The sequence below is a fragment of the Mesorhizobium sp. P2_E6 genome, assembly GCF_056403835.1.
The window spans coordinates 112,670-169,855 of sequence record NZ_JBFUEQ010000010.1 but is presented as its reverse complement, the minus strand read 5'-3'; the positions used below and the strand labels follow the sequence as shown (position 1 = coordinate 169,855).

Annotated in this window: 51 protein-coding genes and 1 riboswitch (2 of these 52 only partly in view); of the genes, 27 read left to right on the top strand and 24 right to left on the bottom strand. The window is 63.0% G+C overall.

The genetic code is table 11. The features are described from left to right. The 6 genes from AC1D08_RS24415 to AC1D08_RS24390 form a co-directional block, all read left to right on the top strand. Nucleotides 1–122, top strand: partial view of a CpaE/TadZ family protein gene (locus AC1D08_RS24415; RefSeq protein WP_457151890.1) — the final stretch only. 1,093 nt of this gene lie to the left of the window's left edge; only the last 122 of its 1,215 coding nucleotides appear in the window; the start codon falls outside the window, past its left edge; its stop codon occupies nt 120–122. Next, a complete protein-coding gene (locus AC1D08_RS24410) occupies nt 119–1,540 on the top strand; it encodes a CpaF family protein (protein WP_477227357.1) in 1,422 nt (473 codons plus the stop codon). Before AC1D08_RS24415 ends, AC1D08_RS24410 begins: the two co-directional genes overlap by 4 nt. Nucleotides 1,541–1,544: 4 nt before the next feature. Then, nucleotides 1,545–2,510: a type II secretion system F family protein gene (locus tag AC1D08_RS24405; protein ID WP_457151443.1), complete on the top strand. Its 966-nt coding sequence runs from the start codon at nt 1,545–1,547 to the stop codon at nt 2,508–2,510. Nucleotide 2,511: 1 nt separating this feature from the next. Further along, a complete protein-coding gene (locus tag AC1D08_RS24400; RefSeq protein ID WP_457151444.1) occupies nt 2,512–3,477 on the top strand; it encodes a type II secretion system F family protein in 966 nt (321 codons plus the stop codon). 200 nt (nt 3,478–3,677) lie between these two features. Then, on the top strand, nt 3,678–4,148 hold the full coding sequence (locus tag AC1D08_RS24395; protein WP_457151445.1) for a tetratricopeptide repeat protein: 471 nt from the start codon (nt 3,678–3,680) through the stop codon (nt 4,146–4,148). A gap of 279 nt (nt 4,149–4,427) precedes the next feature. Beyond that, nucleotides 4,428–5,603 carry a GGDEF domain-containing protein gene (locus AC1D08_RS24390; protein ID WP_477424251.1) on the top strand — a complete coding sequence of 392 codons (1,176 nt, stop codon included), beginning with the start codon at nt 4,428–4,430 and terminating at the stop codon, nt 5,601–5,603. On the opposite strand, the gene gcvP is transcribed toward AC1D08_RS24390, so the two are convergent. The 3 genes from gcvP to gcvT are packed head-to-tail and all read right to left on the bottom strand — an operon-like array spanning nt 5,604 to nt 9,906. Continuing rightward, nucleotides 5,604–8,414, bottom strand: a complete 2,811-nt coding sequence (gene gcvP, locus AC1D08_RS24385; RefSeq protein WP_477424249.1) for an aminomethyl-transferring glycine dehydrogenase — start codon at nt 8,412–8,414, stop codon at nt 5,604–5,606. 17 nt (nt 8,415–8,431) lie between these two features. Continuing rightward, nucleotides 8,432–8,800 carry a glycine cleavage system protein GcvH gene (gene gcvH / locus AC1D08_RS24380; RefSeq protein ID WP_095088133.1) on the bottom strand — a complete coding sequence of 123 codons (369 nt, stop codon included), beginning with the start codon at nt 8,798–8,800 and terminating at the stop codon, nt 8,432–8,434. A gap of 5 nt (nt 8,801–8,805) precedes the next feature. After that, nucleotides 8,806–9,906, bottom strand: a complete 1,101-nt coding sequence (gene gcvT / locus AC1D08_RS24375; RefSeq protein ID WP_457151448.1) for a glycine cleavage system aminomethyltransferase GcvT — start codon at nt 9,904–9,906, stop codon at nt 8,806–8,808. A 149-nt stretch (nt 9,907–10,055) separates the two neighbouring features. Then, nucleotides 10,056–10,142, bottom strand: a riboswitch (glycine riboswitch). A gap of 221 nt (nt 10,143–10,363) precedes the next feature. Here gcvT and AC1D08_RS24370 point away from each other — a divergent pair. Next, nucleotides 10,364–11,365: a hypothetical protein gene (locus AC1D08_RS24370; protein WP_477424247.1), complete on the top strand. Its 1,002-nt coding sequence runs from the start codon at nt 10,364–10,366 to the stop codon at nt 11,363–11,365. A 57-nt stretch (nt 11,366–11,422) separates the two neighbouring features. Here the strand turns inward: AC1D08_RS24370 and AC1D08_RS24365 are convergent, their stop codons facing one another. The 6 genes from AC1D08_RS24365 to AC1D08_RS24340 all read right to left on the bottom strand — a co-directional run bounded on the left by AC1D08_RS24365 (nt 11,423) and on the right by AC1D08_RS24340 (nt 16,198). Further along, nucleotides 11,423–12,214: a molybdopterin-binding protein gene (locus AC1D08_RS24365; RefSeq protein WP_095087897.1), complete on the bottom strand. Its 792-nt coding sequence runs from the start codon at nt 12,212–12,214 to the stop codon at nt 11,423–11,425. A 1-nt stretch (nt 12,215) separates the two neighbouring features. Beyond that, nucleotides 12,216–13,097: a cytochrome b/b6 domain-containing protein gene (locus AC1D08_RS24360; RefSeq protein ID WP_457151450.1), complete on the bottom strand. Its 882-nt coding sequence runs from the start codon at nt 13,095–13,097 to the stop codon at nt 12,216–12,218. A 97-nt stretch (nt 13,098–13,194) separates the two neighbouring features. Continuing rightward, nucleotides 13,195–13,872, bottom strand: a complete 678-nt coding sequence (locus AC1D08_RS24355) for a DUF1345 domain-containing protein (RefSeq protein WP_095087901.1) — start codon at nt 13,870–13,872, stop codon at nt 13,195–13,197. Nucleotides 13,873–13,898: 26 nt separating this feature from the next. Then, entirely contained in the window at nt 13,899–14,366 is a 468-nt protein-coding gene (locus tag AC1D08_RS24350; RefSeq protein WP_095087903.1) for a YaiI/YqxD family protein, read from the bottom strand. 67 nt (nt 14,367–14,433) lie between these two features. Further along, on the bottom strand, nt 14,434–15,003 hold the full coding sequence (gfa, locus tag AC1D08_RS24345) for an S-(hydroxymethyl)glutathione synthase (RefSeq protein ID WP_457151451.1): 570 nt from the start codon (nt 15,001–15,003) through the stop codon (nt 14,434–14,436). Nucleotides 15,004–15,070: 67 nt separating this feature from the next. After that, nucleotides 15,071–16,198: an S-(hydroxymethyl)glutathione dehydrogenase/class III alcohol dehydrogenase gene (locus tag AC1D08_RS24340; RefSeq protein ID WP_477424246.1), complete on the bottom strand. Its 1,128-nt coding sequence runs from the start codon at nt 16,196–16,198 to the stop codon at nt 15,071–15,073. Between the two features lie 196 nt (nt 16,199–16,394). Between AC1D08_RS24340 and AC1D08_RS24335 the strand changes: the two genes are divergently transcribed. The 3 genes from AC1D08_RS24335 to AC1D08_RS24325 all read left to right on the top strand — a co-directional run bounded on the left by AC1D08_RS24335 (nt 16,395) and on the right by AC1D08_RS24325 (nt 22,931). Then, nucleotides 16,395–18,407, top strand: a complete 2,013-nt coding sequence (locus AC1D08_RS24335; protein WP_457151453.1) for an acetyl-CoA carboxylase biotin carboxylase subunit — start codon at nt 16,395–16,397, stop codon at nt 18,405–18,407. A gap of 173 nt (nt 18,408–18,580) precedes the next feature. Beyond that, a complete protein-coding gene (gene dnaE, locus AC1D08_RS24330) occupies nt 18,581–22,075 on the top strand; it encodes a DNA polymerase III subunit alpha (RefSeq protein WP_477424284.1) in 3,495 nt (1,164 codons plus the stop codon). A gap of 67 nt (nt 22,076–22,142) precedes the next feature. Next, on the top strand, nt 22,143–22,931 hold the full coding sequence (locus AC1D08_RS24325; protein WP_457153416.1) for a potassium channel family protein: 789 nt from the start codon (nt 22,143–22,145) through the stop codon (nt 22,929–22,931). Nucleotides 22,932–22,974: 43 nt separating this feature from the next. On the opposite strand, the gene AC1D08_RS24320 is transcribed toward AC1D08_RS24325, so the two are convergent. Together AC1D08_RS24320 and AC1D08_RS24315 are read right to left on the bottom strand one after the other, a co-directional pair. Then, a complete protein-coding gene (locus AC1D08_RS24320; RefSeq protein WP_457153417.1) occupies nt 22,975–23,433 on the bottom strand; it encodes a hypothetical protein in 459 nt (152 codons plus the stop codon). A gap of 140 nt (nt 23,434–23,573) precedes the next feature. After that, entirely contained in the window at nt 23,574–24,455 is an 882-nt protein-coding gene (locus tag AC1D08_RS24315; protein ID WP_095088135.1) for a DMT family transporter, read from the bottom strand. 192 nt (nt 24,456–24,647) lie between these two features. Here AC1D08_RS24315 and AC1D08_RS24310 point away from each other — a divergent pair, with 192 nt between their 5' ends. After that, on the top strand, nt 24,648–25,154 hold the full coding sequence (locus AC1D08_RS24310) for a hypothetical protein (RefSeq protein WP_477424243.1): 507 nt from the start codon (nt 24,648–24,650) through the stop codon (nt 25,152–25,154). 154 nt (nt 25,155–25,308) lie between these two features. Here AC1D08_RS24310 and AC1D08_RS24305 read toward each other — a convergent pair whose 3' ends face one another. Next, nucleotides 25,309–26,637 (bottom strand): DNA polymerase IV, encoded by a 1,329-nt coding sequence (locus tag AC1D08_RS24305; protein WP_457153419.1) that lies wholly within the window; start codon nt 26,635–26,637, stop codon nt 25,309–25,311. Nucleotides 26,638–26,702: 65 nt separating this feature from the next. Here AC1D08_RS24305 and AC1D08_RS24300 point away from each other — a divergent pair, with 65 nt between their 5' ends. Next, nucleotides 26,703–27,278 (top strand): GNAT family N-acetyltransferase, encoded by a 576-nt coding sequence (locus AC1D08_RS24300; protein WP_095087921.1) that lies wholly within the window; start codon nt 26,703–26,705, stop codon nt 27,276–27,278. Between the two features lie 202 nt (nt 27,279–27,480). After that, entirely contained in the window at nt 27,481–29,007 is a 1,527-nt protein-coding gene (locus AC1D08_RS24295; protein ID WP_477424241.1) for a hypothetical protein, read from the top strand. Between the two features lie 73 nt (nt 29,008–29,080). Here AC1D08_RS24295 and AC1D08_RS24290 read toward each other — a convergent pair whose 3' ends face one another. Then, the gene (locus AC1D08_RS24290) at nt 29,081–29,734 is read right to left on the bottom strand and encodes a hypothetical protein (RefSeq protein WP_457155002.1); all 654 of its coding nucleotides are present in this window, start codon (nt 29,732–29,734) and stop codon (nt 29,081–29,083) included. After that, on the bottom strand, nt 29,731–30,030 hold the full coding sequence (locus AC1D08_RS24285; protein WP_095087927.1) for a DUF3572 domain-containing protein: 300 nt from the start codon (nt 30,028–30,030) through the stop codon (nt 29,731–29,733). The genes AC1D08_RS24290 and AC1D08_RS24285 overlap by 4 nt, the downstream gene beginning before the upstream one ends. A gap of 225 nt (nt 30,031–30,255) precedes the next feature. Between AC1D08_RS24285 and AC1D08_RS24280 the strand changes: the two genes are divergently transcribed. The 10 genes from AC1D08_RS24280 to AC1D08_RS24235 all read left to right on the top strand — a co-directional run bounded on the left by AC1D08_RS24280 (nt 30,256) and on the right by AC1D08_RS24235 (nt 41,190). After that, nucleotides 30,256–30,627 carry a response regulator gene (locus AC1D08_RS24280; RefSeq protein ID WP_095088146.1) on the top strand — a complete coding sequence of 124 codons (372 nt, stop codon included), beginning with the start codon at nt 30,256–30,258 and terminating at the stop codon, nt 30,625–30,627. Between the two features lie 33 nt (nt 30,628–30,660). Beyond that, nucleotides 30,661–32,034, top strand: coding sequence for a PleD family two-component system response regulator (locus AC1D08_RS24275; RefSeq protein ID WP_457153577.1), 1,374 nt, complete (start codon nt 30,661–30,663; stop codon nt 32,032–32,034). A gap of 553 nt (nt 32,035–32,587) precedes the next feature. Continuing rightward, a complete protein-coding gene (locus AC1D08_RS24270) occupies nt 32,588–34,066 on the top strand; it encodes an FAD-dependent monooxygenase (RefSeq protein WP_477424239.1) in 1,479 nt (492 codons plus the stop codon). A gap of 137 nt (nt 34,067–34,203) precedes the next feature. Then, the gene (locus AC1D08_RS24265) at nt 34,204–34,938 is read left to right on the top strand and encodes a FadR/GntR family transcriptional regulator (protein ID WP_457153576.1); all 735 of its coding nucleotides are present in this window, start codon (nt 34,204–34,206) and stop codon (nt 34,936–34,938) included. Next, the gene (locus tag AC1D08_RS24260) at nt 34,935–36,122 is read left to right on the top strand and encodes a PLP-dependent transferase (RefSeq protein ID WP_457153575.1); all 1,188 of its coding nucleotides are present in this window, start codon (nt 34,935–34,937) and stop codon (nt 36,120–36,122) included. The genes AC1D08_RS24265 and AC1D08_RS24260 overlap by 4 nt, the downstream gene beginning before the upstream one ends. A gap of 29 nt (nt 36,123–36,151) precedes the next feature. Further along, the gene (locus AC1D08_RS24255) at nt 36,152–37,429 is read left to right on the top strand and encodes an ABC transporter substrate-binding protein (RefSeq protein WP_477415864.1); all 1,278 of its coding nucleotides are present in this window, start codon (nt 36,152–36,154) and stop codon (nt 37,427–37,429) included. A 180-nt stretch (nt 37,430–37,609) separates the two neighbouring features. Beyond that, a complete protein-coding gene (locus tag AC1D08_RS24250; RefSeq protein ID WP_457155155.1) occupies nt 37,610–38,533 on the top strand; it encodes a carbohydrate ABC transporter permease in 924 nt (307 codons plus the stop codon). Continuing rightward, nucleotides 38,533–39,381 (top strand): carbohydrate ABC transporter permease, encoded by an 849-nt coding sequence (locus tag AC1D08_RS24245; protein ID WP_095085142.1) that lies wholly within the window; start codon nt 38,533–38,535, stop codon nt 39,379–39,381. The genes AC1D08_RS24250 and AC1D08_RS24245 overlap by 1 nt, the downstream gene beginning before the upstream one ends. A 4-nt stretch (nt 39,382–39,385) precedes the next feature. Continuing rightward, nucleotides 39,386–40,453 (top strand): ABC transporter ATP-binding protein, encoded by a 1,068-nt coding sequence (locus tag AC1D08_RS24240; RefSeq protein WP_477227340.1) that lies wholly within the window; start codon nt 39,386–39,388, stop codon nt 40,451–40,453. A gap of 53 nt (nt 40,454–40,506) precedes the next feature. Further along, nucleotides 40,507–41,190: a DJ-1/PfpI family protein gene (locus AC1D08_RS24235; protein WP_457155240.1), complete on the top strand. Its 684-nt coding sequence runs from the start codon at nt 40,507–40,509 to the stop codon at nt 41,188–41,190. Between the two features lie 85 nt (nt 41,191–41,275). Here the strand turns inward: AC1D08_RS24235 and rpmG are convergent, their stop codons facing one another. The 8 genes from rpmG to AC1D08_RS24195 form a co-directional block, all read right to left on the bottom strand. Further along, nucleotides 41,276–41,443: a 50S ribosomal protein L33 gene (gene rpmG / locus AC1D08_RS24230; protein WP_006201775.1), complete on the bottom strand. Its 168-nt coding sequence runs from the start codon at nt 41,441–41,443 to the stop codon at nt 41,276–41,278. 154 nt (nt 41,444–41,597) lie between these two features. Next, nucleotides 41,598–42,056, bottom strand: a complete 459-nt coding sequence (locus tag AC1D08_RS24225) for a YqfO family protein (RefSeq protein WP_457152723.1) — start codon at nt 42,054–42,056, stop codon at nt 41,598–41,600. A 118-nt stretch (nt 42,057–42,174) separates the two neighbouring features. Then, a complete protein-coding gene (locus AC1D08_RS24220) occupies nt 42,175–43,353 on the bottom strand; it encodes an MFS transporter (protein ID WP_457152722.1) in 1,179 nt (392 codons plus the stop codon). Between the two features lie 23 nt (nt 43,354–43,376). After that, a complete protein-coding gene (locus AC1D08_RS24215; RefSeq protein WP_457152721.1) occupies nt 43,377–44,117 on the bottom strand; it encodes an NUDIX hydrolase in 741 nt (246 codons plus the stop codon). 86 nt (nt 44,118–44,203) lie between these two features. Then, on the bottom strand, nt 44,204–44,650 hold the full coding sequence (locus AC1D08_RS24210; protein ID WP_457152720.1) for a DUF983 domain-containing protein: 447 nt from the start codon (nt 44,648–44,650) through the stop codon (nt 44,204–44,206). After that, entirely contained in the window at nt 44,650–46,956 is a 2,307-nt protein-coding gene (gene rnr / locus AC1D08_RS24205; protein WP_457152719.1) for a ribonuclease R, read from the bottom strand. The genes AC1D08_RS24210 and rnr overlap by 1 nt, the downstream gene beginning before the upstream one ends. Before the next feature lie 6 nt (nt 46,957–46,962). Beyond that, nucleotides 46,963–49,599, bottom strand: a complete 2,637-nt coding sequence (gene topA, locus AC1D08_RS24200) for a type I DNA topoisomerase (RefSeq protein WP_457152718.1) — start codon at nt 49,597–49,599, stop codon at nt 46,963–46,965. A 365-nt stretch (nt 49,600–49,964) separates the two neighbouring features. After that, nucleotides 49,965–50,342 carry a COG4315 family predicted lipoprotein gene (locus AC1D08_RS24195; RefSeq protein ID WP_457152717.1) on the bottom strand — a complete coding sequence of 126 codons (378 nt, stop codon included), beginning with the start codon at nt 50,340–50,342 and terminating at the stop codon, nt 49,965–49,967. 180 nt (nt 50,343–50,522) lie between these two features. Here AC1D08_RS24195 and AC1D08_RS24190 point away from each other — a divergent pair, with 180 nt between their 5' ends. Continuing rightward, entirely contained in the window at nt 50,523–51,269 is a 747-nt protein-coding gene (locus tag AC1D08_RS24190; protein WP_184873922.1) for a cytochrome c biogenesis CcdA family protein, read from the top strand. 154 nt (nt 51,270–51,423) lie between these two features. After that, nucleotides 51,424–52,800 carry a bifunctional UDP-N-acetylglucosamine diphosphorylase/glucosamine-1-phosphate N-acetyltransferase GlmU gene (glmU, locus tag AC1D08_RS24185; protein WP_457154444.1) on the top strand — a complete coding sequence of 459 codons (1,377 nt, stop codon included), beginning with the start codon at nt 51,424–51,426 and terminating at the stop codon, nt 52,798–52,800. On the opposite strand, the gene AC1D08_RS24180 is transcribed toward glmU, so the two are convergent. Continuing rightward, nucleotides 52,801–53,169: an ADP-ribosylation/crystallin J1 gene (locus AC1D08_RS24180; RefSeq protein WP_457154445.1), complete on the bottom strand. Its 369-nt coding sequence runs from the start codon at nt 53,167–53,169 to the stop codon at nt 52,801–52,803. A gap of 209 nt (nt 53,170–53,378) precedes the next feature. Between AC1D08_RS24180 and glmS the strand changes: the two genes are divergently transcribed. Beyond that, the gene (gene glmS / locus AC1D08_RS24175; RefSeq protein WP_477227334.1) at nt 53,379–55,202 is read left to right on the top strand and encodes a glutamine--fructose-6-phosphate transaminase (isomerizing); all 1,824 of its coding nucleotides are present in this window, start codon (nt 53,379–53,381) and stop codon (nt 55,200–55,202) included. A 183-nt stretch (nt 55,203–55,385) separates the two neighbouring features. Next, nucleotides 55,386–56,138 (top strand): DUF502 domain-containing protein, encoded by a 753-nt coding sequence (locus tag AC1D08_RS24170; protein WP_095085130.1) that lies wholly within the window; start codon nt 55,386–55,388, stop codon nt 56,136–56,138. On the opposite strand, the gene recG is transcribed toward AC1D08_RS24170, so the two are convergent. Further along, nucleotides 56,090–57,186: the 3' portion of an ATP-dependent DNA helicase RecG gene (gene recG / locus AC1D08_RS24165; protein ID WP_457153367.1), read on the bottom strand. 1,012 nt of this gene lie beyond the right edge of the window; the window shows 1,097 of its 2,109 coding nt (coding positions 1,013–2,109); the start codon falls outside the window, past its right edge — the gene reads right to left on this strand; its stop codon occupies nt 56,090–56,092. The two genes, AC1D08_RS24170 and recG, sit on opposite strands and share 49 nt — an antisense overlap.

Sequence of the window (57,186 nt, the reverse complement as noted above, 5' to 3'; positions counted from 1 at the left end):
ACGCCAATGTCGTCAACGATTTGAAGAAGATCATCCTGCCGGAGGAAGCAGTCCAACCCCGGGCGAAATCGCGCTCGCTGTTTGGCATGGGCCGGGGATTGCTTAAGAGGAAGGCCGGATGACCAGCCGCTTTTCCACCCTGCAGAACCGCGATGCGCGTCCGCAGCGCGCCGCCGAGCCGGTGCCGGTCGCGCATCATGCCGTCGTCATTCCGACCAACCGAAAGGCTTTGACGGCAAAGCCGGAAGCCGCACCGGCAAAGAATGCCAACAAGGTGCTCGATGCGCGCGTGCGTATCCACCGGCTGCTGCTCGAGGAGATCAACCTAGTCGCGCTGGAGCGTTTGCCCAAGGATGAGATGCGCCGGCAAGTATTTGATTTCGTGTCGGAAAAGACCAAGCAAGAGCGGATGGCGATCAACACCGTCGAGCTTGACGCGCTGGTCGACGACATCGTCGACGAGATGGTCGGCCTCGGTCCGCTGGAGCCGTTGCTCAAGGATCCCGACATCAACGACATCCTGATCAACGGCCACCAGAACTGCTTTGTCGAAAAGAAGGGCAAGCTGCAGCCGGTCCATATTCCGTTCAAGGACGAGGCGCATCTGCTGCGCATCGTCAACAAGATCGTCGCCGCGGTCGGCCGTCGCGTCGACGAATCACAGCCGATGGTCGACGCACGCATGCTGGACGGCTCGCGTTTCAATGCGGCCATCCGCCCGGTTGCGGTCGACGGGCCGCTGGTGTCGATCCGCAAATTCTCCAAGAACAAGCTCGGCCTGCACAAGCTGGTCGAATTCGGCGCCATCACCCAGAACATGGCCGAAGTGCTGGCGGCGGCCGTGCATGCCCGCAAGACGACGATCATTTCGGGCGGCACCGGCACCGGCAAGACGACCATGCTCAACGCGCTGTCGGCATTCATCCCGGAAGATGAGCGTTTGATCACCATCGAGGACGCGGCCGAGCTCCAGCTGCAGCAGCCGCATGTGGCGCGCATGGAGACGCGTCCCGCCAACATCGAAGGCCATGGCGAACTGAAGCAGCGCGATCTGGTCAAGAACGCGCTGCGCATGCGCCCCGACCGCGTCATCCTCGGCGAATGCCGCGGTGAGGAGGCCTTCGACATGCTGCAGGCGATGAACACCGGCCACGAAGGATCGATGGCGACCATCCATGCCAACACGCCGCGCGACGCCATTTCGCGCCTGGAGCAGATGCTTGGCATGACCGGCATGCCAATGACGGTGCAGTCCATCCGCAGCCAGATCGCCAGCGCGCTCGACCTTATCGTGCAGCTGACGCGCCTGTCCGACGGCAAGCGCAAGGTGACAAGCGTCGCCGAGGTGACCGGCATGGAAGGTGATGTCATCCAGATGCAGGAGATCTTCCGCTTCGTGCGCACCGGCATGGACGCCGACGGTAAGATCCTCGGCCATTACGAGGCGACCGGCATCCGGCCGCGTTTTCTCGAGGATTTGCGCGCCATGGGCATCGAGTTCCCCGGGCGATACTTCGAACCCGGCCGGCCGCAGGAGTAGTCAGGTGTTCGACAGGCTCAGCGCGATCTATGTCGTCTATGCCACGGCGGCACTTACCGGCATCCTGATCGCCGAGGCCTGCTACCTGCTCTATGCCGGGCGCAGCGACAAGCGCACCGCCATCAACCGGCGCATGAAACTGCAGGAAAACAAGATCAGCCAGGAGCAGGTGCTTGTGCAACTGCGCAAGGAGCGCGGCCTTGACGCGGGTACGTCGCTGTTCTCGCCGGAACGGTTCCGCGCCTTGCGAACCCAGTCTGGCATGGTCATGCCGCTGCCGAAATTCCTGATGACCACATGCGGCGCGGCATTCGCCGCGGCTCTGGCCGCCATGTGGTACGGCTTGCCGCCGCTGCTCGGGCTCGTCCTGTTTGTCATGCTTGTGCCGATCCTGCCGGTGATGACGCTGCGCTTCAAACGCGGCCGCCGGCTGAAGCGGTTCGGCACGCAACTGCCGGAGGCACTGGAACTGATCACGCGCGGCCTGAAGGCCGGCCATCCGGTGCCGGTGGCGGTCGCCATGGTGGCGCGCGAGATGCCCGACCCGATTGGCAGTGAATTCGGCGTCATCGCCGACGAGGTGACCTATGGATCGGACCTGGTTTCGGCCTTGAACTCGCTGTTCGACCGGGTCGGCCATGAGGACCTGCCGCTGTTCGTCACCGCCGTCTCGATCCAGAGCAGTTCGGGCGGCAATCTGCGCGAGATCCTCGACGGCCTGGCGTTGACGATCCGCGAGCGTGGCAAGCTGCGCCGCAAGGTGCGGGCCATTTCGACCGAAGGCCGCATGTCGGCCTACATTCTGACGGCGATACCAGCACTGCTGTTTGCCGCCATCATGGCGCTGATGCCAGCCTTCTACCGCAACGTCTGGGGTGAGCCGCTGACCTGGTACCTGATTGGCGGCTCTGTCGCCTGGCTAATGCTGGGCAATCTGATGATGTTCAAGATGTCGAATTTCAGGTTCTGACATGCAAGGCTTCATCGAATTCCTCGCCTCGCTTGCGCCGACCTCGTTGATGCCCGTGGCCATCCTGTTGCTGGCCGTGGGCGCCGTCGCGGTGGCCTGGCCGATGGTGGCGGCGAAGGGCGACCGCAACGACGTCATGCGCCGGCTCAAGGCGGATCATGGTCCGGTGGCCGCGAAGCCCGAGCCGGTGCCGAAGAAGAATACCAGCATCGTGCGCGAGAAGGCGGTGAAGAGGGCGCAGGAATTCTATGCCAAGAGCGATCCGGAAAATGTCGCCCGGCTGCGCATGACGCTCATCCAGGCGGGCTACATGGAGCCGCGCGCCGTCGGCATGTTTTTCCTCGTCCGGTTCATTGCGATGATCGGCACGGCCATCGGTGTCTTTGTGCTCAACCAATGGATGGCCAGTCCAGACGCGACGATGGCCAGCCGGTGGACGTTCGTCATCCTGTCGGGAGCGGCCGGCTACTTCCTGCCTGGGCTGGTGCTGAGCCAGAAGGTGCGGGAAAAGCGGCGCGAATACCGCAACGGCTTTCCCGATTTCATGGACCTGATGATCGTCTGCTCGGATGCCGGCATGAGCATGGAGGCCGGCATCGAGCGCGTTTCGAAGGAACTCGCCAAGACCTATCCCGCGCTCAGCCAGAACCTGCAGCTTGTGTCGCTGGAGCTGAGGGCAGGGCGCAGCCTCGACGATGCGCTGAAGGCGCTTGCCGACCGCCTCAGCCTGGACGAGGTGCGTTCCTTCGCCACGCTTCTACAGCAGTCGAAGGAACTCGGCACCAGCCTGTCGGGCGCGCTGCGCGTCTTTTCCGATGAAATGCGCCACAAGCGCATGTCGCTGGCCGAGGAAAAGGCGCACGCCCTGCCGGCCAAGATGTCGGTGCCGGTAACGGTGTGCATCCTGCCGGTGGTGCTGATGATCGCCATCATCCCGATCATCGTCAAAATGATGACGGAGCGCTAGGAAGCGCGTCCCTCGAACACCCAGTCCAAGCCGTGTCTTGCACGCGGCCCGGTCAAGATCCTCTGACCTGCACCGGGTGGTTAATGGCTGGTGTGCCCAAAGCTTAATTTTGAGCGTGTTTCGGCACCGAAGTTTAATCGCCTTTCCTGTAATGTGTTTCCTGAAGAACGACCCGGCAAATCGGGCGATGAGGCAGGGGCATGCGTCACAGTAATTTCACGGCAATGGCTGCGGTGGCGGCCGTATTAATGATGTCTGGTTGTACGACGGGTGGCGTCGACACCACCAAGACCACGGCCATCCAACCGGTGGCAAAGGACATCGATACTTCCGATCTGGCGCAAGGCAAGGCGCAGTTTCGCGACGCCAATTACGGCCTCGCCGAACAGCACTTCCGCAAGGCCGTCGAGTTGAAGGCCGACAATGCCGAAGCCTGGATGGGGCTCGCCGCTTCCTATGACGAACTTGGCCGCTTCGACTTCGCCGACCGAGCCTACGACCAGCTTCTGAAAGTCGCCGGCCGCAAGCCGCAGATCGTCAACAACATGGGGTATTCGCAACTGTTGCGTGGCAATCGCAAGAAGGCCAAGGCGCTGCTGCTCGAAGCGAGGGCCGGCATGGCCGATCCGACGGTCGTCAACGCCAATCTCGCGCTCTTGAACAAGGGTTGATCTGGTCGTCGCGTCCTGGAGCCGGATGATTTCAGGTCGAATCGACCTGAAATCTGAATCCGCGTCTAAATCAAAGGGATAGAGCAAGATGTCGTCCGAAAATCGCTCACACTTTTCGGCATCATGCTCCAGGGTGCTGTTTCGGGACACAGGGCATGGACGCTTTGTAAACCCTATGCGCAGGTTGCGTCGGAAGACCGGCTGAAAACCCGTATCCGAGGGCTGCCGCTGACCTAGAATGCAGTGCAACCGCCGACTCTCGAGAGGCCCTCGCCCAACATGTTGGACTTCAGTTCGCTCCTGCTCGCGGCCGCGCTGTCGGGCACATGCCTTAGCGCTACCATGTTTGCGATCTGGTTCACCGCGCCCAAGGCGCGCTTTGTGCTGACTGTGGCGTGCGGCATTCTGGTGCTCGTCGCGCATGTGATCCTGTTCTGGCGATACACCAAGGAGCCCGATCCGGTGCTCTGCCAGATCGTGCTTGCGCTGCTCAGCCTGGGGTTCCTGATCCTCTGCCTATCGGCCATGCAGTATCTCGGCGTGCCCAGCCACAGACGTGCCGTTGTACCGACGCTCGCCGCCATGACTATTTGCGCGGCCGTGACCTCCATCGGCCTCGACGGTGTCGGCTTTATCATCACCTACGCGACGGTAACGGCGCTGCTCTCGGCGATCGGCGCCATGTTCTGGATCAACGGCAGCCATGATCGCCGGATCCTGCTGGTGGTTTCGTTTCTGAGCGGCACCTGTGCGGTGTCGTTTGCGCTTTGTGGCATGGTTTTGCTGGGCAAGGGGCAGTGGGCGCTCGCGGTCGCGCCCGACAATTGGGCCGAACGGCTGAACTCCGTCGTGGCGGTGGCCTGCATGACCGGGCTCGGCGCCTTGACGCTCTCCCTCCATCATCTGCAGGCGCAGATCGAACTGAAGGCCGAGACCATGACCGACCCGCTGACCGGGTTGATGAACCGCCGGGGATTGATGTCGCTCTATGGCGAGCGGAGTTTCGGTCCATTCATGTCCGTCGTCATGTTCGACCTCGACCACTTCAAGCGGACGAACGACGTCTACGGTCACCCGGTCGGCGACCAGGTCCTGTGCCGCTTCGCCGCCGTCATCAAGAAATATGCCCGGACCGGAGTCGACGCCTTTCGCCTGGGCGGCGAGGAATTTGCCGTCGTCATGTCGCGGATGACGGAGGAAAGGGCCTACGACCTCGCCAGCAAGATCGGCGTTGCCTTCGGCACCGAAATCGTTGCCACCCCGCTCGGCCCGTTGCGCAGCACGGTCAGCGGCGGCATCGGCTTTGGCGAGGCCGATGGCCGCAGCCTCGACGAGGTGCTGGCCGAGGCCGACATAGCGCTCTATGCCGCCAAGCGCGCCGGGCGAAATTGCGTCATCAGCCGCAAAGGAATGAGCAAGGCCGAACCGGTCAAGCCGGCCTTGCGCTCAGCGTAGTTACTCGGCCGCACCCAGATAATCCGACAAAGGCGGGCAGGAGCAGACCAGGTTGCGGTCGCCTGCAACATTGTCGATGCGCGACACCGGCGGCCAGTATTTTGCTGCCGTGTCGGCGTCACCGGCGGGATACGCCGCCTCCAGACGCGAATAGGGATGGGTCCACTGGCCGGCCAGCGCCTCGGCGGCGGTGTGCGGTGCGTTGACCAGCGGATTGTCGGCCAAAGGCCATTCGCCCTTGGCGACTTTCGCTGCCTCTCCGGCGATGGCGATCATCGCCTCGCAGAAGCGGTCGAGTTCCCGCTTGGGCTCGGACTCGGTCGGCTCGACCATCAGCGTGCCGGCGACCGGGAACGACATGGTCGGCGCATGGAATCCATAGTCGATCAGGCGTTTGGCGACATCGTCGACACTGATGCCGGCGTTCTCCTTGAGCACGCGTGTGTCCAGGATGCATTCATGGGCAATGCGATCGTGCCTGCCCTTGTAGAGGAGCGGGAAGTGCGGTGCGAGCCGCGTCGCTACGTAGTTTGCCGAAACGATCGCCGTCTCGGTCGCCTGCTTCAGGCCGGAGGCGCCCATCATGCGGATGTACATCCAGGTAATCGGCAGGATGGAAGCACTGCCGAAGGGGGCGGCCGACACGGCATGCGCCGAGCCTTCGGTGACATGACCCGGCAGATAGGGTTCTAGGTGCGCCCTTACGCCGATCGGGCCGACACCTGGGCCGCCGCCGCCATGCGGAATGCAGAAGGTCTTGTGCAGGTTCATGTGGCAGACATCGGCGCCGATGTCGCCGGGGCGAGCGAGGCCGACCAGCGCGTTGAGATTGGCGCCGTCGAAATAGACCTGTCCACCATGCTCATGGATGAGGGCGCAGAGATGGCGCGCGCCTTCCTCATACACGCCATGCGTCGAGGGATAGGTGAACATCAGCGCCGCGAGGTTCTTGGAATGCTCATTGGCCTTGGCCCTCATATCGTCCATGTCGATATTGCCATCCTCCAGGCAGCGCACGACGACGACGCTCATGCCCGCCATCGCCGCGCTCGCAGGATTGGTGCCATGCGCGGACGATGGGATAAGGCAGATGGTGCGATGGCCTTCGCCGCGCCAGCGGTGATAGGCGCGGATGGCAAGCAATCCGGCATACTCGCCCTGGCTGCCGGCATTGGGCTGCAGGCTGACCGCGTCGAAGCCGGTGATTTCGGACAGCCAGCCTTCCAGTTCGCCGGCCATGGCGCGGTAGCCGGCCGAATGGCTGGCCGGCGCGAACGGATGCAGGTTGGCGACCCTTGGCCAACTCACCGGCATCATCTCGGCCGCGGCATTGAGCTTCATGGTGCAGGAGCCCAGCGGGATCATGGTGCGGTCGAGCGCCAGATCCTTGTCGGCCAGCCGGCGCAGGAAGCGCATCATCTCGGTTTCCGACTTGTTCTCGTGGAACACGGGCTGGGTCAGAAACTCCTTGCCGCGCGGTTTGCCGGGCACCGTGCTGTCGGCCGCGGGACCAGCCTTGGCGCCGAACAATGCCGCGATTGCGTCGAGATCGGCATCGGTCGAGGTCTCGTCGAAGCTGATGCCGACATGGTCGGCATCGATGACGCGCAGCAGCCGGCCGGTCTTTTCGGCCGCAGCGGCGATCTGCGCCGCTTTGCCCTTCGTCTCCACCGTCACCGTGTCGAAGCGGCTGGCGCCGATCACCGACACGCCTGCCGCCTCGAGGCCGCCTGCCAGACGGTTGGCCAGTGCGTGGATGCGCCCGGCAATCGCCTGCAGCCCGGCGGGGCCGTGCCAGATGGCATAGGCGGTCGCCATGTTGGCCAGCAGCGCCTGCGCGGTGCAGATGTTGGAGGTCGCCTTGTCGCGGCGGATATGCTGCTCGCGTGTCTGCAAGGCAAGCCGGTATCCGGGCCGGCCCTTGCTGTCGGTCGACTGGCCGACCAGGCGGCCGGGCATCAAGCGCGTCAGCCTGTCGGCGACGGCGCAATAGGCGGCGTGCGGGCCGCCAAAGCCCATCGGTACGCCAAAACGCTGCATTGGGCCGACGGCGATGTCGGCGCCGAGCTTTGCCGGCGCGTCGGTCAGCGTCAGGCCGAGCGGGTCGGCGATGAACACGACCAGTGCGCCGGTGGCGCGCGCCTTGTCGATCGCTGCCTTGTGGTCGCCATAGACGCCGAACGTGTCTGGCCAGGAGACAAGCAGGGCGGCGGTGTTGTCGTCGATCGCCTCGCCGTCGATCTCGATGCCGAGCGGTTCGGCGCGGGTGCGCACCACGTCCAGCGTCTGCGGATGTGGCGTACCGGCTAGCGCCACCTTGGTGCGCTTGTCGCGGTGATGCCGCAAGGCGATGCCAACCGCTTCGGCGACCGCCGTTGCTTCATCGAGCAGCGAGGCCGACGCCACCGGCAGGCCAGTCAATTCGGCGACCAGCGTTTGAAAATTGAACAGCATTTCGAGCCGGCCCTGGCTGATCTCCGCCTGGTAGGGCGTGTAGGCCGTGTACCAGGCTGGGTTCTCGAACAGGTTGCGCTGGATGACCGGCGGCACATGGACGCCGTGGTAGCCGGCGCCGATGAAGCTCTTCAGCACCGTATTTTTCGCCATGATCGCCGACAGTTCGGCGAGCGCCTCCGCTTCGCTGGCCGGAGCAGGCAAGGCGAGCGGCTGGTCGAGGCGGATCGATCTCGGCACGGCCTGGCTGATCAGCGTCTCGATCGAGGGAACGCCGATGACGGCGAGCATTGCTCTGGTGTCGTTGACGCCCGGGCCGATGTGGCGGGCCATGAAGGGGTAGGGTGCTGCGGTCATGTGTCTAGGTCCTGATGTCAACCGATATGGGCTTTATAGGCGGCCTCATCCATGAGGCCGGCGAGTTGGCTTTCGTCGGCGAGCTTCATCTTCCACAGCCAGCCGGCGCCGGTCGCCGCCGAATTCACCAGCGACGGGTCCGACGACAGCGTCCCGTTGGCCTCGGTGATCTCGCCGTCGACGGGCGCATAGACGTCGGAGGCCGCCTTGACGGATTCGACCACCACGGCCGTATCGCCCTTGGCCAGCTTCTTTCCCGTCTCGGGCAGTTCGACGAAGACGAGATCGCCAAGCTGCTCCTGGGCGTAGTCGGTGATGCCGACGGTGGCGATGCCGCCCTCGACACGGAGCCATTCGTGATCTTCGGTGAAATAGGTTGTTGCCATCGGATTTATCCTTTGCGGTAGCGATGCGGTGTGAAGGGCAGGGAACTGATATCGACTGGGATCTTCGTGCCGCGCACATCGGCGAAAACCCGTGTGCCGGGCTTTGCCAGTGGCGTTGCGACATATCCCATGGCGACCGGATGACCGGCCGAGGGGCCGAAGCCGCCCGATGTGACATGGCCGGCAGGATTGCTGTCGGCATCAAACAGCGCGGCGCCGGCGCGCACCGGCTGGCGCCCGTCGGGCTTCAGCCCGACCCGCTTTTGCGCCGGTCCCCGCTCCACGGCGGCGCGCAGGGCGTCGGCGCCGATGAAAGCGCCGGTAGCGCGGATTTCTTTCGGGATCGCCCACATCAATCCGGCGCTGGCCGGGTCGGTCTCCGGCGTGATGTCCTGGCCGTGCAGGCAGAGCCCGGCCTCCAGCCGCAGGCTGTCGCGCGCGGCAAGGCCGATCCACAGTACGCGTTCATCGCCGAGCAATTTTGCGACGAGGTCGCGCGCATCGGCCTCCGGCAGGCCGATCTCGAAACCGTCCTCGCCGGTATAGCCGGAGCGGCTCATGAACCAGTTCTGCCGCGGTTCGACACCATGCATGAACAGCAGCGAGCCGGTCTCGATGCCGGCGCGGGAAAGGGCGGCCCAGGCTTCAGGGCCCTGGATGGCCAGGAAGACACGGTCGAGCGGCTCGACCTTGACGTCAAAATCCGCGGCAAGCGCACGCAAATGCTTTTCGTCGGCCACGGCGTTACCGGCGTTGGCGACCACCATGAACCTGGTATCGCCCAGCCTGGTGACGATCAGGTCGTCCAGGATGCCGCCTGACTCATTGAGGAAGAAGGACAGTTTGGACTGCGAGATTTCGAGTGCGGCGGCATCCAGGGGACAAGCGCGGTTGAGCAGCGCAACCGCCTCCGGCCCACTGACCTCGAACAGCTTCATATGCGAGATGTCGAAGAGGCCGGCATGCTCGCGGGTGTGAAGATGCTCCTTCATGACGCCGGCCGGATAGGTCAACGGCATCGACCAGCCGGCAAAGGCGCCAAAGCGCGCACCAGCGGCCACATGGATATCTTCGAGGGGAAGGTGTTTGGTGTCGTCGCCCGTCATGTCATCTCCAGAGTCGCACGCAATCGGTCGCGAATGGCGACCAGTCCGTGCCCCTCTGTCTGAAGCCTGAGAGACTCGCGCAACCGGAACTCTGTCAGCGGCGCTTACACCTTCGGCGCGGGGGCAAGCCCCGACTTTCCAGAGTGTCTTTCCCGTCTACGGTTCTTTTGCCTGAGAGATTTCGGGCGATTTCCCCTTCGGCGACAGCTTTCGCTGTTCTCTCCCGCAAACAGGTAGGACTCGCAAGAGCCCTCGACTCGTCATCCATAGCCTGTCGACGACACATTGTCACCTGTCAGCGACGTCTTTGATGCATGTCGTTTTCCCAGGGTGACATGCATTGGCTGACAAGTCTTCGCTAACCACGCCGTTTGCCGGTTTTTCAAGACACTGCTGATATCGTGGCGGCGGTGAGGCTTTTGGGCAGGCGCTTGCCGGCAGCGGACGGGGACGACAAATGGGCGAATTGATCATGAGCGCGCCGGTGGCGGGGCTGGCCTCGAAAAGCCGCATCACCAGGGAAGACGTGGCCATGTTGCGCCATGAAGTGTTCGGCGACGGCGTGGTGACGCGCGGCGAGGCCGAGGCGCTGTTCGCGCTGGACGCCACGGCCAAGGACAAGTGCCAGGAATGGCCTCCGTTCTTTGTCGAGGCCGTCACCGACTACATCGTCCACCAGGAGAAGCCGTCCGGCTACATCTCGCAGGACAATGCCGACTGGCTGATCCGCACGATCTCGCGTGACGGCATGGTCGACAGCCGAACCGAACTCGAGCTGCTGGTCCATGTGCTGGAAGAAGCAAGATCGTCGCCGAGCCAGCTTTGCGTCTATGCGCTGGAGCAGGTCGCCCACGCCGTCATCGACGGCAAGGGGCCGTTGATGCTCGGTGGTGCGTTGGTTCCCGGACTGATCGCCAAGGCGGAGGTCGAGCTTCTGCGCCGGATCCTCCACGCCCATGGCGGCGAAGGCAACATCGCCATCACCCGCGCAGAGGCCGAGGTGCTGTTCAAGATCAACGAGCGCACTGCTCAAGGACAAAACGATCCGTCCTGGAACGATCTGTTCGTCAAGGCGATCGCCAATTTCGTCATGTGCTCGGCCGGCTATGAGGCGCCGACACGCGATGTGGCGCTGCGCCGTGATGCCTTCCTCGAGCACGCCGATCCGGAAATCGGCGGTTTCTTCAGCCGCATGGTCTCCGGTGGCCTCGCCGGCATGATGGAGGCCTATCGCTCCCCCAGCGACATCGAAGCCGAGTGGGAAGCCAAGAACAGGGCGGCCGAGGCCCTGGCCCGCCGCGCCGAGACGATCGATGCCGGCGAAGCCGGCTGGCTGATCGAGCACATCGGGGTAGGCAGGCCTTTGTACGAGAACGAACGTGCGCTGCTGACGCTGATCAAGCACGCGTCACCGGAGATTCACCCGGCGCTTAAGCCGCTGCTCGACAAGGTTGCCTGAACCGGCGGGCAGCGCTCGCTACTCCCCCGGGCCGATCATTATTTTGCGGTGTGCGAATCAGATTCCACCGTACCAGTCGTAGCCATTGTCTTCCCAATAGCCGCCCCTGCCGCCGCCGACATTGGCGAAGCCGTCGACCAGCTCGATCTTGTAGAGATATTTCGGCATCTTGTAGCCGAGCTGACGCTCGACGCGGGCCCGCAGCGGCGCACCGTTCTCGACCGGCAGCGGCTTGCCGTTCAGGCCATAGGCAAGGATCGTCTGCGGGTGGCGGGCATCGATCAGGTCGATAGTGCCGTAATATTTGATGTCGCCCGACAGGCTGCGGTCGATCGTGTCGAGGCAATGGAACATGACGTAGCGCGCCTGCGGCTTGACCACTGCCTGGTCGAGCACCAGCGACAGCGGCGTGCCGGTCCATTTGGCGATGCAGCTCCAGCCTTCGACGCAGTCATGACGGGTAATCTGGGTGCGGCTCGGCATGTTCATCAACTGCTCGCGGCTGAGCGACAGCGGCTTTTCGACAAGGCCCGAAACCTCCAGCCGCCAGTCGGCGAAATTGTTGGCGAGCAAGCCCTTGTAGACGTCGTCATCGGGAGCCGTGACGCCGTTCGGCCGCTGCGGCTGGCGGATGTCGGCCTCGGTGAACTCCGGCGCCAGCGCGTCGCGTCCGGCGAGCAGGCGTTGCGCCCGGTATGTCAGGCCGTTGGCGTTTTCGAGGAAGCTGCGCAGGCCGCTGCCAATGCTCAGCTGGCTGTCGAAGGCGTCGCAGCCCGACAGCATGATGCCGGAGGCGCCAAGGCTGGCGCCCGTCAGGAATTTCCGGCGGCTGATCTCGAACTTCGCCATGTCAAGCACTCCTCTCGGTGGAATTGTCGTCGCGTGCAGGAGGATCGGTGCGGTACCAGCCGGTGATGATCGAGCGCAGTTCGTTGATCGGGCCGGCAGCCAGGATCATCAGGATGTGGACGATGAAGAAAGCGACCAGCAGCACCATGACGGTGAAATGGATGGTGCGCGCCGTCTGCCGGCCACCGAGCAGATCGTTGAGGAACGGCAGCACCGAGTCCATGCTGGGCGACATCGCGAGGCCGGTGATGATCATCAGCGGCAGCAGCACGAACAGCACGCCGCCATAGGCCATCTTCTGCAGCGTGTTGTATTCCCGCGTGTGGTGAAATTTGAGCTTGGCGTGGTCGACGATGTCTTGCGGCAGTCGCTTGAGATCGTTGAGGCGCGGCGCGAGATCGCGGCGCAGATGGCCGTTCACGGTGCTGGCGACCAGCCAGACAATCAAGGTCGTGGTCAGTATCCAGGCAAAGAAGAAATGGATGACGCGAGCGGTGCCCAGATCATAGTAGGACGGGATGGTCGCCCAGGATGGGAAGCCGCGCGCCGTTTCCTGGCCTGCCGGACCCGACCAGCCGAGCACGCCCGTCGTGTCGAAACGATGTCCGAAGACTTCGGTGTAGCCACGTGCACCAGCGTTGGTGTTCTCGGCGCCAATGGCGAAGATGGTGTTGTTGTAGTCGAAGCCCGACTGCTTGCCGATGTAGAGCTGCGGGCGGGCGTTGAAGATCTGCAGGCCGGAAAGCAGCATGAAGAACAGAGAGATGGCCCAGATCCAATGCGTCAGCCGCGTCCAGCGCGACTGGCGATAGATCAGCGTCTCATCCTTCGACGCGGCAGGGTCCGCTCCGGCGGTGGGTTGGCTTCTGGCAACCGATTCCATCTTGTCTCGTCTCCCGGCCTCGCGGCGTGACCTGCACGCTCATTGTCCTCCTGATACGTCGCTAACCAAACCGATGTTTCATCCGATCACGGAATTATTACGGGCTGCCCAGACTGACGGCGAGATTGACGGCTGCGGCGACGATGACCGTGTTGAAGAAAAACGACAGGATCGAATGGACGAGCACGACACAACGCATATGCGTTGTCGAGATGTTGGTGTCGGCAGTCTGCGCGGTCATGCCAATGACAGCCGAGAAGTAGAGGAAATCCCAGCCTTCCGGCCGCTTGTCGCCCGGGAACAGCAGCCCGCCGACAGGGATCTTCTTCTTGGTCTCAGCGTCGACCGCATCGCCGTCCATCCAGTAGACATGGGCATAGTGGAGCGCTGCCATGGCATGCATGGTGAACCAGCCGAGCGGGATCGACAACAGCGCGAAGCCAAGCTCGACAGGATGGCCCCTGTCCTTCTGATTGATCAGCAGGAACAGTGAAACAATGGCAACGACGACCACGACCAGCGTTACAGCGAAGATAACCAGCACCGGCTGGTCGGTGGCGCGCGCGTTCTTGCTGAGGTAGCGACCGGTAAGCCTTGGCATCTGGGCGACGACCAAAATGACATAGACGGCGAAGAACGCATTGGTGCCGATCGAATAAGGGAGTGGCGCGCGCAACAGCAGCGCAGCCGCCAGTGCGACGGCCCCTGTGCCGGCCGCCACGACGAATTGCTTGTGCCGATGCATTGGTGAATTGATCGAGGTGTCGGTGACCATGGCCCAGCTTTCGAAAAGCGCCCGGATCAGTCCGGTGTGGCGGATTTGAGCGCCCGCCGCAAGATGCGGTCAAGTTCACCGAGAAACCGCGAACGGTCCTGCGGCGCGAAGCTGGCATTGTAGCCCTTGCTTTCGCCGGTCTCGCGCAGATGCTGCTTGAGATCGCGCATCGCCACTGCCATGCCGATCGTTTCGGGTGTGAACGGGCGCCCGGTGGGCCCGAGCACATGGGCGCCGAGCGCCACCGCGCGGGCAGCCAGCGGAATGTCCGATGTGATCACGATGTCGTTGGTCCGCGCATTATCGACGATCCAGTCATCGGCGGCGTCGGCGCCCTTGGACACCACGACGTTGCGGATCATCGGATCGCGCGATGGCCGCAGGCCACCATTGGAGACGTAGGTAACGACGACGCCATGGCGCTCGGCGACCTTTTCCACCTCGGCCTTGACTGGGCAGGCATCGGCGTCGACGAGGATGGCGGGTGCAGGCATTTATTGTTCCAAAAGACATGGGGCCGGGCGATTTCGGCCGGCCCCATGGAGATAATCTGATCGGTTGTTACGCCGGCAAGGCCCCGGACTTCTTCGCAGTCCAGGTCGCCATATAATCCATCAGGCCGGGATTGAGGCAGTCATAGGGTTCCAGCCCGATTGACCTCAGCTGCGCGCGGATGCCGTCCATTCGCTTCGGGTCGACACCGGATTCGATGATCGACGAGACGAAGGCAGTGAAGCCCGGCGGCGACCAGCCGTCTTCCTGGAAGCGCTCGGGGTGGATGAACGACAGGCCCTTGAACGGGTGGTCGCGCTCGACCGGCCCGTGCATGTGGACGCCGCAGCCGGTGCAGGCATGGCGTTGGATCAGCGCACTGGGATCGACCACTTTGAGCTTGTCGCCGTTCTCGGTGACGGTCACATCGGCGGTGCCGGCCACGGCAACGACCGAGAACAGCGCGCCCTCCGGCTTCCAGCATTTGGTGCAACCACAAGCATGGTTGTGGGCGATCTGGCCCTTGACCTTCACCTTGACCGGCTTGCTGGTGCAGGCGCAAACCAGCGTGCCGCCGGCAAAGCTTGCACTCTCCTTGGGCAAGCCATTGTCGATTTTCGGATGCAGTTTTTCCGGCATTCTTTTCTCCTCCCAGTTGTGAACCACAAAGGTCGCAGGCCGGTTGGTCGGCGGCTTGTGGTCTTCTTCAGTAAACGACGACGCTTCGGATCGACTTGCCCTCATGCATGAGGTCGAACCCCTTGTTGATGTCCTCGAGCTTCAGCAAGTGGGTGATCATCGGGTCGATCTGGATTTTCTTTTCCATGTACCAGTCGACGATCTTCGGCACGTCGGTGCGGCCGCGCGCGCCGCCGAAGGCGGTGCCCATCCAGGTGCGGCCGGTGACCAGCTGGAACGGCCGGGTCGAGATTTCCTGGCCGGCACCGGCGACGCCGATGACGACCGACTTGCCCCAGCCGCGATGCGAGGCTTCCAGCGCCTGGCGCATCACCTTGGTGTTGCCGGTGCAGTCGAAGGTGTAGTCGGCGCCACCGATCTGGTCGGCGCCACGCTTGGTCATGTTGACGAGGTGAGGGACGATGTCACCATCGATTTCCTTCGGATTGACGAAATGCGTCATGCCGAACTTCTCGCCCCAGGCCTTTTTGTCGTTGTTCAAATCAACGCCGATGATCATGTCGGCGCCGGCAAGTTTCAGGCCCTGGATGACGTTGAGGCCGATGCCGCCGAGGCCGAAGACGACGGCAGTCGCGCCTTGCTCAACCTTGGCGGTGTTGATGACCGCACCGATGCCGGTGGTGACACCACAGCCGATGTAGCAGATCTTGTCGAAGGGGGCGTCGGGATTGACCTTGGCGACAGCGATCTCGGGCAGCACGGTGAAGTTGGAGAAGGTCGAGCAGCCCATATAGTGAAAGATCTTGTCCTTGCCGATCGAGAAGCGCGACGAACCATCGGGCATCAGGCCTTGCCCCTGCGTGGCGCGGATGGCGGTGCAGAGGTTGGTCTTGCGCGACAGGCAGGACGGGCACTGGCGGCATTCGGGCGTATAGAGCGGGATGACGTGGTCGCCCTTCTTGACCGAAGTGACGCCCTTGCCGACATCGACGACGACGCCGGCGCCCTCATGGCCGAGGATGGCCGGAAAAAGCCCTTCGGGATCGGCGCCCGACAGCGTGAACTCGTCGGTGTGGCAGATGCCGGTCGCCTTGATCTCAACCAGCACCTCGCCGTCGCGCGGGCCATCGAGGTCGACCTCCATGATCTCCAGCGGCTTTCCGGCGGCGACAGCGACAGCGGCGCGCGTTTTCATCAGGCAATTCCTCCATAGGCGATTTTTGCCCAAGCTTTCAGGTTTTAATGATGCGATCAACTGGAAGCTGGTTCCAGGCTTGGGCCAGTGCGGAGAATTTTATCCCAAATCGATTGAAAGACCGCGATTGACCCGGCCGGCTTGACCGCACCGACACAGGCCATAAAAGGAACGGCCGACCCGAGGGATATTTCGCATGTTCACCAAGATCCTCATCGCCAACCGCGGCGAGATTGCCTGCCGTGTGATCAGGACGGCGCGCAAGATGGGCATCGCCACCGTCGCGGTCTATTCCGATGCCGATCGTGATGCCGTGCATGTCGAGATGGCCGATGAGGCGGTGCATATCGGGCCTTCGCCGGCCGCGCAGAGCTACCTCGTACCGGAGAAGATCATCGCCGCCTGCAAGGAGACGGGCGCGCAGGCCGTGCATCCCGGTTACGGCTTCCTGTCCGAGCGGGCGGCGTTCTGCGAGGCGCTGGAAGCGGAAGGCATCATCTTCATCGGCCCGAAGCCCAAGGCGATCAAGGCGATGGGCGACAAGATCGAATCGAAGAAATTCGCCAACGCCGCCAAGGTTTCCACCGTGCCCGGCTGGCTCGGTGTCATCGAGAATGCCGACCATGCCGAAAAGATCGCCGGCGAGATCGGCTATCCCGTGATGATCAAGGCCTCGGCCGGCGGCGGCGGCAAGGGCATGCGAATCGCCTGGAGCCAGTCGGAGGTGCGCGACGGGTTCGACCGCGCGCGCTCGGAAGCCAAGAGCTCGTTCGGCGACGACCGCGTCTTCATCGAGAAATTCGTCGTCGATCCGCGGCATATCGAAATCCAGGTGCTGGCCGACGCCCATGGCAACGCGCTCTATCTCGGCGAGCGCGAATGCTCGATCCAGCGCCGCAACCAGAAGGTCGCCGAAGAGGCGCCATCGCCGTTCCTCGACGCCAAGACACGCAAGGCCATGGGCGAGCAGTCGGTAGCGCTGGCCAGGGCCGTCGACTATCAGAGCGCCGGCACGGTGGAGTTCATCGTCGACAAGGACAAGAACTTCTATTTCCTTGAAATGAATACACGTTTGCAGGTCGAGCACCCGGTGACGGAGCTCGTCACCGGCATCGATCTGGTCGAGCAGATGATCCGCGTCGCCGCCGGCGAAGAGCTGGCCTTGAAGCAAAGCGATATCCAGCTGAGCGGCTGGGCGGTGGAAAGCCGGCTCTATGCCGAGGACCCGTACCGCAATTTCCTGCCCTCGATCGGCCGGCTGACGCGCTACCGGCCGCCGGAGGAAGGACAATTCGGCGATGTCGTCATCCGCAACGACACCGGCGTCACCGAAGGCTCCGAGATCTCGATGTTTTACGACCCGATGCTCGCCAAGCTGTGCACTTGGGCACCGACGCGCATCCAGGCCATCGATGCCATGTCGGAAGCGCTCGACAGCTTTGTCGTCGACGGCATCGAGCACAACATTCCGTTCCTCGCCGCCCTGATGCAGCATCCGCGCTGGCGGGAAGGGCTGATATCGACCGGTTTCATCGCCGATGAATATCCCGACGGCTTTGCGCCAATCGTGCCGAACAACGATGAGAAAGCGGTGCTGGCGTCGATTGCGACCGCGGTGGAACTGCTGCGCCGCGACCGGCTCGACCGGCTCGGCGGGCGCCTGGCGCCGCATTCGGGGGCGCTGAAGCGCGACTGGGTGGTGAAGATCGGTGAAGATTATCTGTCGGCGTCCATCCTCGAAGGCATGATCTCCATTCCAATGGAAATCGATCTGTCGATCGAGGGCGGCAAGGCGCTGACCGTTGCCTCCGACTGGTGTCCGGGCGACCTGATCTGGCGCGGCACGGTCGGCACGCACAAGATCGTCGCTCAGATCAGGCCGGTTGCCAATGGCTTGCGCATCGCCTGGAAAGGCATGTCGGTGACCGCGAGGACCATGTTGCCACGCATCGCCGAACTGGAAAGGCTGATGCCGGAGAAGGTGGCGCCGGATACGTCGAAACTGCTGCTTTGCCCGATGCCCGGCCTTGTCGTGTCGATCGCCGTTGCCGAAGGCCAGGAGGTCAAGGCCGGCGAGACGCTGGCCGTCGTCGAAGCGATGAAGATGGAAAACGTGCTGCGCGCCGAACGCGATCTTGTCGTTGCGAAACTCAACGCCAAGCAAGGCGACAGCCTGGCGGTCGACGCAGTGATCATGGAATTTGCCTGAGATTGTTTGGAAACTTTAAGGCGAGCCGGGCAGGCCGCTGCAAGCCTGTGGTCAGCGGCGGTTTGTGCCTGGACTGGTATCGCCCGGTCCCGGACAATACATCTCCATCGACTCAAGTCCTTCGGGCAGCGCGATAAACCATGGCAGATGACAGACTTCCCCGTGATCCCCTGATGCGCGAAGCCGCGATAGCGGCTGCGCGGCCGGAGGCGCCTGCGCGGCCGTTCGTCCATCTGCGCGTGCATTCGGCCTATTCGCTGCTGGAAGGCGCCTTGCAGATCGGCAAGGTGGTGGCCCATGCGGTCAAGGACGAGGCCCCGGCGATTGCCGTCACCGACACCAACAATCTGTTCGGCGCGCTCGAATTCGCGCAGAAGGCGGTGAAGGACGGGATCCAGCCGATCATCGGCTGCCAGATCGCGGTCGCCTTTTCCGGCGAGAACAGCGATGGCCAGCGCGACCGCAGAAGGCAAGGTCCGGATATGCGGCCGGTCGTCCTGATCGCGGCGACTGAGGCCGGCTACGCCAATCTGGTGAGGTTGGTCAGCCGCGTCTATTTGGAAACGCCGCCGGGTGAGGCGGTGCACCTGACCACGGAAATGATGGAGGGCTATTGCGACGGGCTGATCTGCCTCAGCGGCGGGCCGCGCGGCCCGGTCGGTTTTGCGCTCAAGGAAGATCGCCGCGATCTTGCCGAGGCACGGCTCCTGACCCTGAAGACGATGTTCGGCGACCGGCTCTATGTCGAACTGGACCGGGTTTCCGGTTATGATCGCGTGATCGAGAAATCCTCGATCGATCTCGCCTATGCCCATGAATTGCCACTGGTGGCCACCAACGAGGCGTTCTTCTCGGCGCGCGACGACTATGACGCGCATGACGCGCTGATCGCCATCGCCGAGGGCTCGGTCGTCGCCGCCGACAATCGCCGGCGGCTGTCGCCAGACAATTTCCTGCGCAGCCAGGCCGACATGGCCAGGCTGTTCGCCGACCTGCCGGAGGCGATCGACAACACGGTCGAGATCGCGTTGCGCTGTTCCTACTATCCGAAGAACCGCAACCCGATCCTGCCGCGCTTCACGGGCGGCGATGTCGCCGACAATGACGCAGCCGTGCAGGCGGAAGCCGACGAACTGGCCCGCCAGGCGCATGACGGGCTCGACGCGAGGCTGGCCGCACACGGGCCGACACCAGGCTACACGGTCGAACAATATCGCGAGCGGTTGAATTTCGAGCTTGGCATCATTACCAAGATGAAGTTCCCGGGTTACTTCCTGATCGTTGCCGACTTCATCAAGTGGGCCAAGGCGCAAGGCATCCCGGTCGGGCCGGGCCGCGGATCGGGAGCCGGGTCGCTGGTCGCCTATTCGACGACCATCACCGACATCGATCCCCTGCGCTTCTCCCTGCTGTTCGAGCGCTTCCTCAACCCCGACCGCGTATCGATGCCCGACTTCGACATCGACTTCTGCCAGGATCGCCGCGAGGAGGTGATCCGCTATGTCCAGCAGAAATACGGTCGCGACCAGGTCGGCCAGATCATCACCTTCGGTACGCTGCAGGCGCGCGCCGTGCTGCGCGACGTCGGGCGCGTGCTGCAGATGCCCTACGGCCAGGTCGACAAGCTTTCCAAGATGGTGCCGCAGAACCCGGCCAATCCGGTCAAGCTCGCCGACGCCATCGCCAACGAGCCGCGCTTTGCCGAAGAGGCCGAGCGGGAGCCGATCGTCCAGACGCTGCTCGACATGGCGCAGAAGCTGGAGGGCCTCTACCGCCACGCCTCGACGCACGCCGCCGGCATCGTCATCGGCGACCGGCCGCTGTCGGAACTGGTGCCGATGTACCGCGATCCGCGCTCGGACATGCCTGTCACCCAGTTCAACATGAAATATGTCGAGCAGGCCGGGCTGGTGAAGTTCGACTTCCTCGGCCTCAAGACGCTGACGGTGCTCGAAACGGCGGTCAAGCTGATCCGCCGGCGCGGCATCGAGATCGACCTGGCGACGATCCCGCTCGACGATCCCGAGACCTATGCCATGCTGTCGCGCGGCGAGGTGGTCGGCGTGTTCCAGGTGGAAAGTGCCGGCATGCGCAAGGCGCTGATCGGCATGCGGCCCGACTGCATCGAGGACATCATAGCCCTGGTCGCGCTGTACCGGCCGGGACCGATGGAGAACATCCCGACCTACAACGCCAGAAAGCATGGCGAAGAGGAGATGGCGTCGATTCATCCCAAGATCGACCACCTGGTGAAGGAGACCCAAGGCGTCATCGTCTACCAGGAACAGGTGATGCAGATCGCGCAGGAGCTTGCCGGCTATTCGCTCGGCGAAGCCGATCTGCTGCGCCGCGCCATGGGCAAGAAGATCCGCGCCGAGATGGACAAGCAGCGCGAGCGCTTCGTCTCGGGCGCGGTCGAACGCGGCGTCGGCAAGCCGCAAGCCGACTTCATTTTCGACCTGCTGGCCAAGTTCGCCGACTATGGTTTCAACAAATCGCACGCCGCCGCCTACGCGGTGGTTTCGTACCAGACCGCCTATCTCAAGGCGCACTATCCGGTCGAGTTCCTCGCGGCATCGATGACGCTCGATATGGGCAACACCGACAAGCTGGCCGATTTCCGCCAGGACGCGCTGCGCCTTGGCATCGAGGTATTGGCTCCGTCGGTGATATCAAGCTTCCGCGCTTTCGAGGTCGGCGAGAACCGTATCTATTATTCGCTGGCCGCGCTGAAAGGTGTCGGCGACGCGGCGGTCGAGCATATCGTTGCCCAGCGCGGCGAAAAGCCATTCAAGAACCTCGCCGATTTCTGCGAAAGGGTCGATCCCAAGATTGTCGGCAAGCGCGTCTTCGAAAGCCTGATCATGGCCGGCGCGCTGGATTGCTTCGGCCACGACCGCGCTGCGATGATGGCGGGCGTCGAGCGCATGATGGGGCTGGCATCCCTAGCGCAGCAGAACGCGGTCTCCGGCCAGCACGATATCTTCGGCGCCTCGCTCGGCGCCCAGTCGCAGGCGCTCAATCTGCCGGCGACCGATCCATGGCTTGCGGCCGATCGGTTGCACCGCGAATTCCAGGTGGTCGGCTTCTATCTCTCCGCCCATCCGCTCGATGAGTACAAGGCGGCCTTGCAGAAGATGCGGGTGCAAAACTGGGCCGAGTTTTCGGCGGCCGTCAAGCGCGGGGCGGCCGCCGGACGGCTGGCCGGCACGGTCACCTCCAAGCAGGAGCGCAAGACGCGCACCGGCAACAAGATGGGCGTCGTCGCCTTTTCCGATACGTCCGGCCAGTATGAGGCCGTGCTGTTTTCCGAAGGACTGGCGCAGTATCGCGACCTGCTCGAGCCCGGCCGCTCCGTCGTCATCACCGTTGCGGCCGAGGACAGGCCGGAAGGCGTCAATTTGCGCATCAACTCGGTGCAATCGCTGGAGGACGAGGCAAGCCGCATCCAGAAGGCGTTGCGCATTTTCGTACGCAATGCGGCGCCGATCGGCACGCTGGCCGGCCAGCTTTCAGTGAGGGGCGAAGGCCAGGTCAGCTTCGTGTTGATCAAGGAAGATGGCGAGGGGGAAATCGAGATCGAGCTGCCCAATCGCTACCGGATCTCGCCGCAGATCGCCTCGGCGATGCGCGCCGTGCCCGGCGTGGTCGAAGTGGAATTGGTATGACGCCCGCTCTTGCGGGCCTCCGGCAGCCTGCCGGGCGGCAGTTGTCGCGAACGCCGGCGCGATCGTCATGAAAGCGGCGGAAGACAGCTCAACAATCGCGCAGCTGCGCGACAGGCTGCGCAGGCTCTATCACGGACGCACCCCGGCGGCTTTCCGCTTCCAGGTGGTGGCTGTCGTCATCGACCTCGCTATCATTGCCTTCTTCATCGCGACGCCGGTTCTTCAGGACAAGCCGTCATTCCTCTGGCTCGACTATGCGGTGGCCGCGCTGGTTGCTGCCGACATGGCCGCCCGCCTGCTGGCGTCCAACGACATGTTTCGGCTGATGAAGCAGCCGACATCGTGGGTCGATGGCTTCATCCTCTTGACGCTGCTGATGCCGACGGCGCTCGCCAATCTCGGCTTCCTGCGCATTCTGCGGTTGTGGTCTCTGTCGCGCAGCGGGTCGCTGTGGCGGCATTTCGAGATGCGCGGACTGCGGCCCTGGCGCGAGGCGAGCCAGGCGGTCATCAACCTCTTGACCTTCCTGTTCGTCATCACCGGCTTCGTCTACACGTTCTTCTTCCGCACCGGGACGGGGCTCGAAAACTATATCGATGCCCTTTATTTCACTGTCGCTACAGTGACCACGACAGGCTTCGGCGACATCGTCCTGCCGGGCATGGCCGGCAAGCTGACCGCGATCGCCACCATGATCATCGGCATTTCGCTGTTCGTGAGGTTGGCGCAGGCGCTGTTCCGTCCCCACAAGGTATTCTTTCCCTGTCCGCAGTGCGGGCTGCAGCGGCACGAGCCCGACGCCGTCCACTGCAAGTCCTGCGGTCATCTCCTCAACATACCCGACGACGGCAATTGACGGGCTGGAGGACCCATCCCGCCGGAGTAAGGATGCTATCCGCTCAGAACTGCGGGCCACCTATCTGGCTGTAGTTGACGCCGCCGAAGCTGATGCCGGTCAGGCCGGGCGCCGCCATCTTGCGCTTGTGACCATCGCGGCAGTCGAACACGGGCCACTCCGTCTGTTTGCAAGGTATCTCGCGGCACATTCGGCTCAGGCAATCGCCCTCGGTGAGCAAGAACAGGCTGTTGCCCAGGCGCCGAACCGTGCTTCCGTCGTCGGAACGCCAAGTCCAGGGAATGCGCAGCGAGGAAACGAAATCGCCGACAAGGCCACCGGTCCCGGAATGCGCGCGCAGGCTTGTTCGATAATGCGCCATGGACGCGGAATAGTCGGCCACGATCGTCGGGCCATAGGAGGAAGCCATAGGGCCACCCGACTCGAGAAGGTGCGTTCCCGCTTCGGCTTCCGCCTTGCCGGTGGCTACCAGCGTCGACATCAGTAAAACAGCGACGATCACAAGAGGCATCGTTGCACCATCTCACGCTTGCTCTCTGTTTCCAGGAGCGTCTCATCCCGCCGCCCCAGCTACAAGGCGGCAACGTCGGATCAGGGCACGAAATTCTCGTAGACTCAATCTCCCCCGGACTGGATCAGGGTCTAGGACGCGGCGATCTTCACCGGTTGTGGCGCTTTTCGCTGCAGATTGAGCAGATTGCCCATCAGAATCAGCAGTGCGCCACCGGCGGTGAAGGCGTCGATCTGCTCCTGATAGAGCAGCCAGCCGATCAGCGCCGATAGCGGCACGCGCAGGAAATCCATCGGCGAAATGACGGTGGCGTCGGCATAGGCAAGCGCACGGGCCATGCAGAAATGCGACGACATGCCGGTGAAGGCGATCAGCAGGATCCAGGGCCACAGCTCGAGCGGCGGGTTGCGCCACTCGTAGAGCGCCGGCACGAGGCCGAGTGCCGACTGAATGATCAGCATCCAGAAGATGATGCGCACGACGCTGTCCGTGCGCGTCAGCGACTTGACCAGCACCAGCGATATGCCGAAACAGACGGCGGCACCGAGCACGACAAGATGACCGGGATCGACGGCGCCGACGCCGGGGCGCACGATGATCACCACGCCGATCAGCCCCAGCACGATCGCTGCAAGCCTGGGCCGGGAGAGCCTTTCGCCAAGAAAAGTCACCGCTAGGATTGCCGTCCAGATCGGTGTGGTGAATTCGATCGAGATCAACACCGCCAGCGGGATCAGCGTCAGCGCGTAGAGCCAGGCCGCCTGGCCGGTATAATGGATGACGTTGCGGGCGATATGGGCGACGGGGCGCTGCGTGCGCATGGCTGCAAAGCCGCCGCTCATCATCACCAGTGGCAGAAGGATGAAAAAGCCGATCACCGAGCGCAGTTCCAACACCTGGAAGACGTTGAGCTCGGCTGTCGTGGCGCGGCCGGCGACCGACATCGCCAGGAACGAGGCGATCGACAGCGCCATCCAGAATGCGGCCTTGGGGATGGAGGGGGTAGGGACCATGCCCGCTATCTCGCAGGCCGGGGCCTTTGCCGCAATCGCTAGAAGCTGCATTCTTCTGGGCCAGTCGCAATGGCTGGACATTCCAAAACAGCCATCCTGCGGGCGGAACCTGTTACGGCAAGGGGCGTTGAATCCATATTGCCGTGCCTTGCGAGCCGTCCTGCCTTTTCGAAATCGATAGGGAGAGCCTCGATGAGATCATTCGCGCAATTCGTGCTTGCTGGCTGTCTGTTGGCTGCGTCTGGCGCGGCACATGCCGACGAAGGGAAATTTCTTCAGTCGTTCCAGGGCAATTTCGCCGGCAAGGGCATCGTCAAGGTCACCACCGAGGCACCGACGGTGAACGTGTCCTGCACGTTCAAGTCCAACGCCACGTCGACCTCGCTGTCGCTGGACGGCAATTGCCGCGGGCTGGTTATGGTGACGCGCGCCATCAGCGCGGAACTGACATCCAGCGGTGCGAAGTACAGCGGCACCTATGTCGGCTCTCGCACAGGGCCGGCACAGCTCAACGGCAGCCGCTCGGGCAACGCGATCAATCTCGGCATCCGCTGGGCCAAGGCGGTCAACGGTGATCGAAAGGCCCAGATGAAGGTCGAGAAGCGAGGCGAGAACGGCATGCGGCTGACCGTCACCGACACCGACCCGAAAACCGGCAAGAGCGTGGTGACGAGCAGGATCGATCTGCAGCGCACCTGACGAGCGTGCCGATGTTCAGGCGAGGCCGGCCTGCCAACGGTGATTTCCTGCGCTTGCGGCGCTCAGGTGCTTTAAGTACGCACCGCTCCGGTTTTCGGAAGCCAACATTCTCGGCTCGGCCTGACGTGAATCTCAACAAACCCAACAAGCAGGGTCAGTCCTCGATCGGCTCGGGCGGGTGGGCGTCGCGGCCCTTGCCGAACGTATAGCCGGTTTCCACCGCCCTGCGGCCGAACTTGTCGCGCAGGGCATCGATCGCGCTTTCAGCCAAGGCGCGTTTGCGCGATTGGACGTCTACCAGGTCGGGCGGGTCGGCCTTGTCGTCGTCCGAGAGGTCGCTGACGCCGATACCGAGCAGCCGATATTTCGTGCCGTCGGTTTCCTTGCGCAGAAGTTCCACCCCGGTCTGAAAGATGCGATCGGCGAGCCGGGTCGGATCGCCGAGCTGGCGGTTGCGCGTGCGCAGCTTGAAATCCTGGGTCTTGAGCTTCAGCACCACGGTGCGCCCGGCGATGCCGGATTTCTTCAGCCGTGCCGAGACCTTCTCCGAAAGCCCCCTCAGCACCGCGACAAGCTCTTCGAGCGAAGCGATGTCGGTGTCGAAGGTGGTTTCGGCCGATACGCTCTTGGCGTCCTGGTCGGGATCGACGCGGCGGACGTCCTCGCCGCGCGAAAGCCGGTAGAGCCGGTCGCCCATCGTGCCGTAGCGGCGCATCAGGTCGCCACGATCCATCTGCTGCAGCTGGCCGATGGTGCGGATGCCATCGCGTTCCAGCGTGGCGTTGAACGCCTTACCGACACCCCAGATCATCGTTACCGGCTGGGCTGCCAGGAAGCCGACCGCCTCGGCCTCGCCGATGACCGAGAAGCCGCGCGGCTTGCGGAAATCGGACGCTATCTTGGCGAGGAACTTGCAGTAGGACAGGCCGGCTGAAACGGTGATGCCGATCTCCTTTTCGACCGCAAGCGCAAACCGCGCCAGCACCACAGCCGGCGGCAGGCCGTGCAGCCGTTCGGTGCCGGCGAGGTCGAGAAATGCCTCGTCGATCGAGAGCGGTTCGACCAGCGGCGTCAGCGCCTGCATCATGGCGCGCACCTCGCGGCCGACGCGCACGTATTTTTCCATGTTGGGGCTGATGACGACCGCCTCGGGACAGGCTTCGAGCGCCTTGAACATCGGCATTGCCGAGCGCACGCCCTGGATACGGGCGATGTAGCAGGCGGTGGAGACGACGCCGCGCTTGCCGCCGCCGATGATCAGCGGCTTGTCCTTGAGTGCTGGATTGTCGCGCTTTTCGATCGCCGCGTAGAAGGCGTCGCAATCGATATGGGCCAGATGCAGCCGGTAAAGCTCCGGATGGCGCGCCAGCCGGGGGCTGCCGCAGCGCTCGCAGCGGCGCGTCTGGCTGCGCTGAAACGTCAGGCAGTCGCGGCAAAAACCGTGATCGGGATTGTTGACAGGGGCCGCCATCGCTGCGAACATAAAGAGAACAGAAGCAATGGTACGACAGTGCAAGGTCTGCGACAAGGCTGGCCTGGGGAGAACGCATGAGCACGACCATAGCGCCGCTGGTGCCCGAACTCTGGGCGGATTTCGAGGACCTCTTCGGCAAGCAGGGCGCCTGTTATGGCTGCTGGTGCACGCATTTCCGGCTGGCGCCGGCGGTGCGGCGCGAGAGCAGCCGCGAACGCAACAAGGACCACATCAAGGCGCGCATCGAAGCCGGTCCGCCGCCTGGCCTGCTGGCGTTCGAAGACGGCAAGGCGGTCGGCTGGATGCAGATCGGGCCACGCGCCGACGTGCCCGAATGGAACAATCAGGGCAGGGGGTCGGCACCAGTCGATGCCGCCGACGCCATGGATCCGGCCGTATGGGCGATCTCGTGCTTCTTCATCCGCACCAAGGCGCGCGGCAGGGGCATCACGCATCGCCTGGTCGAAGGCGGTATCGATTTCGCCCGCAGCAACGGCGCCCGGCTGGTCGAGGCCTGCCCGATAGACCTGTCCCGGGATTCGCGTTCGATCGGCCTGTTCGTCGGCTCGTCGCGGGTGTTCGAGAAGGCTGGTTTCGAGCGGCTCGTCGAGCGCAAGGCCGGCCGGCCGCTGATGCGGCTTGTGCTATAATCAGCTTTTGCGCCTTGGCGGCGTTGTATCTCACCTTGCGGTTGTGGCGGTAATTTCATACCAGACGAACGAGGCGGTCTTTCCAAGACGCGTTGCACGGAAACGGATTCAGTCGACGCGCTTTGGGCTTTTGTTTTATGCATGTCGTTGTCCCAAACCGCTGCGCGCTTTTGGGCACTATTAGGTCAAACGGAGAATTCGCGTGAACCGTGCCCTGCCATTCGTTTTTCTTCTTGCGTTGAGCGCGCCTGCTTTCGGCCAGACCGTCGACAGTCAGGGTGCGAAGCAATTGTCCGAAGACCTGGCCCGCTATGTCGGCAAACAAGCGCTCGACAAAGGCATTCTGAAGGTGTCGCTGGAAGGCGATGCCTACAAGATCTTGTTTGATTTCAAGGCGCTTGCCGGATCACTGCCCGATCAAAAGCTGCTGAAAGTCGACGTTGCGCCCTATGCCTTGATGGTCAAGCCGCGCAGCGACGGATCCTGGGATGTCTCGATGGATTTTTCGCAGAGCGCCTCCTTCGAGTTCAACGGGCCCGAGGGTCTGCAAAGCACGCAGTTTTCGATCAAGGAGGGCAAGGGTTCCGGGGTCTACGACCCCAATCTGGCGGCCTTCACCAGCGGCAGCAGCTCGATGGCCGGCATGACGATGGCATCGAAGGATGCCAAACAGCATATGGAAGCAAGCACCGGAGCCGGCACAGCAACGATCGCCACGACCAAGTCCGCGACCGGCGGTGTCGATTTCACAACCTCGCAAAAGGTGTCTGATTTCGTCGAGACGATCAATTTCGACGACCCTGAAAGCGGGCTGAAATTCCCCGTCAACGTCAAATCGCCGGAGCTGTCGGTCGAGGCCAGCGGCAAGGGAGTGCGGACAAAGCCGCTGCTCGATCTCCTGGCGTTTGCCGTGGCCAATGAAGACGAGACGACGCTGAAGGCAAACCAGGCGCAACTCAAATCGCTTCTGCTCGCCGCCTTGCCGGTTTGGGAGCATGTCGAGGGAACCTACGGTTTCAGGGATTTCACGGTGGAAAGCCCGGTCGGCAATTTCGGCGCGACGCAACTCAGCACTGCGTTCGCGTCCGACGGCGTCGCCCAGAACGGCAAGATCAGCTATGCCATCAAGGCGTCGGGGCTGACCGTGCCGCAACAGCTTCTGCCGAGTTGGAGCGTGGCGCTGTTGCCCACCGATGTCGACCTGAACTTCGGCGGCGCCAATATCGATCTCGACAGTATGGCGAAGAAGACGATCGAAGCCTTTGATCTCAATAAGAATCCGCCGCTGTCGGCTGATTTCGGCGACCAAATCAAAGCCGACTTCATGGCCAAGACGCCGAAGGTCGTGATCGGCCACAGCACCGTGAAGAACAAGGATACGGAGATCGCCCTGGAAGGTGAAATGACCTTCCCCGACGAGAAGCCGGAGGCAAGCGTGACGATCGACGTCACCGGCTTCGACAAGCTCGTCGAGGGCCTGCAGACGGCGGCAAAGTCGGAGCCGGAGGTGGCGCAGTACGTACCTGCCGCTCTCATGGTGAAGGGTTTTGGCAAGACCCTGCCCGATGGACGCATCGAATGGGTCGTCAACGCCAAGGCCGACGGTTCAGTCATGGTCAACGGCGTCATGGTCAAGCCCGCCGATCCGGCCGTGGACGACAGTGTGGATGACAGCGGCGACGACAGTGGGGACGACAGCGGCGGGGCGGGAGCGAAGCTGAATCCCTGAGGCTGGCCTCTATCTCTCTGTTTTGGCGCAATTCCGGGCGGAAAACCGTTTCAAACTTTTTCCTGGAATTGCGTTAGAGCCCCAGCGCGTTCGCAATCTTCGGCGCGGCTTCGTGCCAGTCCTGGACGACGATGATGTCGTCCGGCACCGGCGGCAGGAATGCGCGCAGCGAATTGTCGACCATCAGATGGAACAGACCGGCGTCGGCGACCGAGGCCCGCACCGACGCCAGATTGTGCGGCTGATCGTCGACGAAAACCACTGGCCGGCCGCTGTTACCGCGAAGCCTGGCCACTGCTGGTCCCTTGGCCATTTCAGTGGTCAGGAGCGGGTAGCTCAGCCCGAGTGCATCGAGATGGGCGCGACGCACGGCACGGTGCTTGTGCGGCATGGCCGTCAGCAGAATGATCTCGGCGCGATCGGCCAATCCCGTCAGGGCATCCGCGGCACCGTCGGCGATGCTCTGCCAGTCGGCTTGGGCGTCAAAGAAATCGCCCAGAAGTGCTGTGACTTCGGGCTGTTCGATCAGGCGGCCGCTCGCCGTCTCGGCGATGTTGCCGGTCAGCCGGAACGAGGCCAGCGTCAGGCCGAAACCACGCGCCTTGAGGAAATGCGGGAAAGGGCGGATGAATTCGAGCACCACGTCGTCGACATCGAGCACCAGCAGCGGGCGGCTGTCCGCCGCCAGTTCCTCGATCTGGCGCGCTGTCTCGGGATCATCGCTCATATGGAATGCTCATGGTTGTCGTCGCCCAGCGGCAGCGCCCGCAAGGCCTTGCCGACAGCTGCTGGCGGCGTGCCGGTTTCCTCGGCAAACCGCATCAGCGTCGGTTCGTGGGCGAGAATGAACTGCAGGACGCCAGCCAGGAATCCTGGTTCGCCGGCAGCCTTGCGGATCGAATGCGCCTCGATGCCGGTGATTGCCAGAAAGCGCGGCAACAGCTCCGGATCGGAGGCGACGAAGCCCAGAGCCTTCACTGCAATCGATTCCGCTTCCTCGCGCATTGACGCTGCGTTTGCCATCACTACCTTCGGTGTGTGGAATGAGTCTCTCCCGCAGTAATGGCAAGAGATGCTTGCGGCAAGCCATTAGAGCGGCGCCCGAGGTGGAATCCAGACAGCTTTTTGCGCCACGGATTTCCGTTTCGTCAATGATATTGCCGTAGAGTGACGCAGGGTTTGGTGCGTCTTTCAGATGGACGCATGACGGCTGCCTTCGAGCGGAAGGACGGCCGGGACGGGATATCGATGCCGAAGAAGGTCATGATCGTCGAGGACAATGAGCTCAATATGAAGCTCTTTCGGGACCTCATCGAAGCAAGCGGTTACGAGACCGTGCGCACCCGCAACGGCCTGGAAGCGCTCGATCTGGCGCGCAAGCACCGGCCGGATCTCATCCTGATGGACATCCAGTTGCCTGAAGTGTCGGGGCTGGAGGTGACCAAATGGCTGAAGGAGGATGACGAGTTGCACGTCATCCCGGTCATCGCGGTGACCGCCTTCGCGATGAAAGGCGACGAGGAACGCATCCGCCAGGGTGGCTGCGAAGCCTATATCTCCAAGCCGATCTCGGTGCCGCGTTTCATCGAAACCATCAAATCCTATCTGGGCGATGCGTGATGCGCCCTTCCAGCCAAGCCGGAGCCTTGTGACATGACTGCACGGATCCTCGTCGTCGACGACATCCCTGCCAATGTGCGGCTGCTGGAGGTCCGGCTGCTGGCCGAATATTTCGAGGTGTTGACCGCCACCAACGGGCCGGACGCCATCGAGACCTGCGAGAATGGCAAGGTCGATGTCGTGCTGCTCGACGTGATGATGCCCGACATGGACGGGTTCGAAGTCTGCCGACGGCTGAAGAGCGACCCGGCGACGTCGCACATTCCGGTGGTGATGATCACCGCGCTCGACCAGGTTTCCGACCGCGTGCGCGGGCTCGAAGCTGGCGCCGATGATTTCCTGACCAAACCGGTCAACGACCTGCAACTGATGACGCGCGTCAAGAGCCTGGTCCGGCTGAAGTCGCTGACCGACGAGTTGCGGCTGCGCGCCTCGACGACGCGCAACATTGGTATCGAAGAATTGCTGAGCCGCAATTTCGCCTCCGAGGACACGACGCCGAAAGTGCTTTTGATCGACGAGCGCAAATCCTCGGTCGAGCGCATCCAGAAGATGCTGCGCGACCGTGCCGACGTCGACGTCACCAGCGATCCGCATGCCGGCTTCTTCCAGGCCGCCGAGACGCCCTACGAATGCGTGATGATCTCTACGGCCTTTGCGGATTTCGATCCGCTCCGGCTCTGTTCGCAGTTGCGCTCGCTCGACCGCACCCGTTTCGTTCCGATCATCCTGCTGGCGGAGGCGGGCGAGGACGAGCGCATCATTCGTGGCCTGGAGCTCGGCATCAACGACTATCTGATACGGCCGATCGACCAGCAAGAACTGACAGCGCGGCTGCGCACCCAGGTGCGCCGCAAGCGCTACAACGACCAGCTGCGCGCCAGCGTCACCCAAACCATCGAAATGGCGGTGACCGACGGGCTGACCGGACTGCACAACCGCCGCTACCTCGACAGCCATCTGCAGACGCTGTTCGATCGCGCCGTGGCGCGGCGGCGGCCGCTGTCGGTGATGATCACCGACCTCGATCGTTTCAAGTCGATCAACGACGCGCACGGCCATGACGGCGGCGACGATGTGTTGCGGGAATTCGCGCGACGGCTGCGCAAGAATGTCCGGGGCATCGACCTTGCCTGCCGCTTTGGTGGCGAGGAGTTCGTCGTGGTCATGCCGGACACTGACGGCACGGTGGCCGAAAGGGTGGCCGAACGCATTCGCGCCGAAATTGCCCAGGCGCCTTTTGCCATCGGCCCGGACGGCAAGACGACCGAAGTCACCGTCAGTGTCGGCGTGTCGTCGGTGCTGAAGGGGGTGGACACGGTGGCGGCGCTGATGAAACGTGCCGACCTCGCTCTCTACGAAGCCAAGAGCGGCGGCCGCAACCGCGTCGTCGCCAAGGCGGCGTAACCCGCAAAGGCCCGATTTTCCAGTCAAGCCGATAGGGTTACCCGTTTACCTTAATCCAAGCGATTCGCGAGCCTTGGTTAAGAAATGGTTGATTTTCATAAACTCTTGCGCAAGTGTGCAGGCCAAGACGAAGCCGGCACGAGGGTAGTCAGCCGGCTCGATCCCTAGAAATACCCCATGATGCTCAGGTCCGCCGCATCTCCTGGGTCCGTGGGGTCGGCCGGCCGGCGCTGGCGCATAGTGGCCTCCTCGTACCGCTGCCAAACGCCGACCGGCCCCCTTCTCCAAACAGAACATCGGAGCTCCGTGCCAAGGCACGGATGACTCTGCTTTTTGCGTGTGAAAAATCCGGATCCTGTGATCAGCGGCGATAGCCATATGGCGCGCCCTGTCATTGCGCGAGAGGCTTTGTTGGTGGCTGGCCTCTGAGGGAGGGCTACCTCTCCAGTTCATACATATGGCGCACAAGGGGCTTGCGGCAAGACCCGGCTCCTCCCGTAAAACCGTCGGCCTAACCCAAGGGTACGGAACGGAGAGTGCGATAATGGCTGTAATGACCGATCATGCGGTGGTGATTGCCGGAGGTGGCCCGACAGGGTTGCTGCTGGCAGCTGAACTCGCGCTGGCGGGTGTCGACGTTGCCATTGTCGAACGGCGTCCCAACCAGGAGCTTGTTGGCTTGCGTGCGGGCGGCCTGCATGCACGCACGATCGAAGTTCTGGATCAGCGTGGGATCGCCGACCGGTTTTTGTCGCAAGGACAACGCTTTCAGGTCGTGGGCTTCCACATGATCCGGCTGGACATCAGCGACTTTCCAACGCGGCACAACTGCCTGCTCGGGCTGCGTCAAAACCACATTGAACGCATATTGGCCGGTCGGGTCGACGAGTTGAAAGTGCCGATCTATCGCGGACAGGAGGTCGCGGTGTTGGCGCAAGACGACAGCCGGGTCATCATCGAGTTGGCCGATGGCCAACGTATGAAGACACATTATCTGGTGGGCTGTGACGGAGGGCGAAGCCTCATCCGAAAAGCAGCCGGCATCGAATTCGCCGGATGGGATCCGACGATGAGCTGGATGATCGCCGAGGTCGAGATGTCTGAGGAGCCGCCATTCGGCTTCCGGAGGACGGACTCCGGTATCCACGCTTTGGGCAAGACCGGAGAGGGTGGGACAGTCGGCGTCGTGCTGACAGAACCGCGACTGGAGACCGGTGGAGAACCCACGCTTCGCGATCTCAGCGAGGCGCTGGTTGCCATCTATGGGACCGACTATGGAGTCCACAGTCCGACTTGGCTCTCACGATTTACCGACATGACGCGGCAAGCCGCGACCTATCGTGACAGACGCGTCCTGCTGGCGGGCGATGCCGCGCACATCCATCCCCCGATGGGCGGGCAGGGTCTCAACATCGGCGTACAGGATGCGGTCAACCTCGGCTGGAAGCTGGCGCAGGTGGTCAAGCGGATCTCACCTGAGAGCCTCCTCGATACCTACCAGGCTGAGCGCCACCCGGTCGCCGCCCGTGTCTTGCAGAACACGATGGCACAGGTTGCGCTTCGGCGTATGGACGACCGCGGCAAGGCGATGGGCGACATCGTTGCCGAACTGTTCGGGATGGACGAACCGCGCAGACGAATGGCCGGCGAGATGTCCGGTCTGGGCGTTCACTACAATCTCGGCGAGGGGCATCCTCTGCTCGGCCGGCGGATGCCCGACCTCGACCTGCTCACTGCCAACGGCCCGCTGAGAGTCTTTGCCCTGCTGCATGATGCCCGGCCGGTCATGCTGAACTTCGGTCAGCCAGGCGGCTTCGACATCACACCGTGGGGGGAACGGGTCCAGCAGATCGACGCCACATATTCCGGTCCGTGGGAGCTTCCGGTCCTTGGTCCCGTTGCCGCTCCGACCGCGGTGTTGATCCGGCCTGACGGCTATGTGGCCTGGGTAGGGGACGGAACCCGTCTTGGGCTTGCCGAGGCGCTGACCGCCTGGTTCGGACCGCCTGCCGTGGCGCCCCAGCCACAATAAAGTAGGCGCCACCTCCCGAAATACCTCCTGAATGCATCGCGTCGCCGCTTGTGGCGGCGCGGACTGCTGACAACCGATTGACAGGAGCTTCTATCCATGCAGAAATTGGTTGGACCATTGGACCACTTGGAGAGAGCGTGGACCAGAACAGCCTGCCACCCATTCAGACGACGGCGCGCGATGACGCCGTGCTGAAGGCGTTGGTTGGGTTTGTTCGCGCCGAAGCCTTGCAGCCCGGCGAGCGACTTCCGACAGAGCGTATTCTGGCCGAACGGCTGAAGGTCAGCCGCAACACGGTGCGTGAGGCGCTGACGCGCTGGGAAGGGCTCGGTCTGGTCGAGCGCCGGCAGGGCAGCGGAACCTACCTCAAGGCGGCCGTTTCACCCGGCATGCTGCATATGCCGCTGACGCTGGCGGGGGGAAACGATTTCACCAGCCTGATGCAGACGCTGGAAATCCGCCGCGCGCTGGAAGCGGAGGCCGCCGCACTCTGTGCCGAGCGTGCAAGCCAGACCGACATTGCCGAGATCGCGCGCAAGCTCGACATCATGGAGCAGGCGTTTCGCACGCGCGACGGCATGTCGTCGGAAGAGGACTGGGAGTTCCACCAGGCGATCTACCGGGTCTCCGGCAATCCGCTGTTCGAGCAGATCATCGCCGCCATGCACGAGTTGTTCCATCGCTTTTGGGAGCATCCGCTCGGCGTGCGCGACTTCGGCCATGCCAGCTTTCCCTATCACCGCACCATCTACGAATGCATCGCCGCGCGTGACCCGCAAGGCGCCCGCGCCGAGGCGCTCAAGCTGATCGCCACCGTCGAGGACGATCTGAAGCGCGGTGCGGCCAAACTCAAACTTTCGAGCCAGACATGAACGAGCAGCCATCCGGTTTCGACCACGATTATCTCGCCGAGGCGGCAACGCTGCTGGCGCATGACGAGCCATTCCCGGGCGGCGCGGTGGTGCCGCCGATCTACCAGACCTCGCTGTTCACCTTTGCCAACTATGCCGAGATGGCCGACACTTTCGCCGGCAAACGAAAGCAGCCTATCTATTCGCGCGGCGACAATCCGACGGTGATGGAGTTCGAGGCGCGGGTAGCGGCGCTCGAGGGCGCTGAGGCCGCGCGCGGCTTTTCCAGCGGCATGGCGGCGATTAGCGCCACCGTGCTTGCTTTCGTCGGTGCCGGCGAGCGCATCGTGGCGGTGCGCAATTGCTACGGCGATGCCTACCGGCTGTTCGAGCGGCTCTTGCCCCGGCTCAACATCAAAGTCGATTACGTCGATGGCTCCGACCCGGACGCGGTCGCGGCGGCACTTCCCGGCGCCAAGCTGCTCTACCTGGAAAGCCCGACCTCGATGATGTTCGAGCTCCAGGACATCGCGCATCTGACGCGGTTGGCGAAGGAGCAGGGCATCATCACCAGCATCGACAATTCCTGGGCAACGCCGGTGTTCCAGAAGCCGATCACCCACGGCGTCGACCTGGTGCTGCACTCGGCCTCGAAATATCTCGGTGGCCACAGCGACACCGTGGCCGGCGTCGTGGCCGGATCTGCCGCCCATATCAAGCATATCAACGAGCAGACCTATTCCTATCTCGGCGGCAAGCTGTCGCCGTTCGAGGCCTGGCTGCTCCTGCGCGGCTTGCGCACGCTGCCGCTGCGCCTGCCGCACCACATGAAAAGCGGCCTGACCCTCGCCGAGCGGCTGAAGGCGCATGCCAATGTTGAGCGCGTCAACCATCCTGCCTATTCGAACCATCCCGGCAAGGCGACGCTGGCCGGCTATGCCGGGCTGTTCTCCTTCGAGGTGACGGACGATATCGACATCCCCGTCTTCGTCGACGCGCTCAACTATTTCCGCCTCGGCGTCAGCTGGGGCGGGCATGAGAGCCTGGTCGTGCCTGCCAAGGCGTCGCTCGAGCAGACGCCGGGCCTAAATTCGATGGCGCGCTTCGGCGTCAGCCCCCGAACCATCCGCTTCAATGTCGGATTGGAAAGTGTCGAAGACCTGTGGGCGGACGTCGCCCAGGCCTTCGAAAAAGCCAGAAAATAACAAGCGGGTTCAAAATGGGAGTCTTGAACATGAAAAAACTGACCGTCATGCTTGCCACCGTTGCGGGGCTGGCGATTTCCGCCGGAAGTGCTGTGGCCGATTCGACCCTTAAGATGGTCGAAGTCATCACCAGCCCGCCGCGCACCGAATTCCTGAAGAAACAGATCGCCGAATTCGAAACCGCCAATCCCGGCGTCAAGGTCGAGCTGATCTCGCTGCCCTGGGGCCAGGCCTTCGAAAAATTCCTGACCATGGTGCAGGCCGGCGATACGCCCGATGTGGTCGAGATGCCGGAACGCTGGATGGGCCTCTATGCCAACAATGCCCAGCTCGAGGATCTCGGCCCCTACATGGCCAAGTGGGACGACGCCAAGACGCTCGGCGAGCGCGCCAAGCAGTTCGGCTCGACCGTCAACAACACGCAGTTCATGATCCCGTACGGCTACTACGTGAACGCGCTGTTCTGGAACAAGAAGCTGTTCAAGGAAGCCGGCCTAGACGGGCCGCCGGCGACGCTCGACGATTTCATCGCCGACTCCAAGAAGATCTCGGCAATACCGGGCAAATATGGCTACTGCCTGCGCGGCGGTCCGGGCGCCTTCAACGGCATGCACATGTTCATGAATATCGCAGCCGGCAAGGGCGGCTATTTCAACGAGGATGGCACCTCGACCATCAACGACGAAGGCTCGGTCAAGGGTCTGCAGATGCTGGCCGACATGTACAAGAATGGCTTGGCGCCGAAGGATGCTGTGAGCTGGGGCTTCAACGAGACGGTCACCGGCTTCTATTCCGGTACCTGCGCCATGCTCAACCAGGATCCGGACGCACTGCTCGGCATCGCCGACAAGATGAGTGCCGACGACTTCGCTGTGGCGCCATTGCCGGTCGGGCCGAGCGGCAAGTCTTATCCGACGCTTGGCTATGCCGGTTGGGCGATGTTCGCCAACTCGCAGCACAAGGACGACGCCTGGAGGCTGATGGCAACGCTTTTGTCCCCCAAGGACAATCTGGAATGGGCCAAGGAGGTTGGCGTCGTCCCGATCCACAATGGTGCCGACCAGGATCCCCATTTCAAGACCGAGCAGTTCAAGGGCTGGTTCACGGAGCTGAGCGACACCTCCAAGTATGAAATGGTGACGCCGCCGACGCATCTGGAGAACCTTGGCAATTTCGTCGACCAGGTGGCGATCAAGAATTTCCAGGAAGTGCTGCTTGGCCAGAAGACGGCCAAGGACGTCGCCGACCAATGGGCTGCCTTCCTGACCAAGGAACAGCAGGACTGGCTGGCGAAGAACAAGAAGTAGTTTTGTTCCCTTCTCCCCGTTCACGGGGAGAAGGTGTCACGAAGTGACAGATTAGGGGCGGCGCCATCGTTTGAAGGTTTGCGCAGCCCCTCATCTGCCTGCCGGCATCTTCTCCCCGTGAAACGGGGAGAAGGACGCTGTCGCCGACGCCGGCATCCACCTTTCACCGTAGAGCCCCCAATGACCTATGCCGTGTCCGAAATACGATCCGCCGGCAAGCCGCGTCGCAAGTGGCGATCGCACGCCGCCATCGAGCCCTGGCTCTATCTCAGCCCGGCGATCATCCTTCTGGTCGTGGTGCTTCTGGTGCCGCTGGTCATCGGCATCAGCTACTCCTTCCGCAAATTCTCGGCTTTCAAGTCGGAATATGTCGGGCTCGCACAGTATCGGGCAATGCTGTCGGACGCGGTGCTCGGGCAGGCGCTGGTCAACACGCTGTGGTGGACCGTCGCCAGCCTGTTCTTCCAGTTCTTCCTCGGTCTCGGCCTGGCGCTGCTGCTCGACAAGCCATTCCCGGGCCGCAAGGTGGTGCAGGCCCTGGTGTTCCTGCCCTGGGCGGTGCCGTCCTTCCTGTCAGGCCTGACCTGGGCCTGGCTGTTCAATCCGATCATCGGCCCATTGCCGCACTGGCTGTATGCATTGGGGCTGAAGGCCGAACCGACCAATGTTCTGTCCGATCCCTCGACCGCCATGTGGGGGCCGATCGTCGCCAATATCTGGTTCGGCATTCCATTCTTCGCCATCACGCTGCTGGCGGCGCTGAAATCCATTCCATCGGAATTGCATGAGGCGGCGGCGATCGACGGCGCTTCGCCCTGGCAGCGCTTCACCAAAGTGACGCTGCCGTTCCTGGCGCCGACCATTGCCATCACGGTGATGCTGCGCACCATCTGGATCGCCACCTTCGCCGACCTCATCTTCGTCATGACCGAGGGCGGACCGGCAGGCTCGACCAACACGGTGCCGGTCTACATCTATGTCAGCGCCTTCAAGTCGCTGGACAAGGGCTATGCCTCGGCGGTGGCCGTGCTGCTGCTCGTCCTGCTCATTGCCTATGCGATCGCACTGATAGGCATCCGCCGCTCCCTGGTGCGGCACGTCTGATGATCGCAGGACGCTCAGCCTCGCAGCGCTTCTTCGGCGGCATCGGCCTCTACGCCGCCGTCGCGGCTTACGTGATCTTTGCGCTGTTCCCGATCTACTGGACGCTGAAGATCTCGGTCACGCCGGAGCGGCTTCTCTATTCCGAAGGCATCACCTTCTGGCCCTCGCAGATGACGTTGCAGAACTTCGTCACCGTGCTCGAGGCCACCGATTTCCCGCGCTATTTCCTCAACAGCGTCATCGTCTCGGTGTCGACGGCGGCACTGGTGACGGTCGTCGCCACGCTCGCCGGCTACGCCATGTCGCGCTTCACGTTTCGCGGCAAGGCAGCACTGGCGCTGATGCTCTTGTTGACCCAGACGTTTCCGCTGGTGATGGTTATTCCGCCGATCTACCGCGTCATGGGGCAGATCGGCCTGATCAACAGCCTGACCGGGCTGATCATCATCTACACCGCCTTCAACACCGCCTTTGCCACCTTTCTGATGCAATCCTTCTTCGACGGCATCCCGAAGGACCTGGAAGAAGCGGCGATGATCGACGGTTGCACGCGCGCGCAGGCAATGCGCAAGGTGATCGTGCCGCTGACGCTGCCGGGCATGGGCGCGACGCTCGGCTTCGTCTTCACCGCGGCCTGGAGCGAGCTTCTGTTCGCGCTGATGCTGATTTCCAGCGACGACCAGAAGACCTTCGCGGTCGGCCTGCTCACCTTCATCGGCAAATTTGCCGTCGACTGGGGACAGATGATGGCGGCGTCGATCCTGGCGCTGATCCCGGTCTGCATCTTCTTCGCTTTCCTGCAACGCTATCTCGTCACCGGCCTGACCGCCGGCGCCGTCAAAGGATAGATCGATGGCCTCTGTTACGCTCGATAAGGTCCGCAAGGATTATGGCACTGTCCGTGTCCTGCACGCGGTCGACCTTGAAATCGCCGATGGCGAGTTCGTCGTCCTGGTCGGTCCGTCAGGCTGTGGCAAGTCCACGCTTTTGCGCATGATCGCCGGGTTGGAGGAGGCTTCCGGCGGCGAGATCCGCATCGGCGAGCGGCTGGTCAACGACGTCGCACCGAAGGACCGCGACATCGCCATGGTGTTCCAGTCCTACGCGCTCTACCCGCATATGGATGTATCGAAGAACATGGGTTTCAGCCTGATGCTGCGCAAGGCCGAGAAGCCGGCGATCGACGCGCGGGTGGACGGTGCGGCCAAGCGGCTCGGGCTCGACACTTTCCTGCAGCGCCTGCCGCGGCAGTTGTCCGGCGGCCAGCGCCAGCGCGTCGCCATGGGCCGCGCCATCGTGCGCGATCCCAAGGTGTTTCTGTTCGATGAGCCGCTGTCGAACCTCGACGCCAAGCTGCGCGTCCATATGCGTGCCGAGATCAAGGCGCTGCACCAGCAGTTGAAGACCACTTCGGTCTACGTCACCCACGACCAGATCGAGGCCATGACCATGGCCGACAGGATCGTCGTCATGCATGACGGGCTGATCCAGCAAGTCGGCGCGCCGCTGGATCTCTATGACCGGCCGGCCAACATGTTCGTCGCCGGCTTCATCGGCTCACCTGGTATGAATTTCCTGCCTGCGACCGTTCGCAAGGGCGGTACCTCGGAGGCCGTGCTGGCCGATGGCCAGGCGTTGCGCCTGCCGGATGGCCTGCCGCTGAAGGACGGTGACGTAATCACCGTCGGTCTGCGGCCCGAGCACATCAGGCTGGCCGATGACGGCGAATTGCAGGGCGAGGTGGGGGTGGTGGAGCCGCTCGGGCTTTCGACGCAGTTCTACGTCAAGCTGGCTGGCCAGCAGCTTTGTGTCTTCGCCATGGGCCGCGCCGGCGTGAAGCCCGGCGACGTGGTACGGCTGTCGGCCGACCCGGCGTCGCTGCATCTGTTCGATCCGAAAAGCGGCGATCGCGTTGGCTAAACCGGGGCCTGCTGCTGCATAGTGATTTGCGGAAGCAGGAAGAGGGGGAGGCCATGAAACTCGGAATTCCGGTCTATGACGGCGTGGACTTGCTCGACGTGACCGGGCCTTACGAGATGTTCAAATGGGTCGACCCGGCGAAGGGGCTCGATTGCCAGATCCTCTCCGCCGATGGTGGCCCGGTCACGACCGTGAACGGGTTGCGTTTCGAAGCCCATGCCAGCTTTGCCGAAACGCCAACGCTCGATGTCCTCTGGGTCCCGGGCGGTGCGCCGGAAGCGTTGAGCGCAATCATGTCGAATGCCAATTCGCCTTTTCTCGCCTACCTCCGACAGGTAGCGGCGGATGCGCTCTGGGTTTGCTCCGTATGCGAGGGGGCGCTGTTGCTCGCACGCGCCGGGCTGCTCGAGGGTCACAAAGCCACGACCCATTGGGCGTTCGTCAAATGCCTGCAGAGTTTCCCCAAGATCGAGGTCGATACGACGCATGCCCGCTTCGTCAGATCCGGCAACCGACTGACCGGTGGAGGCATTTCATCAGGCCTCGACGAGGCCTTGAAACTGATCGAGCTGCTGTTCGATGAGGCGACAGCCGAGGCGGTTCAGGTCACCACGCAGTATTTTCCGCGTCCGCCGGTGGCTGGCAAAATTCCAGCCACGCCGGCCTGCCCGGTGAAATGGCGATCCAGGCGGCCGCACCATCACGGCAACTCTGCAGAAATTCCGGGAAGAGCGTAACGCCGCAATGGACTGCCGTCCGATGGTCCTGCAAACGAAAACGCCGCCCATTGGGCGGCGTTTCGGCATTTTTGGAGAAACCAGATTACTTGATCTTGGTTTCCTTGAACTCGACGTGCTTCTTGGCGACCGGGTCGTACTTGCGGAACGACAGCTTGTCGGTCTTGGTGCGGCTGTTCTTGCTGGTCACGTAGAAGAAACCGGTGTCGGCGGTCGACAGAAGCTTGATCTTGATGTTTGCGGCTTTGGCCATGATTTCAGTCCGTTATGTTCGTGGGGTTTTGGCCGCTGGAGCACGGGGAAACACCCGGACGCGGGAAACTTGGCGCGACACATAAAGAACGTGCCTGGAAAGTCAAGCCCGGCGAAGCTTGTACCACCCGCCGGAGCAGGCCAGTAGCCTCAAATCATGCGCTTTCTCTCGCGGGCGCCCCAACCTTCTTCCAGTCTCCGGTGGTGTTCCACCAGCGATTCGGATTGGCGCGGTCGTCCAGCCCCTTGGAGCGGCTGGCCAGGATCGGCTGGATGCGGATCACCGGCTCCTGGTAGGAGTGCGCCTGGAAAATCGCCTCGACGACGCGCGCGGCCAGCACCTGGTCGTCGGGCAGTTCGAACGAAACCTCGACTGTGCCGGGGCGACGCCGCAACTCGGTCTCGGCGCCGGCGGCCGCCCCGTCGAGCGGCCTGTAGCGTTCGATGCCATGTGCCGACTGGTAGGCGTTGCGGTCATATTTGCCCATCGCCAGCGGCGCTATCGCCACCACCGCATCCATGATGCGGTCGACATCGGCGGCCGGCGCCTGAAAGGTCACCAGCAGGAGCAGTGTCATTCGCAACGAAGTGGTTTCAAAGCCGCTGTCGATCATGGGAGGATCCTCAACTTCAGATATTTTGAGGGAGCCTTATAACCGGAGGCTGCTGACACGGTTCTGTCAGCAGCCTGTCGTGTCGCCGCGTGAAATGCAGGCCGGAAGCAGCGTGGCGCTACAGCAGGATCTTGCGGACCAGCCTGACGCTGACCAGGCCGATGTAGGCGGCGAAGAACAGGCCGAGCGACCAGCCGAAGCCGGATGGACCGAACGCATCCATGCCGATGCCGATCGCTTGCGGACCGAGCACCATGCCAACGCCGTAGCAGAGCACGAAGGCGGCGTTGGCCGACGCCAGCTCGTGGCCGGAGAGCTGCGAGCCGAGATGGGCAAGGCCGATTGTGTACATGGCTGCAACGACGCCGCCCCAGACGAACAGAAGGGCCGCCATCAGGTGCCAGTTCTGCGCAAAGAAGGGCATGAAGACCGTGCCGGCAAGGCCGACAGTGGCGCAGGCAATCAGCAGATAGCGGCGGTCGCTGACGCGGTCGCTGATCATGCCGATCGGGATCTGCAGCAGCACATTGCCGAGGCCGATCATGGTCAGGAGAAGGGCTGCGTCGGCCTCGGAGTAGCCGATGCGGTTGCCATAGACCGGGAACAACGCAAAGCCGCCGGTTTCGACGGCGCCGAACACCAGCACGGCAGCGGTTGCTGACGGCACCAGCCAGATGTAGCGCAGGAAATTGCTGGTTTCGCCATCAGAAGCGATGGTCGGGCTCTCATTGCGCGCCGCCAGCACCGGAATGGCGGCCAGCGTCACCAATGCGATGATGACGCCGAATGGCCTGAAGCCCGAACTGCCGAGATGGGCAAACAGCCACGGTCCCGCAGCAAAGCCGAGCGACAGGACAGTGGCGTAGATGCCGAGCACAAGGCCACGTCGATGCGGCGGCGCCGAGGTGCTGATCCAGAACTCGGACAGGATGAACAGCACCGTCAGCGCGATGTGCAGCACGATACGAAGCGGAAACCACATCCAGAAATCCGGCGCGAAGTGGAAGCCGACGAAGGCCAGGGCGCCGGTGGCAATCATGGCAATCATCGTCCAGGCCACGCCGAAGCGCATGGCGAGTGGCGTCGCCAGCGGGGCACCGGCGATCGAGGCTAGGCCGGCGACGGCCGTGTTGAGGCCGATCATCGACGCCGAATGGCCGCGCGTTTCGAGAATGACGCTGAGCAGCGGCATACCGAGGCCGATGGCGATGCCGACGACGCTGATCGACGAGATCGCCGCCACCATCGGCAGCCAGTGTACGCGTTCGTCGCCCTGTGGTTGGGTATCGACCGTCATGGGATGTCTGAATACTCGATGTTCTACAGAATTTCGCGGGTGAAGCGGTTGCGGACTAGCCGGTAGAAGGGCACAGGACCGCCCGGACGCAACTGCGGATCATGGGCGAGGCGCTTTTCGAGCTCGTCCAGGATCGTTCGGGTGATGTCGGGTATGTCGGCTTCCCTGGCCTTGGCCAGCGGCAGCCAGACCAGTTCTTCGAGTTCATTGGTCGGGCCGCCACCCGGCAGTTCGACGGCGACGTCATCGCGCCAGGCGCTGAAGAAACGTGTGTCGAAGCGGCGCACCCGGTTGGGTGGCGTGATGGCGCGCGCGACGAAGCGCAGCATGTCGAGAGAGGGTTGCACGCCGTGTTCGGCAAAGCCCTGCCAATCGGGTCTGGCGGTGATGAAAGCACCTTTGCGGCCAATCAGCAGCCCGGCTTCCTCATAGGTCTCGCGAATCGCCGACAAGGCAATGGCGCGGGCCCGCGCAGCACTTGTGCGGCCCGGCCCGGCGAGCAACTTTGCCTCCTGCTCCGGATGCAATACAGCGGCGACCGCGATGCGGCTGTCGGCCGGATCGGTGCGGCCGCCGGGAAACACGAACTTGCCTGGCATGAAGGCGTGGCCGGCATGACGACGGCCCATCAGGACCAGCACCTCGTCGCCCTCGCGGTCGAGCAGGATCAGGGTCGCCGCGTCGCGCGGACGAATTGGCTGGTCGCTATGAGCGATCATGCTCCGCTCGATCCTGTCGACTTCCGCCTTGGTCATACCGTCCATGCGCAGGACCTAGCGGAAACTTCTGGCAAGCGAAAGTGGCCTTTCACGGTCGGTGTGTTGCACCAGCGAGCGCAGCCAACTTTGACCTAGACCCCGGGATGGGGGTCGATCCCGTCATGCTCGCCGCCGAATCCGTGCATATAGAAGGCCCATTGCAGTCCGATGACGGCACCCTTGACCGGCTGTAGCAGCCCCACCGCCAGAATGATGGTCAGCGGTACCCAGATGGCGATGTGTTGCCAGGTGGACAGTGTCGATGTCGCCTCGACAGCCATGAAGGCGCCAAGCACGATGTGGCCGACGATGACGATGACGAGATAGGCTGGAAGGTCGTCGGCGCGGTGGTGGTACAATTCCTCGCCGCAGACGCTGCATTTATCGACGGTCTTGGTGAAGGCGCGAAACAACTTGCCTTCGCCGCAATGCGGGCAGCGGCCGAGCATGCCGCGTTTCATCGCCGTCCACAGCGGGCGGGCGGCCCGACCCGAGTGATGTTCGCCGCCGAAAACCTGGTCTTCCATGGCTGTTGCCATCATCTTCTCCTGCCGCGCGAACCCGGTCGCGATTGCGACGCGCGGGCGCGGCCCTTGGCCTTGTGAAACGACCGCTTGGAACCTGGCAAAGGCTTCGGGTCGGTCAACATCTCGAAGCGCATCGCGCCGGCCATTGGTGCCACCTCGACGAGCCGGACCTCAACGCGATCCGCGAGTTGGTAGCCTTTGCCCGAACGTTCTCCGAACAGGGAGCGGGCGGCTTCGTCGTATATATAGTAATCGCCATTCAAAGTTGACACCGGGATGAAACCATCTGCGCCATACTGCGGCAATTGGACAAATAGTCCCGATTTGGTGACGCCGGAGATGCGGGCGTCGAACCGGTCGTCGATTCGCTCGGCGAGATAGGCGGCGATCAGCCGGTCGACTGTGTCGCGCTCAGCCGCCATTGCGCGCCGTTCCGTGGCTGAGATCAGCACGCCAATGTCTTCGAGCCGTGCCTCCTCGTCCTGCGTCAGCCCGCCCGGACCGAGGCCGAGTGCGGCGATAAGTCCGCGGTGCACGATGAGGTCGGCGTAGCGGCGGATCGGCGAGGTGAAATGCGCGTAGCGCCTGAGGTTGAGGCCGAAATGGCCGATGTTCTTGGGCGAATATTCGGCCTGGCTCTGCGAGCGCAGCACCACCTCGTTGACCAGGCCTTCATTGTCGGCGCCGCGCACGCCCTCCAGAATGCCGTTGAACTGGCTTGGCCGCATCTGCGCGCCGCGCGCCAGAGACAGGCCAAGCGTCTGCAGGAATTCGCGCAGCGATTCCTGCTTGGCCAGCGAAGGCGCGTCATGGACGCGGTAGACCAGCGCCTGCTTCTTCGCCTCCAGCGTCTCTGCCGCGGCGACATTGGCCTGGATCATGAATTCTTCGATCAGCTTGTGTGCATCAAGCCGTTCCGGCACGATGACGCGATCGACGGTGCCATCCGGCTTGAGCAGGATCTTGCGCTCCGGCAAGTCGAGTTCGAGCGGCTGGCGGCCGTCGCGGCCTCGCTTCAGGATCGCATAGGCGTCCCACAGCGGCTTCAGCACGGTGTCGAGGATCGGACCGGTCTTGTCGTCCGGCACGCCGTCGATCGCCGCCTGGGCTTGTTGGTAGGCAAGTTTTGCCGCCGACTTCATCATCACGCGATGGAAGGAGTGCCTCAGCTTGCGGCCGTCGGCCGAAAAAACCATGCGCACCGCCAGCGCTGGGCGGTCCTGACCTTCGCGCAGCGAGCAGAGATCGTTGGAGATGCGCTCGGGCAGCATCGGCACGACGCGATCCGGGAAATAGACCGAATTGCCGCGTTTCAGCGCTTCGCGGTCGAGTGCCGTGCCATAGCGGATGTAGGCGGCGACATCAGCGATCGCCACTGTGGCGACCACGCCGCCAGGGTTCTTCTCGTCGAGATCCGATGTGGCGAAGACGGCGTCGTCATGGTCCTTGGCGTCGGCCGGATCGATGGTGACCAGCGGCAGGTCGCGCCAGTCCTCGCGGTGATCCATCGTTGCGGGCTTGACCGCTTCGGACTCGGCGATGACGTCGGCAGGAAAAATATGCGGAATGTCATGCGCGTGGATGGCGATCATCGAGACCGCCTTTTCGCTGGTCAGCGAACCCAGCACGTTGAGCACCTTGGCTCTAGGCAGCCCATAGCGGGAGGCGCGCGCCGGCTCGACCTCGACGAGGTCGCCGTTCCTGGCGCCGTTCTGGAATTCCTTGTCGACGATCAGTTCGGGCTGGCGCCGCTCGACCGGCTCGATGCGGAAGGTGCCGTCCTGCAAGATGCGAAAGACACCGAGAACCGCATCGCTGCGCTTCTCGAAGATCTTCATCACCCGCCCGGTATAGGCTGGGCCTGTCGCTTCGTTGGTCGGAAAGGTCTTGGCCAGCACGCGGTCGCCGATGCCGGGCGCCGGGCCGTTGCCGCTGCGCGAGATCCGGATGGAGACAACGGGTGGCTCACCAGTGCCGACGGCTTCCGCTGGATGCGCCAGCAAAATGCCGTCGCCGTCACGGCCAAAGATATCGAGCACGGCGACGTGGGGCAGGGCGCCAACGCGGGCGAGTTTTTTGCGCTCCTTGGTCAGGACGCCTTCGTCCTGCAGGTCGCGCAAAATATCCTTCAGCCAGATGCGGTCGTCGCCGCGCAACGCGAACGCCTTGGCGATGTCGCGTTTGCCGGCGCGATCGGGATTTTCGGCGATGTAGCGCAGGATTTCGTCACGCGAGGGCCGATAGTCGTCCTTGACCTTGGCCCTCGTGTCAGCGGTGCGCGGATCGCCGTGGCTTCTACCGGTGATCCTGCGCGCCACGCCGTCCTACCCCTTTTTCTTCGCGGCCGGCTTCTTGCCCGCCGTTTTCTTGGCCGTCGTCTTTCCGGTTGCCGGCGCCTTGGCCGCTGCCGCCTTGCGGAACGGCTTCTTGCCGCCGCCGCCCTTGGCTTCCTTCTCGGCTATCAGCGCCAGCGCGTCCTCAACCGTCACCGATTGCGGATCCTTGCCCTTGGGCAGGGTGGCATTGACCTTGCCAAAATTCACGTAAGGCCCGTATTTGCCGTCACGCACGACGATCTTGCCGCCGCCATCGGGATGGTCGCCAAGCTCCTTCAAGGCGGCGGCTGTGCCGCCATTGCGACCGCCCTTGCCCTTCAACTGCTTCTCGGCGATCACCGACACGGCGCGGTTGAGGCCGATCGAGAACACGTCCTCGATGCTGTCGAGATTGGCGTAGGTGCCGTCATGCAGCACGAACGGACCATAGCGGCCGAGCCCGGCCGAGATCATCTTGCCGGATTCCGGGTGCTGGCCGACATCGCGTGGCAGCGACAGCAGGGCGAGCGCCTTCTCGTGGTCGATGGTTTCAGCCGTCCAGCCCTTGGGCAGGCTGGAGCGCTTGGCCTCCTTGCCGTCGCCGCGCTGCAGATAGGGGCCAAAGCGGCCGCTGCGCAGCGTGATTTCCTCTGACGTATAGGGGTCCTTGCCGATGACCTTGGTGCCGTCCTCGCCATTGCCGTTCTCGCCATTGGGGTTGGCGGCATCGCCGAGCTGGCGGGTGAAGGAGCATTCGGGATAGTTCGAGCAGCCGACAAAGGCGCCGAATTTGCCAAGCTTCAGCGACAGATTGCCGGTGCCGCATTTCGGGCAGATGCGCGGATTGGAGCCGTCCTCACGCGTGGGAAACACCAGCGGGGCCAGTTCCTCGTTGAGCGCGTCGAGCACGTCGGTGACGCGCAATTCCTTGATGTCGGCAACGGCGCCTGAAAAATCCTTCCAGAAATCGCGCAGCACGTCCTTCCAGGCGAGCTTGCCGTCGGAGATCTCGTCGAGCTTCTCCTCAAGCGAGGCGGTGAAGTCGTATTCGACATAGCGTTCGAAGAAGCTTTCGAGGAAGGCCGACAACAACCGGCCCTTGGCCTGCGGCACCAGCCGGCGTTTGTCGATGGTGACGTAGTCGCGGTCCTCGAGCGTCTTCAGGATCGCCGTGTAGGTCGACGGCCTGCCGATACCGAGCTCTTCCAACTTCTTGATCAGCGAGGCTTCGGAGTAACGCGGCGGCGGCTCGGTGGTGTGCTGGGTGGCGTTGATCGCCTGACGGGCAAGCTGCTCGCCGGCGCGGATTTCCGGCAGGCGGCGATTTTCCTCGTCTTCCGTATCGTCGTCCTTCTGGTCGGTGTAGGCAGCGATGAAGCCATCGAAGCGAACGACCGAACCGATGGCGCGAAGCTCGGCGGTGCGGGGGCCGTTGACGGCCTCGATCTCGGCCGTGGTGCGTTCGATCTCGGCCGGCTGCATCTGGCTGGCGATGGCGCGCTTCCAGATCAACTCATAAAGCTGCATCTGGTCGGAATCGAGATATTGCCTGACTGAAGCTGGGGTGCGCATGAAGTCCGTCGGGCGGATCGCTTCGTGCGCTTCCTGAGCGTTCTTGGCCTTGGTGGTATAAAGGCGCGGCTTTTCCGGAAGGTATTTGGGCCCGAATTCCTTGGCGATGGCGTCACGGGCGGCCGAGATCGCCTCCGGCGCCATCTGCACGCCGTCGGTTCGCATATAGGTGATCAGGCCGGTCGTCTCGCCGCCGATTTCCATGCCTTCATAGAGGCGCTGCGCCACCTGCATGGTGCGGCTGGCCGAGAAGCCGAGGCCCGATGAGGCGGCCTGCTGCAGCGTCGAGGTGGTGAAGGGCGGGCCGGGATTGCGCTTGGTCGGCTTGGCTTCGACCGTCACCGCCTTGAAGGTCGCGCCTTCGAGCATCGACTTGATGTCATCTGCCTGCGCCTTGTTCGAAATGTCGAGCTTTTGCAGCTTCTTGCGATCGAAGGCGGTCAGCCGGGCTTCGAAGTTCTCGTCGCGCGGCGTGCCGAGGAGGGCAGCGATTTGCCAGTATTCCTCGCGGATGAAGCGTTCGATCTCGGATTCGCGGTCGCAGACCAGGCGCAATGCGACAGACTGGACGCGGCCGGCGGAACGGGCGCCCGGCAGTTTGCGCCACAGAACCGGCGACAGCGTGAAGCCGACGAGATAGTCGAGCGCCCGCCGAGCCAGATAGGCATCGACCAGCGGCGCATCGATCTGGCGCGGATTGGCCATCGCTTCCAGCACCGACGACTTGGTAATGGCGTTGAAGACGACGCGGCTGACCGGTTTGTCCTTCAGCGCGCGCTTCTGCTTCAGCACTTCCAGCACGTGCCAGGAAATGGCTTCGCCCTCGCGATCCGGGTCGGTGGCGAGGATCAGGCCGTCGGCATCCTTGACCGCCTTGGCGATGTCGGCAAGCCGCTTGCCCGAGGCGGTGTCGACCGCCCAGGACATGGCGAAATCCTCGTCCGGACGTACCGAGCCATCCTTGGCCGGCAAATCGCGGACATGGCCGAACGAGGCCAGAACCTTGTAGTTCTTGCCGAGGTATTTGTTGATTGTCTTTGCCTTGGCCGGCGATTCGACGACGACGACGTCCATGAGGTCTCATATCAGCTGTGATGCGGCAGAAGAATTCCGCTGCGCGCGACGAAATCTCGTTCTATTTGCCGCTCACATGGCCGCGCTTTTGCATCCGGTCAAGGGGAAGTGCCCAAATTGCAGGGCTGTCCGCAGCAATACACTCTTAGAGTGTATGGAGAAAATCACAGTATTCCGGTAAAGGGAGATGGCAGACGCGAGGCAGCGGAAACGACCCGATTCATTTTTCCGCCGAGTCGAGGAAAGCCGGCCGGGTATCGCAGGGGTGGACGCCATGAGAGCTTGCTTGGTGCCAGCCGCCGGGTTTGGAGGGATACCCGGCAGCCAGCCGAAGTCCCGCCAGCGGCAGGACCCGGATTGAGAACTCAGTCGGCCTTGACAATGTGCCAGACGCCGGCGACGCCATCGCCGGATATGTCGCCCGCCTTCTTGTCCTTGACGAAGGTATAGACGGGCTTGCCGTCATAGGCCCACATCTTGGTGCCGTCGGTGCGGTCGACGACGCTCCATTCGTCATCCGCCTTGGCGCCGGCCTCGGCCTTCAGCGGCGGCCAGTTGGTGGCGCACTTGTCGTAGCAATTGGTCTTGCCCTTCTCATCCTTGTCATAGGTATAAAGCGTCATGCCGTTGGCGTCGGTGTAGATCTTGGTGCCATTGACCTCAGCTTCCTTCCACGCCTCGGCGGCGAAGGATGCGGCGGTGCTCAGCAAAAGCGCGGCCAGCCCTACGGTTATGGTTTTCATGGAAATCTCCCTGGCTGATATCTGGAGGCGCGCGGGAAATCGCGGCCTCGCTGTATCAACGCTTGCGAGCCGGCGTTTCTTCCCCGACCTGCACATGCCGCGACGACTTGCCACAAAATGGTGATTGGTGGAGAAGCAAGGTCGAGCCTATATCGGCGCCGGAACGGTCGGAGCTTTGTAATGGCATTGGACATCGGCTATGTCAGCGCGGTCGGGGCGGGAGCGATCTCGTTCCTGTCACCCTGCGTGCTGCCGCTGGTGCCGCCCTATCTCTGCTATATGGCCGGCGTCTCGGTCGACGATTTTCGTGGCAATGCGGGCGTGACGGCTCGTGAGGGCGCGCGCGGCGCGCTGCTCTATGCCTCGATCGCCTTCGTGCTCGGCTTCTCGACCGTGTTCGTCGCGCTCGGCGCCGGCGCCTCGACCATCGGCCACTGGCTGCGGGTCTGGCAGGAGCCGCTGGCGATGGCCGCTGGCGTGCTGATCATCCTGATGGGCCTGAATTTCCTCGGCATCTTGCGCATTCCACTGTTGTCGCGCGAGGCGCGCTTCCAGTCGCAGGGCAAGCCGGCAAGTGCGATCGCCGCCTATGTCATGGGACTGGCCTTCGCGTTCGGCTGGACGCCCTGCATTGGCCCGGTGCTGGGGCCGATCCTGACGCTGGCCGGCGGCCGCGAGACAGTGGGCGAGGGCGCGCTGCTGCTCGCCGCCTATTCGCTTGGCCTCGGCATCCCGTTCCTCATCGCGGCGCTGTTTTCGGGCGCCTTCATGCGCTTCCTCGGCAAATTCCGAGTCCATCTCGGCCGCGTCGAGAAAGCCATTGGCGCGCTGCTGGTCGTCGCCGGGGTGTTTTTCCTCACTGGCGGCGTACAGACCGTATCCTACTGGCTGCTCGAGAATTTCCCAGTGCTCGGACGGCTGGGGTGAATCCCCTTGCCTAAGATGCGAAAGGCGCGGCGTGGGCTCGCTGATTAAGAGTCAGCTGCTCTACCATCTCACCGGAATTTAACCGCATTGGTGCAGCAAGGCGCCACTGCTATCCTGTCTTGATTCCCAACCCTTTTCATATGGTTGTTCACCCATGAGCCAGAGATCCTGCCTGTCCGTCATCCTCGCCGCCGGCGAAGGCACGCGCATGAAGAGCACGCTGCCGAAGGTGCTGCACCAGATCGCCGGGCTGCCGATGGTCGCCCATGTGGTGAAGGCGGCCGAGGCCGCCGGTGCCGGCAGCCAGGCGCTGGTGATCGGTCATGGCGCCGACGAGATGCGCAAGGCAGCCGCGAAATTCGCGCCGAAGGCCGAGACCTTCGTGCAGGAAAAGCGCCTTGGCACCGCGCATGCGGTGCTTGCCGCGCGCGAAGCGATATCAAAGGGTTACAACGATATCCTGGTGATGTTCGGCGACACACCGTTGATCGAAGCCGACGCGCTCACCGTGGCGCGGCTGAAACTGGCGGAAGGTGCCGCCGTCGTGGTCATAGGTTTCCGCCCGCCCAATCCGACCGGCTATGGCAGGCTGATCGAAAAAGGCGGCAAGCTGATTGCCGTCCGCGAGGAGAAGGACTGCAGCGCGGAGGAAAGGAAGATCGGCTTTTGCAATGCAGGCATGATGGCGGTGGCCGGCAGCCAGGCGCTGACGCTGCTCGATGCGGTCGGCAACAAGAACGCCAAGGGCGAGTACTATCTCACTGACATCGTCGAGATTGCCACCGCGAAAGGCCTCGATGTCGTGGCCACCGAGGCCAGCTTCGAAAGCGCGCTCGGCATCAACAACCGCGCCGAACTGGCGCAGGCCGAAGGTATCTGGCAGGCGCGCCGCCGTCATGAGGCGATGCTGTCGGGCGTGACGCTGATCGCGCCTGAGACCGTGTATTTCTCGCATGATACCGAAATCGGCGCCGACACGATCGTCGAGCCAAATGTCTGGTTCGGTCCGGGTGTGAAGATCGCCACCGGCGCCAAGATCCATGCCTTCAGCCATTTCGAGGGTGCCACCATCGCCTCGAATTGCGAAGTTGGGCCATTCGCTCGGCTGCGACCGGGGGCCGATCTCAGGAACAAGGCCAAGGTCGGCAATTTCTGCGAGGTCAAGCAGGCGACCATCGAGGACGGCGCCAAGGTCAATCACCTGACCTATATCGGCGATGCCCGCGTCGGCGCGGGCGCCAACATCGGGGCCGGCGCCATCACCTGCAATTACGACGGCTACTCGAAATTCTTCACTGACATCGGCGAGGGCGCCTTTATCGGATCGAACTCCTCGCTGGTGGCGCCCGTCACCATCGGCAAGCGCGGCTACATCGCGTCGGGCAGCGTCATCACCGAAAGCGTGCCGGACGATGCGCTGGCCTTCGGTCGCGCCCGCCAGAAGACCATCCCCGGCAAGGCCAAGGAATTGCGCGAGCGCTTTGCTTCGGCCGCGGCCGCGAAGAAAAAGGCTGCCGGCGCCGACCACTAGCTAGCCGGTCATGTCCTTGTCGAAGGCGGCGGTCACCTCGATCTTGCCGACGATGGCTTTGTTGAAATCATCGAGGTCCTCGGCGGGTATCCAGTATTCGAGATGCGCCTTGCTGCCGGCGTGCTCGACCCGGTAGCGGTCGAGAAAGCTTTTCAGCACGTCAAACCGCGTCACGAAGCCTGCTCCGCTTGACGGCACGTTCCAGTCGCGCGCGATCTGCACGGCATAGGCTTCCGACAGGACCGGATAGAAGATCGGCTGTTCGGGCAGGCGCGGCGGAAACGCCCGCATGTCCGAAGCCTCGATGAGTTTCAGCTCGTCAGGTCCGACCGGGCGCCAGAGTGTAATGGTTGATATGGTTTCGTTCATGGTAGGAGCTTAGCCAAACATTTCCCGACCGGGAACCGAATGGCTGAAAAACCGAATGATTGCAGTAACCGGATTGCAAGAGCGGTCTGTCATGGTGCATGCGTACAGAAGCGTTCCGTTACACGGGGCGAAATGCAATGTGACTTTCGCGGCAGGCCGGCCATCCCTAAATAGTGCTGGTTTTCCATGGGGAATTGGGGGCTGTCTGCATGTGCGGTATCGTTGGAATCGTCGGCCACTCGCAGGTTGCGCCGCTCATCGTCGACGCGCTGAAACGGCTCGAATATCGCGGCTATGACTCGGCCGGCGTCGCCACCATCGAACATGGTCAGCTTGCACGCAGGCGCGCCGAAGGCAAGCTGATCAACCTCGAACGTCGGCTCAAGGACGATCCGCTCGATGGCACGATCGGTATCGGCCACACGCGCTGGGCAACGCACGGTGTGCCCAACGAGACCAATGCGCATCCGCATTTTTCCGACGGCGTCGCCATCGTCCACAACGGCATCATCGAGAACTTCGCGGAATTGCGCGACGAGTTGAAGCGTGACGGCTACAGCTTTTCTTCGCAGACCGACACCGAGGTCGTCGCCCATCTGGTGGCGCGCGAACTGGCCAGGGGGCTGAAGCCGGTCGAGGCCGCGCACCAGGCGCTGAAGCGGCTGGAAGGCGCCTTCGCGCTGGCCATCATGTTCAAAGGCGACGAGGACCTGATCGTCGGCGCCCGTAATGGCCCGCCGCTGGCTGTCGGCCATGGCGACGGCGAGATGTTCCTGGGTTCCGACGCCATCGCGCTCGCCCCGTTCACCAATTCGATCACCTATCTCGAAGATGGCGATTGGGCGGTGGTGCGCCGCGACGGCGTCACGATCTTCGACATCGACGGCAACAAGGTCGACCGCAAGCGGCAGCAGTCGCTCTCGACCAGCTTCATGGTCGACAAGGGCAACCGGCGCCATTTCATGGAGAAGGAAATCCATGAACAGCCCGAAGTGATTTCGCACACGCTGGCGAATTATCTCGACTTCGTTGGTGGCGTGTCCAAGCCGCTCGACCTGCCGTTCGATTTTGCCAAGATCGACCGGCTGGCGATTTCGGCCTGCGGCACCGCATATCTCGCCGGCCTGATCGGCAAGTACTGGTTCGAGCGTTACGCGCGGCTCCCGGTCGATATCGATGTCGCCTCCGAATTCCGCTATCGCGAAATGCCGCTGTCCGCGAACGATGCCGCCTTCTTCATCTCGCAATCTGGCGAGACCGCCGACACGCTGGCCTCGCTGCGCTATTGTCGCAAGGCGGGGATGAAGATCGGCGCGCTCGTCAATGTCCGTGAATCGACCATGGCGCGCGAATCCGACGTTGTGCTGCCGACGCTCGCCGGCCCGGAGATCGGCGTTGCCTCGACCAAGGCCTTCACGTGCCAGCTTTCGGTGCTGGCATCGCTTGCCGTACGTGCCGGCGTGGCGCGCGGCACGATCTCGCGTGAGCAGGAAAAGACCTTTGTGCGCGAGTTGTCGGAGGCGCCGCGTTACGCCAACCAGGTGCTGAAGCTCGACCATCAGATCGAAAAGATCGCGCGCGACCTCGCACACTACAAGAACGTGCTCTATCTCGGCCGCGACACCAATTTTCCGCTGGCCATGGAAGGCGCCCTAAAACTCAAGGAAATCTCCTATATCCACGCCGAGGGCTATGCCGCGGGCGAGCTGAAGCATGGGCCGATCGCGCTGATCGACGAGAACATGCCTGTCATCGTCATCGCACCGCACGACCGCATCTTCGAAAAGACCGTGTCCAACATGCAGGAAGTGGCGGCGCGCGGCGGCAAAATCATCCTGATCACCGACAGCAAGGGCGCGGCACTCACCAGCGTCAAGACAATGGAGACGATCGTGCTGCCGGACGTGCCGGAAATCATCTCGCCGATCATCTACGCGCTGCCGATCCAGATGCTCGCCTATTTCACCGCCGTGTTCATGGGCACCGATGTCGACCAGCCGCGCAATCTGGCGAAATCGGTGACGGTGGAGTAGGCGCCCCCTTCCAAAAAACTTCGCAGTCCAAAGCGCCTTCCGGTTCACACAGAAGCCGCTGTGATGGTATTTGCATCACAGCTGCTCTTTTTCTTTTTTTGCATGATCTTTTTCCGAAAACCGGTTCCCACTTTTCGGGATCATGCTCTAATGTTGCGCTGCAACCCGTGTCCCCGGTGACCCATGTCCGATGCGCCCAAGACCTCTGGCATGACCCGGCTGAGGAACTATTTCCTCACGGGCTTCGTCGTCTGCGCGCCGCTGGCGATCACCGCCTATATCGCCTGGTCGTTCATCGGCTGGGTCGATTCCTGGGTAAAGCCCTATATTCCGGCACGCTATAGCCCCGACAGCTACCTGCCGTTTCCGGTCCCGGGGTTTGGACTGATCGTCGCGCTGATCCTGATCACGCTGATCGGTTTCCTGACGGCCAACATTGTCGGCCGCGCCATCGTCAATTTCGGCGAGCGCCTGCTTGGCCGCATGCCGCTGGTGCGCGGCATCTATGGCTCGCTGAAGCAGATTTTCGAGACCGTGCTGTCGAACAAGGGCGACATGTTCCGCCAGGTCGGGTTGGTCGAATATCCGCGCAAGGGCGTCTGGTCGCTGGTGTTCGTCGCCAGCGAGAAGGAGACCGAGATCAACCAGAAACTCGACCAGGAAGGCGATCCGCTGATCGCCGTGTTCATGCCTTGCACGCCGAACCCGACCACCGGGTTCCTGATGTATGTGCCGAAGTCCGACATCGTGCTACTCGATATGACGATCGAGGACGGCGCCAAGCTGATCGTCTCCGCCGGGCTGGTGGCGCCCGAAGTCAAGCCGATGGTCGTCGTGAACGGCGAGCCGATCGATGTGCTTGCCAACCCATCGGTTGCCGCCTTGGCTCAGCCGGCGCGCAGGAGCCGGACGGCTTCGTCGCGGCCGAACAAGTAAAGCAACAGGCGCAACGCTTCGCCACGCTCGGATTGCAGCTCCGGGTCACGTGACAGGACAAGCCTGGCGTCGTCACGAGCGGCCTCCAATAGATCGGCATGGGCCTCGATGCGCGCCACCTGGAAACCCGGCGTGCCGGACTGGCGGGTGCCCAGAAGCTCGCCTTCGCCGCGCAGCTTCAGGTCTTCTTCGGCGATCAGGAACCCATCCTCGGTCTCGCGCATCACCGACAGCCGGCGTTTTGCGGTCTCGCCGAGCGGGTCCTTGTAGAGCAGCACGCAGGATGACTTGATGTCACCGCGCCCGACGCGACCGCGCAACTGGTGCAACTGGGCAAGGCCAAAGCGCTCGGCATGTTCGATGACCATGACGGTGGCGTCCGGCACGTCGACGCCGACCTCGATGACCGTGGTGGCGATCAGGATGCGTGTCTCGCCCTGCTTGAAGGCGCGCATTGCTTCGTCCTTGTCGGCACCCTTCATGCGGCCGTGGACGAGGCCGATGCGATCGCCGAAGAGCGGTTTCAGGGACGCAAAACGGTCCTCGGCCGACATCAGCTTGATCTCTTCGGATTCCTCGACCAGCGGACAGATCCAGTAGATCTTCTGGCCGCCGGCGACGGCTTCGACCATGCGGCCGACCAGCTCGTCGAGCCGCTCGAGCGGCAGCGTGACGGTGCGGATCGGCTGGCGGCCGGCCGGCTTCTCCGTCAGCTTCGACACGTCCATGTCGCCGAAGGCGGTCAGCACCAGCGTGCGCGGGATGGGCGTGGCCGTCATCACCAGCATGTCGGGCGCGTCGCCCTTGGCGGTGATGGCAAGCCGCTGGTGGACGCCGAAGCGATGCTGCTCATCGATGACGGCGAAGACCAGATCGTGGAAGGTGACCGTCTCCTGGAACAGCGCGTGGGTGCCGACGACGATGTCGATCTCGCCGCTCGCCAGGCCGGCCAGTGTGTCGGTGCGCTCGCGGCCTTTCTCGCGGCCGGTGAGGATAGCGATACGCAAACCGACCTTGGCGGCAAGCGGAGCGATCGTGGCCAGATGCT

Excerpts from the sequence above, each read along its gene's own strand:
- AC1D08_RS24300 (WP_095087921.1), top strand. The coding sequence starts at position 26,703 with ATGAGCACGACCATAGCGCCGCTGGTGCCCGAACTCTGGGCGGATTTC.
- topA (WP_457152718.1), bottom strand. The coding sequence starts at position 49,599 with ATGGACGTCGTCGTCGTCGAATCGCCGGCCAAGGCAAAGACAATCAAC.
- AC1D08_RS24250 (WP_457155155.1), top strand. The coding sequence starts at position 37,610 with ATGACCTATGCCGTGTCCGAAATACGATCCGCCGGCAAGCCGCGTCGC.
- AC1D08_RS24340 (WP_477424246.1), bottom strand. The coding sequence starts at position 16,198 with ATGAAAACGCGCGCCGCTGTCGCTGTCGCCGCCGGAAAGCCGCTGGAG.
- gcvT (WP_457151448.1), bottom strand. The coding sequence starts at position 9,906 with ATGACGGGCGACGACACCAAACACCTTCCCCTCGAAGATATCCATGTG.
- gcvP (WP_477424249.1), bottom strand. The coding sequence starts at position 8,414 with ATGACCGCAGCACCCTACCCCTTCATGGCCCGCCACATCGGCCCGGGC.
- dnaE (WP_477424284.1), top strand. The coding sequence starts at position 18,581 with ATGCGCGAAGCCGCGATAGCGGCTGCGCGGCCGGAGGCGCCTGCGCGG.
- AC1D08_RS24395 (WP_457151445.1), top strand. The coding sequence starts at position 3,678 with ATGCGTCACAGTAATTTCACGGCAATGGCTGCGGTGGCGGCCGTATTA.
- rpmG (WP_006201775.1), bottom strand. The coding sequence starts at position 41,443 with ATGGCCAAAGCCGCAAACATCAAGATCAAGCTTCTGTCGACCGCCGAC.
- AC1D08_RS24285 (WP_095087927.1), bottom strand. The coding sequence starts at position 30,030 with ATGGCAAACGCAGCGTCAATGCGCGAGGAAGCGGAATCGATTGCAGTG.
- AC1D08_RS24240 (WP_477227340.1), top strand. The coding sequence starts at position 39,386 with ATGGCCTCTGTTACGCTCGATAAGGTCCGCAAGGATTATGGCACTGTC.
- AC1D08_RS24290 (WP_457155002.1), bottom strand. The coding sequence starts at position 29,734 with ATGAGCGATGATCCCGAGACAGCGCGCCAGATCGAGGAACTGGCGGCG.
- AC1D08_RS24275 (WP_457153577.1), top strand. The coding sequence starts at position 30,661 with ATGACTGCACGGATCCTCGTCGTCGACGACATCCCTGCCAATGTGCGG.
- AC1D08_RS24315 (WP_095088135.1), bottom strand. The coding sequence starts at position 24,455 with ATGGTCCCTACCCCCTCCATCCCCAAGGCCGCATTCTGGATGGCGCTG.
- AC1D08_RS24400 (WP_457151444.1), top strand. The coding sequence starts at position 2,512 with ATGCAAGGCTTCATCGAATTCCTCGCCTCGCTTGCGCCGACCTCGTTG.
- AC1D08_RS24370 (WP_477424247.1), top strand. The coding sequence starts at position 10,364 with ATGGGCGAATTGATCATGAGCGCGCCGGTGGCGGGGCTGGCCTCGAAA.
- AC1D08_RS24170 (WP_095085130.1), top strand. The coding sequence starts at position 55,386 with ATGTCCGATGCGCCCAAGACCTCTGGCATGACCCGGCTGAGGAACTAT.
- AC1D08_RS24410 (WP_477227357.1), top strand. The coding sequence starts at position 119 with ATGACCAGCCGCTTTTCCACCCTGCAGAACCGCGATGCGCGTCCGCAG.
- AC1D08_RS24220 (WP_457152722.1), bottom strand. The coding sequence starts at position 43,353 with ATGACGGTCGATACCCAACCACAGGGCGACGAACGCGTACACTGGCTG.
- AC1D08_RS24190 (WP_184873922.1), top strand. The coding sequence starts at position 50,523 with ATGGCATTGGACATCGGCTATGTCAGCGCGGTCGGGGCGGGAGCGATC.
- AC1D08_RS24210 (WP_457152720.1), bottom strand. The coding sequence starts at position 44,650 with ATGGCAACAGCCATGGAAGACCAGGTTTTCGGCGGCGAACATCACTCG.
- AC1D08_RS24310 (WP_477424243.1), top strand. The coding sequence starts at position 24,648 with ATGAGATCATTCGCGCAATTCGTGCTTGCTGGCTGTCTGTTGGCTGCG.
- gcvH (WP_095088133.1), bottom strand. The coding sequence starts at position 8,800 with ATGGCAACAACCTATTTCACCGAAGATCACGAATGGCTCCGTGTCGAG.
- glmU (WP_457154444.1), top strand. The coding sequence starts at position 51,424 with ATGAGCCAGAGATCCTGCCTGTCCGTCATCCTCGCCGCCGGCGAAGGC.
- AC1D08_RS24335 (WP_457151453.1), top strand. The coding sequence starts at position 16,395 with ATGTTCACCAAGATCCTCATCGCCAACCGCGGCGAGATTGCCTGCCGT.
- AC1D08_RS24180 (WP_457154445.1), bottom strand. The coding sequence starts at position 53,169 with ATGAACGAAACCATATCAACCATTACACTCTGGCGCCCGGTCGGACCT.
- AC1D08_RS24360 (WP_457151450.1), bottom strand. The coding sequence starts at position 13,097 with ATGGAATCGGTTGCCAGAAGCCAACCCACCGCCGGAGCGGACCCTGCC.
- AC1D08_RS24260 (WP_457153575.1), top strand. The coding sequence starts at position 34,935 with ATGAACGAGCAGCCATCCGGTTTCGACCACGATTATCTCGCCGAGGCG.
- AC1D08_RS24245 (WP_095085142.1), top strand. The coding sequence starts at position 38,533 with ATGATCGCAGGACGCTCAGCCTCGCAGCGCTTCTTCGGCGGCATCGGC.
- AC1D08_RS24350 (WP_095087903.1), bottom strand. The coding sequence starts at position 14,366 with ATGCCTGCACCCGCCATCCTCGTCGACGCCGATGCCTGCCCAGTCAAG.
- AC1D08_RS24365 (WP_095087897.1), bottom strand. The coding sequence starts at position 12,214 with ATGGCGAAGTTCGAGATCAGCCGCCGGAAATTCCTGACGGGCGCCAGC.
- AC1D08_RS24195 (WP_457152717.1), bottom strand. The coding sequence starts at position 50,342 with ATGAAAACCATAACCGTAGGGCTGGCCGCGCTTTTGCTGAGCACCGCC.
- AC1D08_RS24390 (WP_477424251.1), top strand. The coding sequence starts at position 4,428 with ATGTTGGACTTCAGTTCGCTCCTGCTCGCGGCCGCGCTGTCGGGCACA.
- gfa (WP_457151451.1), bottom strand. The coding sequence starts at position 15,003 with ATGCCGGAAAAACTGCATCCGAAAATCGACAATGGCTTGCCCAAGGAG.
- AC1D08_RS24235 (WP_457155240.1), top strand. The coding sequence starts at position 40,507 with ATGAAACTCGGAATTCCGGTCTATGACGGCGTGGACTTGCTCGACGTG.
- AC1D08_RS24215 (WP_457152721.1), bottom strand. The coding sequence starts at position 44,117 with ATGGACGGTATGACCAAGGCGGAAGTCGACAGGATCGAGCGGAGCATG.
- AC1D08_RS24305 (WP_457153419.1), bottom strand. The coding sequence starts at position 26,637 with ATGTTCGCAGCGATGGCGGCCCCTGTCAACAATCCCGATCACGGTTTT.
- AC1D08_RS24270 (WP_477424239.1), top strand. The coding sequence starts at position 32,588 with ATGACCGATCATGCGGTGGTGATTGCCGGAGGTGGCCCGACAGGGTTG.
- AC1D08_RS24255 (WP_477415864.1), top strand. The coding sequence starts at position 36,152 with ATGAAAAAACTGACCGTCATGCTTGCCACCGTTGCGGGGCTGGCGATT.
- AC1D08_RS24355 (WP_095087901.1), bottom strand. The coding sequence starts at position 13,872 with ATGGTCACCGACACCTCGATCAATTCACCAATGCATCGGCACAAGCAA.
- AC1D08_RS24225 (WP_457152723.1), bottom strand. The coding sequence starts at position 42,056 with ATGATCGACAGCGGCTTTGAAACCACTTCGTTGCGAATGACACTGCTC.
- AC1D08_RS24280 (WP_095088146.1), top strand. The coding sequence starts at position 30,256 with ATGCCGAAGAAGGTCATGATCGTCGAGGACAATGAGCTCAATATGAAG.
- AC1D08_RS24325 (WP_457153416.1), top strand. The coding sequence starts at position 22,143 with ATGAAAGCGGCGGAAGACAGCTCAACAATCGCGCAGCTGCGCGACAGG.
- glmS (WP_477227334.1), top strand. The coding sequence starts at position 53,379 with ATGTGCGGTATCGTTGGAATCGTCGGCCACTCGCAGGTTGCGCCGCTC.